Origin of the sequence: Ralstonia nicotianae, from assembly GCF_018243235.1 — a bacterium.
GTDB lineage: Bacteria > Pseudomonadota > Gammaproteobacteria > Burkholderiales > Burkholderiaceae > Ralstonia > Ralstonia nicotianae.
Genome location: NZ_CP046674.1, coordinates 1,873,712 through 1,931,382, shown reverse-complemented (window position 1 = coordinate 1,931,382; position 57,671 = coordinate 1,873,712). Strand labels below are relative to the sequence as shown.

26 protein-coding genes and 1 riboswitch (2 of these 27 running past the window's edge) are annotated in these 57,671 nt (G+C 70.6%); of the genes, 13 read left to right on the top strand and 13 right to left on the bottom strand.

The window, feature by feature from the left end:
• The 6 genes from GO999_RS08770 to GO999_RS08745 form a co-directional block, all read left to right on the top strand.
• Positions 1–656, top strand: the end of a protein-coding gene (locus tag GO999_RS08770; RefSeq protein ID WP_211906137.1) for a bifunctional salicylyl-CoA 5-hydroxylase/oxidoreductase. Its footprint begins 1,663 nt before the window's first position; only the last 656 of its 2,319 coding nucleotides appear in the window; its start codon lies off the left edge, out of view; it ends in the stop codon at positions 654–656.
• Positions 657–694: 38 nt separating this feature from the next.
• Positions 695–1,834 (top strand): cupin domain-containing protein, encoded by a 1,140-nt coding sequence (locus tag GO999_RS08765; protein WP_011001763.1) that lies wholly within the window; start codon positions 695–697, stop codon positions 1,832–1,834.
• A gap of 51 nt (positions 1,835–1,885) precedes the next feature.
• Complete coding sequence (locus GO999_RS08760) at positions 1,886–2,845, top strand: fumarylacetoacetate hydrolase family protein (protein WP_019718808.1); 960 nt, start codon at positions 1,886–1,888, stop codon at positions 2,843–2,845.
• A 144-nt stretch (positions 2,846–2,989) separates the two neighbouring features.
• Entirely contained in the window at positions 2,990–4,021 is a 1,032-nt protein-coding gene (locus GO999_RS08755; protein ID WP_011001761.1) for a carbon-nitrogen hydrolase family protein, read from the top strand.
• Between the two features lie 53 nt (positions 4,022–4,074).
• Positions 4,075–4,776, top strand: coding sequence for a maleate cis-trans isomerase family protein (locus tag GO999_RS08750; RefSeq protein WP_043876743.1), 702 nt, complete (start codon positions 4,075–4,077; stop codon positions 4,774–4,776).
• A 92-nt stretch (positions 4,777–4,868) separates the two neighbouring features.
• The gene (locus GO999_RS08745; RefSeq protein WP_011001759.1) at positions 4,869–5,312 is read left to right on the top strand and encodes a MarR family winged helix-turn-helix transcriptional regulator; all 444 of its coding nucleotides are present in this window, start codon (positions 4,869–4,871) and stop codon (positions 5,310–5,312) included.
• Positions 5,313–5,322: 10 nt separating this feature from the next.
• On the opposite strand, the gene GO999_RS08740 is transcribed toward GO999_RS08745, so the two are convergent.
• The 7 genes from GO999_RS08740 to GO999_RS08710 form a co-directional block, all read right to left on the bottom strand.
• A complete protein-coding gene (locus GO999_RS08740) occupies positions 5,323–5,946 on the bottom strand; it encodes a flavin reductase family protein (RefSeq protein ID WP_211906136.1) in 624 nt (207 codons plus the stop codon).
• A gap of 485 nt (positions 5,947–6,431) precedes the next feature.
• Complete coding sequence (locus GO999_RS08735; RefSeq protein ID WP_016723091.1) at positions 6,432–6,776, bottom strand: cupin domain-containing protein; 345 nt, start codon at positions 6,774–6,776, stop codon at positions 6,432–6,434.
• The gene (locus tag GO999_RS08730) at positions 6,773–8,263 is read right to left on the bottom strand and encodes a methionine--tRNA ligase (protein WP_211906135.1); all 1,491 of its coding nucleotides are present in this window, start codon (positions 8,261–8,263) and stop codon (positions 6,773–6,775) included. Before GO999_RS08730 ends, GO999_RS08735 begins: the two co-directional genes overlap by 4 nt.
• Entirely contained in the window at positions 8,263–9,651 is a 1,389-nt protein-coding gene (locus tag GO999_RS08725; RefSeq protein WP_019718805.1) for a lysine N(6)-hydroxylase/L-ornithine N(5)-oxygenase family protein, read from the bottom strand. Before GO999_RS08725 ends, GO999_RS08730 begins: the two co-directional genes overlap by 1 nt.
• Positions 9,652–9,745: 94 nt before the next feature.
• Positions 9,746–9,964: a hypothetical protein gene (locus GO999_RS08720; RefSeq protein ID WP_211906134.1), complete on the bottom strand. Its 219-nt coding sequence runs from the start codon at positions 9,962–9,964 to the stop codon at positions 9,746–9,748.
• A 22-nt stretch (positions 9,965–9,986) separates the two neighbouring features.
• Positions 9,987–10,433 carry a GNAT family N-acetyltransferase gene (locus tag GO999_RS08715; RefSeq protein ID WP_011001754.1) on the bottom strand — a complete coding sequence of 149 codons (447 nt, stop codon included), beginning with the start codon at positions 10,431–10,433 and terminating at the stop codon, positions 9,987–9,989.
• Between the two features lie 255 nt (positions 10,434–10,688).
• Entirely contained in the window at positions 10,689–14,159 is a 3,471-nt protein-coding gene (locus GO999_RS08710) for a TAL effector repeat-containing protein (RefSeq protein WP_249215011.1), read from the bottom strand.
• Between the two features lie 1,029 nt (positions 14,160–15,188).
• On the opposite strand from GO999_RS08710, the gene GO999_RS08705 reads away from it, so the two are divergent.
• Positions 15,189–16,382 carry a helix-turn-helix domain-containing protein gene (locus GO999_RS08705; RefSeq protein ID WP_223259811.1) on the top strand — a complete coding sequence of 398 codons (1,194 nt, stop codon included), beginning with the start codon at positions 15,189–15,191 and terminating at the stop codon, positions 16,380–16,382.
• Between the two features lie 74 nt (positions 16,383–16,456).
• Here the strand turns inward: GO999_RS08705 and GO999_RS08700 are convergent, their stop codons facing one another.
• Together GO999_RS08700 and GO999_RS08695 are read right to left on the bottom strand one after the other, a co-directional pair.
• Positions 16,457–16,873 (bottom strand): hypothetical protein, encoded by a 417-nt coding sequence (locus GO999_RS08700; RefSeq protein ID WP_016723094.1) that lies wholly within the window; start codon positions 16,871–16,873, stop codon positions 16,457–16,459.
• Positions 16,874–16,962: 89 nt separating this feature from the next.
• A complete protein-coding gene (locus GO999_RS08695) occupies positions 16,963–22,860 on the bottom strand; it encodes a non-ribosomal peptide synthetase (protein ID WP_249215010.1) in 5,898 nt (1,965 codons plus the stop codon).
• Positions 22,861–23,396: 536 nt separating this feature from the next.
• Between GO999_RS08695 and GO999_RS08690 the strand changes: the two genes are divergently transcribed.
• Positions 23,397–30,539, top strand: coding sequence for a beta-ketoacyl synthase N-terminal-like domain-containing protein (locus GO999_RS08690; protein WP_211906132.1), 7,143 nt, complete (start codon positions 23,397–23,399; stop codon positions 30,537–30,539).
• A 300-nt stretch (positions 30,540–30,839) separates the two neighbouring features.
• Here the strand turns inward: GO999_RS08690 and GO999_RS08685 are convergent, their stop codons facing one another.
• The 3 genes from GO999_RS08685 to GO999_RS08675 form a co-directional block, all read right to left on the bottom strand.
• Positions 30,840–32,585 carry an ABC transporter ATP-binding protein gene (locus tag GO999_RS08685; RefSeq protein WP_028860659.1) on the bottom strand — a complete coding sequence of 582 codons (1,746 nt, stop codon included), beginning with the start codon at positions 32,583–32,585 and terminating at the stop codon, positions 30,840–30,842.
• Positions 32,582–34,438, bottom strand: a complete 1,857-nt coding sequence (locus tag GO999_RS08680; protein WP_211906131.1) for an ABC transporter ATP-binding protein — start codon at positions 34,436–34,438, stop codon at positions 32,582–32,584. Before GO999_RS08680 ends, GO999_RS08685 begins: the two co-directional genes overlap by 4 nt.
• Before the next feature lie 107 nt (positions 34,439–34,545).
• Complete coding sequence (locus tag GO999_RS08675; protein ID WP_211906130.1) at positions 34,546–36,621, bottom strand: TonB-dependent receptor; 2,076 nt, start codon at positions 36,619–36,621, stop codon at positions 34,546–34,548.
• A 273-nt stretch (positions 36,622–36,894) separates the two neighbouring features.
• Between GO999_RS08675 and GO999_RS08670 the strand changes: the two genes are divergently transcribed.
• From GO999_RS08670 to GO999_RS08650, 5 genes are all read left to right on the top strand, one after another.
• Positions 36,895–49,701: a non-ribosomal peptide synthetase/type I polyketide synthase gene (locus GO999_RS08670; RefSeq protein ID WP_211906129.1), complete on the top strand. Its 12,807-nt coding sequence runs from the start codon at positions 36,895–36,897 to the stop codon at positions 49,699–49,701.
• Between the two features lie 216 nt (positions 49,702–49,917).
• Positions 49,918–51,081, top strand: coding sequence for a Gfo/Idh/MocA family oxidoreductase (locus tag GO999_RS08665; protein WP_211906128.1), 1,164 nt, complete (start codon positions 49,918–49,920; stop codon positions 51,079–51,081).
• Entirely contained in the window at positions 51,078–53,576 is a 2,499-nt protein-coding gene (locus tag GO999_RS08660; protein WP_211906127.1) for a thioesterase domain-containing protein, read from the top strand. Before GO999_RS08665 ends, GO999_RS08660 begins: the two co-directional genes overlap by 4 nt.
• 46 nt (positions 53,577–53,622) lie before the next feature.
• Positions 53,623–53,689: riboswitch (Fluoride riboswitch) on the top strand.
• Between the two features lie 76 nt (positions 53,690–53,765).
• Complete coding sequence (locus tag GO999_RS08655) at positions 53,766–55,088, top strand: chloride channel protein (RefSeq protein WP_211906126.1); 1,323 nt, start codon at positions 53,766–53,768, stop codon at positions 55,086–55,088.
• A gap of 343 nt (positions 55,089–55,431) precedes the next feature.
• On the top strand, positions 55,432–56,106 hold the full coding sequence (locus tag GO999_RS08650; RefSeq protein WP_211906125.1) for a DJ-1/PfpI family protein: 675 nt from the start codon (positions 55,432–55,434) through the stop codon (positions 56,104–56,106).
• Positions 56,107–56,169: 63 nt separating this feature from the next.
• Here the strand turns inward: GO999_RS08650 and GO999_RS08645 are convergent, their stop codons facing one another.
• Positions 56,170–57,671: the 3' portion of a leucine-rich repeat domain-containing protein gene (locus GO999_RS08645; protein ID WP_211906773.1), read on the bottom strand. Its footprint extends 67 nt past the window's final position; only the last 1,502 of its 1,569 coding nucleotides appear in the window; the start codon falls outside the window, past its right edge; the stop codon is at positions 56,170–56,172.

Here is a 57,671-nt window from a genome sequence, read left to right as displayed (position 1 = left end):
ACGATCTGGCGCGCATCCGCGAACAGTTTGTCGAGGCCACGCGCCGCGCCGCGGCCGCCGGCTTCGACTGGCTGGAGCTGCAGGCCGGCCACGGCTTCCTGCTGTCGAGCTTCATTTCGCCGCTGACCAACCGGCGCACCGACGCCTACGGCGGCGCGCTGGAGAACCGGCTGCGCTTCCCGCTGGAGGTGCTGGCCGCCGTGCGCGCGGCCTGGCCGGCGCACCTGCCGATCTCGGTGCGCATCTCGTGCACCGACTGGGCGCCGGGCGGCACCACGGTCGACGAGGCGGTCGAGATCGCCCGGCGCCTGCACCTGGGCGGCGCGGACCTGGTGGACGTCTCGTCCGGCGAGGTCACGCCCGACCAGAAGCCGGTCTACGGACGCCTGTACCAGACGCCGTTCGCCGACCGCATCCGCAACGAAGCCCGCGTGCCGACGATCGCGGTGGGCGCCATCAGCGACGCCGACCAGGTCAACGGCATCGTCGCCTCGGGCCGCGCCGACCTGTGCGCCCTCTCGCGAGCGCACCTGGCGGACGCGGCCTGGGTGCTGCGGGAAAGCGCCCGGCTGGGCTGGCACGACGTCGAATGGCCGCCCGCCTACCGGTTCGGCAAGGAACCGCTCGAACGCAGCTTTGCCCGCAGCCGCGCGTGATGCCGGCATTCGCTTGAACCAGACCAAGGAGATCCACGATGACAACAACCGCGTACGACGCCTATCGGGAAAGCATTGCCGGCCGTGCCGACGTGGCGGACACCCCGGAGCTGCTGGCCTACTACCAGCAGTTGGCGCGCCTGCAGGCCGGCGCACTGTGGACGGTGGCGAACAAGATCGAGCCCTGGCAGCCGAAGTCGGATTCCGTGCCGGTCCTGTGGCGCTACCGGGATCTGCGCGACCACGTGCTGCGCTCGGTGGCCCTCGTCTCGCCCGAAAAGGCGGGGCGTCGCGTCATCTACCTGAACAACCCCGGCCGGCAGGAGGTCAGCGCGGCGGTCGGCTGGCTGTACTCGGGGCTGCAGGTGATGCACCCCGGCGAAGTCGCCACGGCGCACGCGCATTCCTCGTCGGCGCTGCGCTTCATCATGGAAGGGCGCGGCGCGTACACCATCGTCGACGGCCACAAGATGACGCTCGACGCCAATGACTTCGTGCTCACGCCCAACGGTACGTGGCACGAGCACGGCGTCGAGGCGGACGGCCTGCCGTGCATCTGGCAGGACGGCCTGGACATTCCCCTGGTCAACGCGCTGGAGGCCGGCTTCTACGCCGTCCACCCCGATCTGCACCAGGCCGTCGGATACCCGGTCAACGACTCGACGGCGCTCTGGGGCGCGCCCGGCCTGCGCCCGCACGACGCGCGCTGGAGCAAGCCCTATTCGCCGCTGTTCAAGTATGCGTGGGGGCCGACGTACGAAGCGCTGCAGCGCTACGCGTACACCGTCGAGGGCAGCCCCTTCGACGGCGCCCTGATGCACTACGCCAACCCGGTGACCGGCGGCCACGTCATGTCGACCATCGGCGCCAGCATGCAGTTGCTGCGGCCGGGCTTCGTCGGCAAGGCGCACCGCCACACCGGCAGCTTCCTCTACCAGGTCGCCAAGGGCAGCGGCTATTCGATCATCAACGGCCAGCGCTTCGACTGGCGCGAACGCGACATCTTCTGCGTCCCGTCGTGGGCCTGGCACGAGCACGTCAACGGCAGCGCCAGCGAAGACGCCTGCCTGTTCTGCTTCAGCGACCTGCCGGTGATGGAAAAGCTCGGCCTCTACCGGGAGGAAGCCCTGGCCGACAACGATGGACACCAGCCGCTGCCTGGTCCCGCAGCGAAGTAAGCCGGCGGCGGCTGGCCCGCGCCACATTGAACATTCCTTGGAGAAGACACCATGCGACTCGTAACCTTCCGCGCCCACGTGAATGCGGCCGCCCGCCTCGGCGCCATCGTGGACAACCTCGTCGTCGACCTGGAGCGCTTCGGCGAGCATGTCGGCTGCGACCTGCCCGCCGACATGCTGGCGTTCATCGACCTTGGGCCCCACGCGGTCGCGGCAACCACCGCGCTGCTCGACGAATACCGCGGCAACTGGCCGCTGGGCACCGCCGTGCCGCTGGCCAACGTCAAGCTGCTCGCGCCGATTCCCCGGCCGCGCAAGAACATCTTCGGCATCGGCCTCAACTACGTCGAACACGTGGCCGAGTCGAGCCGCACGCTGGACACCGCGAAGGAACTGCCCAAGCAGCCCGTCATTTTCAGCAAGCCGCCGACCACGGTGATCGGCCCGGGCGATGCCATCGAGCACAACGCCGCCATCACCCGGCAACTGGACTGGGAAGTGGAGCTGGCCGTCATCATCGGCACGCGCGCCAAGCGGGTCGGCGAGGCCGACGCGCTCGCCCACGTGTTCGGCTACAGCCTGCTGATCGACATGAGCGCGCGCGACTGCCGGCGCGCCGGCCAGTGGATCTATTCCAAGGGGCAGGATACGTACGCCCCCTTCGGCCCCGTCATCGTCACGGCCGATGAGATTCCCGATCCGCACAACCTGGACCTGAGCCTGAAGGTGAACGGCGTGACCAAGCAGGATTCCAACACGCGCCACATGCTGTTCAAGGTGCCGGCGCTGATCGCCGACATCAGCGCCGGCATCACGCTGGAGCCGGGCGACATCATCGCGACCGGCACGCCGGAAGGCGTGGGCGCCGGCCGCGATCCGCAGGAATGGGTCTGGCCCGGCGACATCATCGAGGCGCAGCTGGAAAAGATCGGGGCGCTGCGCCACCCCGTGGTCGCGGTCGGCGACAGCGCGCAGGTCGAGGCCGGCCAGCCGGTGCGGCGCGTGGCCTGACCGAAACAGGGGCGGCAGGCGGATGTCGGCCTGCGCCCTGCCACCGCCCGGGCGCCCAAACCTGTGCCCGGGCTGTCGAACCCCCGCTCTGCCCGCCGCGAGGGCGCATCAGGCGCCTCCGCGCTTTTCATTCCGGACACCATCATGCTTGAACTCCCGCAATTCAAGGCGGCCGCCGTGCAGGCAGCGCCGGTCTTTCTCGACACCGATGCCACCGTCGACAAAGTGTGCAGGCTGATCCAGGAAGCCGCCGAGAACGGCGCGCGCCTGGTGGCCTTTCCCGAAGTGTTCGTGGCCGGCTACCCCTACTGGAGCTGGATCATGAATCCGGTCGAGGGCAGCCCGTGGTTCGAAAAGCTCGCGCGCTCGGCCATCGAGCTGCCCGGCCCGGAGATCGCCAAGATCGCCCAGGCCGCCGCGCGCCACCGGATCAACGTGGTGATCGGGGTCAACGAGCGCAGCCGCTACGGCATCGGCACGCTCTACAACACGATCGTCACCATCGCGGACGACGGCCGCATCCTCGGCCGCCACCGCAAGCTGGTGCCGACCTGGGCCGAAAAGCTGACCTGGGCCCCCGGCGACGCCTCCGCCTTGCGCGTGCACGACACCAGCATCGGCCCGCTGGGCGCGCTGGCCTGCGGCGAGAACACCAACACGCTGGCCCGCTTCGCGCTGCTCGCGCAGGGCGAGCTGGTGCACGTGGCCAGCTACATCTCGCTGCCGGTGGCGCCGCCCGACTACGACATGGCCGAAGCCATCAAGGTCCGTGCGGCGGCCCACTGCTTCGAGGGCAAGGTCTTCACCGTGGTGTCCTGCTCGACCGTCTCCGAGGAGATCATCGAGGCCATGGCCGCCACCCATCCGCAATCGCGCGCGCTCCTGGCGCGGCGCAACAGTGCCTTCTCGGGCATCCTCGGGCCGGACGGCCGCGTCATCGGCCAGCCGCTGATCGACCAGGAGGGCATCGTCTACGCCGACATCGACCTCTCGCGCTGCATCCAGCCGCGCCAGATGCACGACATCACCGGCCACTACAACCGTTTCGACATCTTCGACCTGCGCGTCAACCGCAAGCCGCTGCGGGCCGCGCAGTTCGACGACGCCATCGACCCGGACAGCGGCGCCATCGCCGCTGAATCCGCCCCCGACTCGAACCTGGAGAATCTCTCGTGAGTACCGCTCGCGCCTACCGCATCGGCCAGATCGTGCCGTCCTCGAACACCACCATGGAGACCGAAATTCCGGCCATCCTGCGTGCCCGCGAATTGACGCAGCCGGAGCGCTTCACGTTCCACTCCAGCCGCATGCGCATGAAGCACGTCACCAAGGAAGAGCTGGCGGCGATGGACGCCGACAGCGACCGCTGCGCGCTCGAGCTCTCCGACGCGCGCGTCGACGTGCTGGGCTACGCCTGCCTGGTGGCGATCATGAGCATGGGGCTCGGCTATCACCGCGTCTCGCAAGCGCGGCTGCACCAGCGCACGCAGGAGAACGGCGGCCCCGCCCCCGTGGTCACGAGCGCCGGCGCGCTGGTCGACGGCCTGAAGGCCATCGGCGCCCGCAAGGTGTCGCTGCTGGCGCCCTACATGAAGCCGCTGACGCAGCTGGTGATCGACTACATCGAGAACGAAGGCATCGAGGTCGTCGACAGCATCTCGCTGGAGATTCCCGACAACCTGGAGGTGGGCCGGCAAGACCCGCGCGCGCCCATCGAGATCACCAAGCGGCTCAAGACCACGGGCGTCGATGCCATCGTCGCCTCGGCGTGCGTGCAGATGCCATCGCTGCCGTCGGTGCAGGCCATCGAGGATCGCACCGGCCTGCCCGTGCTGTCTTCGTCCGTGGCCACCACCTACCTGATGCTCAAGCGGCTGGGCCTGGACACCAAGGTGCCCGGCTTCGGCTCGTTGCTGTCGGGAGCGTACTGACCATGGCGCGGGGGGCGGATCGGCCCGCCTCCACCGGGGAGGGGCAGGTAGAATCGCCGCTGTTTCCAGCGGATGACGAGGCAGCGAAGGGCATGACCCGAACCAAGGCATTTGTCGACGATTACCTGCCGGCCCTCCTCGGCCGGGCCTGGCACCTGGTTTCGACCCAGTTCCACGCGGTGGTGGAGCAGCACGGGCTGTCGGTGCTGGAGTGGCGCGTGCTGTCGACCCTGGCAAGCAACGGCCCCATGAGCATCTCGGTGCTGGCCGAAAAGGCCGTGAGCAAGCAGCCGACCGTCACGCGGCTGCTGCTGCGCCTGGAGGCGCAAGGCCATGTGGAGCGCTCCACCAGCCGCGACGACCGCCGCTACACCCTGGTCCGGGTCACGCGCAACGGCCGGCGCCTGGTCTCCGGCCTGATCGCGCTGGCCGAAGAGCATGAGCGCGCGATCCTGGAGCCCATGAGCCAGCAGAAAATCGATACGCTCAAGGACATCCTGCACGAGCTCATCAGCCGGCACGCCCCCCAGGACTGAGCCCGGCCGCCTATCTCGGCCGGTACATCCTGAAGCGTCCCTGCGGCAAGACCTCGAAGTAGTCGGCGGGCCCGCCGGCGCGCAGAATCGGCTGGGCCGCGGCGGTGTCGTAGATGCCGTCCCGCAGCAGCGCGCGGTCGATGTGCACCGCGACGACTTCGCCGAAGACCATCCACGTATTCAGCGCCACCCCGTCGATGCCGGCCAGCTGCTGCACCTGCGTCACCTTGCACTCGAGCGAGACCGGGCTCTGCGCCACGCGCGGCGCGGCCACCTCGATGCAGCGCGCGGGCGTCAGGCCGGCCAGCGCGAACTCGTCGACACCCGGCGGCGCGTCGATGCTGGTCTGGTTGACCTGCTCCGCCAGCGGGCGCGTCGCGAGGTTGTAGACGAACTCGCCGGTCGCTTCGGCATTGCGCATGCTGTCCTTCTTGCCGACGCTCGAGAACGCGACCAGCGGCGGCTTGTAGTTGAAGATATTGAAGAAGCTGTACGGCGCCAGATTGAGCCGGCCCTCGGCATCGCGCGTGGAAATCCAGCCGATCGGCCGCGGCCCGAGAATCGCGGGAATGGGGTCATGCGGCAGGCCGTGACCGGCCTGTATCGGGTAGCTGAAAACGTCGTCAGTGCACATGTGCCAGGGATGCTGCGGGCTTGCGGAATCGCGTTGCCGCCAACTTACCGCAACCGGCGCGCGGGCAGGCGCGGTACGGCCGACAATCGGCCAGAACCGGCTAGGCAGGACAGAGATCGGATAGCGGATCGGCCTTGCGTGAGGCGAGCGCACCGCTGCGTTGCGCGGGCGTACCGTTGCGCAAGCGCTGCCGTGTCGGGGAACCGGCTCCCCCGCTCACGCAATGCAAGCGCCATCGCCTGGGCCGCATGGTCCGGCTCGGCTTGTCCATCGGCGGGCGTGTATCGGCCTCCCGCCGTCCCGCCCGCCGCACGTTGCGAAATCGTGGCGCTCGCGGTGTGTTGTATGAGCCAAAGCTGCAGGATCACGAACCCGATGCCACACTGGCCGATCCGTGCCATCACGGGCGTCGTCACCAATGCGGTGAGCGGCCCCGGGCTCGGCCGATGCTCACCCCCGATGCGGCCGAGAATAGCCGCTTCGCGTCACGGTGCGCGCTCGGTCCACCAGACCGAGAAGATGCGCATGGGCTCGGTACCGGTGTTATGCACGCTGTGCTCGGTGTTCGGGTCGAATGTCAGACAATCGCCGCTTCGCACGTCCGTCACCTCGCCGCGATAATGAAGCCTGCCCGAGCCGGCCGCGATCATCCAGATCTCGCGCTCGGGATGTTTCTCCGGGGGCGAAAACCCGCCGACGGCGACTTCAAAGCGCGACGCTTCGAACGTCGCGCCCGCGCGAAAACAACCGAAATCGATTTCATCGACACTCAGCCCCGTCTCCGAGACCTGCGTTGCCCGGAAAGCCAGGCGGATGGGCGAACGTGTCATGCGGCTTCCTCCAGTTCGGTCGCGGCTAGATAGCGAGGCAGGCCTTCGTGGCCGAGTTGGCTCCACAGGGTCGAGGCCAGCTCGGGCATGACCGGATAGGCCAGCATGCAAAAGCCGCGCACATACGCGGCGGCATGCGCCGGCTGCCATGGGAGTGCGAGCCATTGATCAATGCAGCGTGTCGCGGCACGCAGGCTGAAATGATCGACGTCGAAAGCCGCGTCCATGTCCGCGACAAGTCGCGCCAATGTGTCCGCATAGGGAACGGCTGCATCGCCGCCAATGCCGGATTCAACCGCGGCTTTCATCTGCGCCAGGCGGGGTTCGATCGCGCGCCGGAACGCGTCGAAGCCGTCGCGCGAGAAATCGCTCGGTCCGCTTTCCGGGCTGGTCTTGGCCAGGAAATAGCGCAGCACGTCCGAGGCCACGCCCAGCTCCCGTACCGCCTGGTCGGCCCAGATGCAGTGCTGGCGGCTCGTCGAGAACTTCCGGCCGTCGAGCGTGTAGAAGAAGTTCGTCAAGCAGCGGTCGAAGCCGCGGTAGCGCCTGCTGTGTTGCGCGAGCGTCTCCACGCCCACGCAGAAAGGCACCGTATTGTCGAATCCGAAGCTGGTGACGATCAGCGCGTCGGAGCACCGATCAAACGGATTGTGGTCGAGCGCGAGGATTTCACGCGCCGCCTCGCCGCACAGTACCGACAGCATGAACAGCGCCGTGTAGGAGAACACCACCGATGGTGCGGTTGCCAGCGTATTGGGCCAGATCTCGCCCCATTCGCCCGGGTTCGAGAGCCGCACCGCGCTGCCCGTTGCATGCATGAACCGTTCGGCGATGCGGCGGAAGTCGGCCGGCACCCGCGCTTCGAGCATCCGCCGCTGGAGCGCGGGGAGATCGGCGTCGACGAAAACACTGGCCCGCGCTTCCACCTCAACCGTGTCGTCCGCCGGTTCGGCGCGCGGGGCGATCAGGTCGCGGGGCGAGACCTCCATTCCGCACCCTTCGCAATGGTAGCCGCCCATTTCGACGCCGCAACACGGACACGTGCCGACGATCCGGCTGCCGACGAGCATCCGCCCGGTTCGGCGGCTGATGTGGACCGGCTCGTTGCGCGCGTGCAGCCGTCCCTGCGCATGCAGGTCGTCGAGCACTTCGCGCGTAATGCCGTTCAGGCGTGCCCGGTACGGCGATGCGAGCGGATCGATAAAAGCATCGTAGCGAATGTCGAGTGCCTGCAGGCAACGGTGAATCGCCCGATGGTTTTCGGCGCAGATCTGCTCGACGGGCTTGTTCTGTTCGTCGGCGCGGGGCAGCACATGGGTCTCATAAGGATCCGTCGCGGAGACCAGCGCGACCGTGTTGCCGTTGCGCCGCAGATGCCGCGCGAGCATGTCCATCTTGAGGAACGGGCCCGCGATGTGGCCAAGATGCAGCGGGCCATTCGGTGTCGGCATCACCGGAATGAGCACGTACGTTTTGCGAGCTTTCATCAAATCGCCTCGATGGTCTGATGTGAGGGGCTGGGTGTCGTGCCGGCGGTCGATGGTGATGTTTCCGCGCCGGCCCCGAACGTCTGGAATGCCACCCGCGACGGCAGGCGATACAGCTCATGCCCGGCAATCCGGTTGGCAATGTGCGCCGCCCGCCAAGCACCGAGGCCCAAATCGGGCGCACCGATGCCGTGCGTGTGCAGTTCGCCGTTCTGCATGAAGATCTGCCCGGGACCACGATGCTCGACCCGATAACCGGCGTCGATCTTCAGCCGTTTCATGTCGTCGTAATGGACACGGTCGCCCAGGCCATCGAGAAACGACGGCAACGTATACCGGTAGCCCGAGCCCGATATGATCGCGTCGACCACAATGGAAAACGTGTGGCCTGTCTGCAGGTGAGTGAACCGCGCATCGAGCCGCCCATTCGCGGTCGGCTCCACGTGGCGCAGTTCGCTCAAGGCGCGCAGGTGAACCGGCAGCGGGGCGTCACCGACACTGCGGTGGTACAGGCAGTCGTAGATCGCCGAGATCGTTTTGGAACTGATGCCCTTGTAGAACAGGCCCTGCTTCGGCACTACCCGATCCTTGACGCTCTGCGCAAGCCCGTGGAAGTAAGCGGTGTAGTCCGGCGTGAAATGCTCAAGCCCCAGCTTCGAGTATTCCATCGCCAGGAAACCCGGGGCCCGGGTGACCCAGTCCAGCTCGCATTGCGGCGCCTCGTCGTCGCACTGTCGATTGAGCAGGGCCTGGATGACTTCCGCGGCAGACTGACCGGAGCCCAGCACCAGCACACGCTGTTTGCCTGCGATATCGAAGTGTCGCGCGTAGTCGGCGGTGTGCATCACCTTTTCCGGGAAGCGCTGTGCGAGCGTATGCAGGCACGCCGGTAACCACGGTTGCGTGCCGGTGCCGAGCACAAGGTTGTGCGCGTAGTGGATGCTTTCGCTGTTGCCTGCGCGCGCCGTCACGCGATAGCAACCGTCCACCACGTCGACACGCGTGACCTCGCTACCGAACCGCAGGCTGGGCAATTGACCGCTGACCCACTGGCAATAGTGGTCATACTCCCGCCGAGGGATATGAAAGTTCTCGAAGAAAAGGAACTTGTAAAGGCGGTCGTGGGCCTGCAGATAGTTCAGAAAGCTGAAGCGGCTCGTTGGCGCGACCAGGCTGACCAGATCGGCAAGAAACGGCACCTGCAGCGTTGTCCCCTCGAGCAGCATGCCGGGATGCCAGCTGAAATACGGCTTGCGTTCGAGAAATACGGTGCGGTCGTATCCGGCTTCGGCGAGCAACGCAGCCAGGCTCAGGTTGAACGGGCCAATCCCGATGCCGACCACATCGAGAATCTCGCCGGCTGGGGTTGTGCAAGCAGTCGGCTTCATCGCAGCGGCTCCAGGCTGGGTTCAGCGGCAAGGCGTGTTAGAGACAGCATGAGTACAGTGGTATGTGACATGTCGGTCGCCGGATTCAACAAGGTCATTTGAAGTGGGTGCCGCCGCCGCGACGCAAAACGGCGAGGTTGACGCGGCCCTGATTGAACAGGTGATATGCCGCCGACGGGTGAAGCGCGTGGCGGATGCCGGCGCCCGGGTGCGGTGCCCGGAGTCTGAAGCAGACGCCGGCGGGTACACGCCAGGGGCGCCGGGAATTCAGGTTGATATTGACGGGCCATTCCTGGAGCAGCCGGTATTCCACGCGGCGATGCCGCACCGGCCCACTACGCAATCGTGAGGTTGTAGGTGTAGAAGCGCTCGTCGCGCTTCCAGCCAAGCATTTCGTAAAGCGCCTGTGCGTTGACATTCTGTTTGCCCGTCGTCAGATCAATGCGGGCCTTGCCATCGACCTTCGCTTGGTACGCCGCAGCCTGCAATAACTGCTTCGCGATGCCTTGGCGCCGGACGGTGGGCGACACAAACAGGTCATATAAAACGTAGATCGGTGCAGCAGCCACCGAACAGAACGTCGGATACAACTGGCAAAAACCGACCAGCGCATTGTTGCCGGCGTCCGCCACGAATATCAGCGATTCATCGCCTTCTATTCTTTCGCGAATAAACCGCTCGGCAAGCTTGATGTCTGAGTCCTGCTCGTAGAACACCCGATAATCATTAAACAATCGAATGATTTCGCCAAGATCGCGCGGTTCGTAGTGTCTGATGGTCATGGGTTGTTATCCCGCCGGCAACCAACTGGTGCCCCACTCCAGGGCGACGAGTCATGCGGCAGGCGATCGCCTTCAGAAATTGATTTAAAAATGGTGTCGCCATCACATTGATGATGAATGTTGATGGTGCTTCATGATTTGATAAACGCATTGCTAAAGGCAGTTATGCTATCCGCCATGATGAAACATAACACCTGAAAATTTCTTGATTCTGACATTCGGAATAAAAAACTGGTGGCGCAACGTTGGCGACTGTCACGCTTCCAATATTTGCAGAAGCCAGTCGAGGTGGAAATCAAGCGGCCCGACGCCGAACGGCTCAGCCTCGAACGATGCAAGATCTGCTGGGGTGGGCGTACCGGGGTCCGGCAGACCAGGCTCGAAAGCAACGTGAGAACCGAAGCTGACCGATGCCGGCGATGTGTGAGCCTGCATGATGGGTCCCGGTTCGGCCCGAAGACGATCTGGCGTGAACTGGGCTCGCGTGCCCAAGTGGAGATTTGCCGGCACGCTTGCCGCCGAATCGGCCCGTATGTGCGAACGAGCGGTACGTTTCCTGCGTTGGAGCCATGCCAGTTGATCGGGCCATGGCTCGAAGGGTTGGCCCGCATTGTTGGGGCTGCGCCGTATCGACCGCGGTGCGATGGCCGTCTCGGCAGGCCGCTTGCGATGTGGTGAGCAAGCCGATTGCCCTGCCATACCGGGAGACCCGAGCGTGCGCTCAAGTGACTGGGCGAACCCTTGCAGGGAATCAGGCGAAGGCGCGGCAGCGCCGGTTGCCGGCCTGAAGCCCAGCCGGCCAAGCAGGCGCTGCCAGCGCTCGGTGGCGTCGGGGATCGTGCCGCCGAGCGCCTCGATTTCGGTGACCCCAACACTGCTGAGCAACCTCAACAGTGCCGGTCTGGTGGTCTGGAACGCTGCCAGTGCGTCGACAAAGGCCTGTCTGGGCTGCTGATGTGCACGGAAGAAATGCAGGACCGCCACGAGTTCCTGCGGGGTTGGGCCAAGAGAGGCTGGTGGCGGCCCGGCTACAGGGGCTTTCTCGCGCTGTATCCGCCGGATCGCCTTCACCGGCAACCCCTGCCTGACGGCCTCCACGGCTGATCGGCCGCCGATGCACGCGATCGCCGCCACCCGCTCGGGACTCAGGCTGTGGGGGGCTTGGCGCAATGTAGGCATGTGCGCCTCGATTGCCTCCAGCGCCTGCTGGCCACTGATGCAGGCAATGGCCACCACTTGCGCGGTGCTCAGCGCATAGGGCACCCCGCGCAATACCGGCAATTTCGCCCAGACCGCTTCCAGCGCCGGTTTACCGCCATCATGGCTGGCGATGGCCACCACCTGCGCGGTATTCAGATCGTAGGGTGTGGCGCGCAACACCGGTAGCAGCGCCCAGACCGCCTCCAGCGCCTGTTTGCCGCCATTACTGCTCGCGATGGCCACCACCTGCGCGGTACTGAGTCCGTAAGGCGCGGCTCGCAGACCCCGAAACAGTGCCCGGACGGCCTCCAGCGCCTGTTTGCCGCCATGGTTGCTGGCGATGGCTACCACTTGCTCGGTGCTCAACGCATAGGGCGCCGCCCGCAGCTCCCGAAACAGTGCCCGGACTGCCTCCAGCGCTTGTTTGCCGCCAGGGTTGCTGGCGATGGCCACCAGTTGCGCGGTACTCAGCGCATAAGGCGCCGCGCGCAGATCCGGAAACAGTGCCCGGACCGCCTCCAGCGCCTGTTTGCCGCCATGGCTGCTGGCGATGGCGACCACCTGCTCGGTGCTCAGCGCATAAGGCGCTGCGCGCAGCGCCACCAACTGCGCCCCGACCGCTTCCAACGCTTGTTTGCCGCCATCATGGCTGGCGATGGCCACCACCTGCTCGGTGCTCAGCGCATAAGGCGCCGCGCGCAGCGCCACCAACTGCGTACCGACCGCTTCCAGTGCTTGTTTGCCGCCATCATGGCTGGCGATGGCGACCACCTGGGCGGTACTCAACGCATAGGGTGCTCCGCGCAGTTCCAGCAGTTGCGCCTTGACCGCCTCCAGTGCCTGCTTGCCACCCTTGTTGCTGGCGATGGCCACCACCTGCTCGGTACTCAGCGCATAAGGCGCCGCGCGCAGCGCCACCAACTGCGCACCGACCGCTTCCAACGCTTGTTTGCCGCCATCATGGCTGGCGATGGCGACCACCTGCTCGGTACTCAGCCCATAGGGTGCAGTCCGCAGTTTCAGCAGCTGTTCGCCAATCCACTCCAGCGCCTGTTTGCCGCCACCGTTACTGGCGATGGCGACCACCTGGGCGGTACTCAACGCATAGGGTGCTCCGCGCAGTTCCAGCAGTTGTGTCTTGACCGCCTCCAGCGCCTGTTTGCCGCCATTGTGGCTGGCAATGGCCACGACTTGTTCGGTACTCAACGCATAGGGTGCTCCGCGCAGATCCAGCAGGTGCGCCTTGACCGCTTCCAGTGCCAGCTTGCCGCCATTGTGGCTGGCGATGGCCACGACCTGCTCGGTACTCAACGCATAGGGTGCTCCGCGCAGATCCAGCAGGTCCGCCTTGACCGCCTCCAGTGCCTGTTTGCCGCCATTGTGGCTGGCAATGGCCACGACTTGCTCGGTACTCAACGCATAGGGTGCTCCGCGCAAATCCAGCAGGTCCGCCTTGACCGCCTCCAGTGCCTGCTTGCCGCCATTGTGGCTGGCAATGGCCACGACTTGCTCGGTGTCGAGCACATAGGGTGCTCCGAGCAGATCCAGCAGGTGCGCCTTGACTGCCTCCAGCGCCTGTTTGCCGCCTTTGTTGCTGGCGATCGCCACCACCTGCTCGGTGCTCAGTCTATAGGGGGCCGCGCGCAGCACGGGCAATTGCACACAAACCGCCTCCAACGCCCGCTTGCCGCCAGTGTTGCTGGCAATGGCCACCACCTGCTGCGGTGTGAGATGCAGCGGTGCTCGCGTGAGCTTCCGGCGCAGCCGATAAAGGGCCTGGATGGCCGGCCGCTCGCCGTACTGCGCAACGGTCGCGATTTGCGAGGCGCTCAATCTCAGGGGGGCCGCTGTCAGTGCGGTCGCCACGGGTAGCAGCGCTTGCAGCGCCAAGTCGCCCGATCGCTGCCGAGCGATGTCCACGATGTGGGCCCTGGTCAGCTCAGGGAGCGCCGCAGCCAACTCCGGGTAGTTCCTGGCGACCACCCGGAGCGACTGCCGTCTGCGGCTGATCCGGCAGATGTCGGCGTGCGCGAACCCTTGTCCTGTCAAGGTGGTGTGATACTTCGCAATTTCGCTCAGGCTCTCCTGCTTGAGCTTCCGGATCTGCTCACGGGAATAGCCGAGTGCGACCAGTTTCCCGAACACGTCACGGCCGATGCGGGATGACGAGGGGCGGCTAAGAAAAGTCGGGGCCGGCCAAGCATCACCGCCTGTCCGAGCCCTGCGGGCTCGCGCCGAGCGCGGTGCTCGCGGTGGGCTGGCAAACGCTTGAGGGCAGGCCGAGGCGATCACCGGCGATGATGCAGACGCTTCGTCAAATACCGTGTTGCCGCGCCGCGCATCAGTGGGCGGCTCGGAGGGCAACGGTACGGCTGGCTGCCAGGTAGCGTCGGACAGCGCCTCCAGTTCGCGAGTCATCGCATCCAGCACGGGCGTGGGCGGAAGGCTCGGAAAAGGATCGGTGATGGCTGCCGAGCTGCCGGCAGAGAAGCGCGGGCTCGATACGACAGGAAGGCTGACCGGCATAGGGGGTTCCGGAACGAGGGACGGTGCAGGCGGTGCGGATGCAGGTGCCACAGGGAGCGAGCGGCGCGGCGCCGGAGACCGAGCCCCGGTTCTCGGCGTGTCCTCCGCGTAGCCGACCGCGAGCCGGCGAGGCAGATGCGCGAGCCCGCCGCCGCCGGCGGCGCGAGGCCGGCGACGGGTATCTCGAGGCCGTGTCGGTGGAGACACGTGTTCATATTCAAGAGACACGGACTCGTTCAACCAACCGCTTGATTTGCCTATTCTCATTGCATCCTGATTCCTAAGGATGGTGCTCAGAACGCGTTCCGTCGCACCGAGCCATCGGCGCAAAGCCGATCAGGCGCAAACGATGCGAAGTCTGGAGCGAATGCAGCGCCGTGTGCAGCATGAAAGAGCCGATTGCCCCGTCTGCTCGGGCGGTTTTGCACCTCATACGCTCGTCCAGAAATATCGGCTTGCGTGTGCGCCGGATGCTCCGGTTCTGGCCAAGGCCGCTTTGGTGCAGAGACTCATCCTGGTGCGCAAACCTTTCCCCAACTGCCCGCGCTTACGGTTCAACCTGCGTGACAGGTTCTGAGCCCGAGCTGTTCCCTGAGCGACTGTTGGAAACACGAAGCCCATTGCCAATGCCATCCCTGTGATGGACCGCGTGCCTTTTATAGGAATCTGGCCGTACAAAGGTTTCCTGCCAAGCGAAAAAAGGCTGCCAAATACGTATCGCCCTGATCGATTTGAGCGGCGCGCGCGTTGCGTCTGGCGGGCCGCCATCAATATCGACGTGACCTTAACCTGTTGTCTCTTCGTGCGCGCATCGGCACCTGCCCGAAATCGCAAGCCGGTATCCTGCGCCCAGCCTTGGCCGAGCAGCGGAAACAATGATCGGAATCGCTCGAAAATCCTTGTGGGGAAAGGCTTTGCGGGGAAAGCGCAGGATTTTGCACGGAGTACGTTTACCCCTTGCGCGCAGTCCAGGTCCATCGCAGCCTGGCATTGCCCCGGTTCCTGCGTGGCAGTTCGCGACATCCCGAGATGAACCTTGAAGCGAAGGTGGACGTCTTTATTGATAATGATTATCATTATCAAATCAATCAAGCATCGGTCCGGCGCCGGAAAACCGCTCCAGGCCGAATGCCCGCCCGAAACCGGCGCGCACGGCAAAACACCCGCCGTCTGCCGGGGCGGTCGAAACCGATTCGCTTCAATACGTCGCGGTGGGCCGCCACTGACCGACCGTTTTACCCCCGTTGGAATGTCGTGATCCGGACGCACGCAGGCTGGGCGTCCGTGCCATTTCGCCAAGCGAGTTTCGTGATGAATTGCCCGCGATCCCATTTCCGCCTGTTTCACCAGACGCTGCGGCAGACCAGCACCGGTGCCGGCGTCAAGCTCAACGACATCGATTGCACGCCGCAGGAAAATCAGCTGGTCGTGGCGGAATCGCTGCCCGGCCTCACGCTGTGCGTGCTGCTGGAGGCCAGCGGCCATTCGATCCTGGCCGACCGCACCTGCATCCCGTTCACCTCGGACCAGGTGTTGCTGTCGTTTTCACCGACCGCCAGCGTGTCGGAAAATTATCTGCCCAGCCAGCAGAAACTGCGCGCGATCGACGCCCATTTCACAGCGGAGGCGCTGGGCAAATTCGAGATGGCGGAGATCCGCCAGGTTTTCACCCGGATTGCCGCCGCGGCCAGCATCCGGCCGGCGGGACCGGACAGCTACCTCTATCAGCTTTGCGCGTCGCCGGCGATCCGCGCGATTGCCGAACAGATTTTCCGGTGCCGCGCGCTCGCGGGTGTCCAGCAACTGTTTATGCACAGCAAGGCATTCGAATTGCTGTCATTGACGGTGGAAACATTGCTGACCTCGCTCGAAGGCGGCAAACCGCAGACCATGCAGCGGCGCGATTACCGCAAGCTCGACCGCGCGCGCGAGCTGATGCTGGCCCGGCTCCACCACAACTGGTCGCTGGCCGAGCTGGCGCAGGCGGTCAACCTGAACGAGCGCAAGCTCAAGGAAGGCTTCAGGATGCTGTACGGCAATTCGGTGCACGCTTATCTGCAGGAAAAGCGCATGCAGGCTGCCGCGCATCTGCTGGCGCAGACCGAATTGAGCATCACCGAGGTGGTGCTGCAGACGGGCTACGCCAATCCCAGCCATTTCTCCAAGTTGTTCCGGCGCTATTTCGGCATGTCGCCACGGGAATACGCCCGGCAGAACCTCTAGCCGCCGGCCGGGGCGGCACGAGGCTTCGGACCCGCTCGCCGGGGCCCGTGGCGCGCCGCCCGGGCCAAGGGTGTTCAATGGCCGGCCGGCTTGTCGCCATCGCCCGCCATCCAGGTGCGCGCCAGCGCGCTGGCCTCGGGCAGCGTCGCGACAATGCGGTAGGGATACGGTGCGCGGCTGGACATCAGATACAGCATCGCCTTGCGCCAGAACGACTCGCGTTTTCTCACGTCGGGCTCCACGCGGATCGCGCCACGGCACAGGCGCTTCTGCTCGGCAAAATGCTGCTTTCCCCATCGGGCATAGAGCGTCATGAAGTGCTTCGAGTCCTGCGGCAGTTCGGCGCCGGAAAAGATCAGCGCATAGGGCTCGCCGCGCGCGAGCAACGCATCGAACGCGGCGATGTGGCGGCCGGCCTCGGCGGCGGGCACATGGTTCGGCATGGTGTAGTGGACGATGGGCCAGGCGGCGGTGTCCAGGATATCGGGCATGATGGGTTCTCCTGTGTCAGGGTGGTTTGCAGTGCGGGCACGCACACGGCCGGGGCGATGTTTCGTTCGCGGCGGCGTGGCGTGCCGGTTCAAGGGGCGCTGTCCGGATGCCGTTGCCGCGCTTCGCGGGGCGGCGCGGCTGGTGCTGCCGCCCCGCCCTCCCGCAGGCGCTGTGCCAGAACCGGCCCCAGCACCTCTGCGCCGACGACGGACCAGTGGGTTCCCGCCAGGGTCTCGGCCTGGATGCCGCGCGGGAAGACGTCGCGCCATGGCGCGATGACGTCGCCCCAGCCGGCCGGATGCTCGCTGGCCTGGTAGAGCGCCACGGTCGGCAGGTCCAGGATCGGCAGGCGGTAATCCACCATCGCGGTCACGTTGGCCAGCAGCACCGCCACCATCCGCTCCAGCGCGGCGTCATCGTCAGCGGGCGACGGCGCTGCCAGGCGCAGGCCGGCGCGCCAGTGCGCGAGCCGCCGGGCCGGCGGCAGGGATGCGAAGGCATCGACGCTGCCGACCTGCTCCGCCAGCTCCCGCCGGACGGCCTCCGGCGCCAGCGACAGCAACAAGTCGTATTCGCTGCGCGCGGCCGCGCGCAGCGCCTCCTGCGGTGCCGGATCGACCAGCAGCAACTGCGCCACGCACTCGCCGGCTTGCGCCAGCTGGCGTGCCATCTCGACCGCCACGTAAGCGCCCATCGACCACCCGAGCACATGCCACGGCGCTTGCGCTCCGGCTTCGCGGCCCGCGCGCAGCGCCGCGAGGTAGCACGCGGCCTGGGCCTCCACGCTGCGCAGCGGGGCCTGGCCCGCTTCGAGCCCTGGCGATTGCAGGGCCACACACTGCACCGTGCCCGCGAGCACCGCCGCCAGCGGTCGGTACGCGGCGGCATGTCCGTCGCTGGCGTGCACGCAGACCAGCGTGCGCGCCGCGGGCGGACCGAGCGGGAAGACGGGTGACCCGGCACCGGCCTGCGCCGGCTGCCGGCGCAGGGTGTCCAGGGCCTCCGCCTGCGCTGCGAGACGGCTGTGCTGGAACAGCATCCGGATGGGGACCGCGCACGCCAGCGCATCGCCCAGGCGGGCAGCGAGCCGCGTCACGAGCAGGCTGTCGCCGCCGGCCAGGAAGAAATCGCTGTCGCGGCCGAGGGTGTCCAGGCTGAGGTGCAGCGTGTCGGCCCAGTGGCGCGCCAGCGTGCTTTCCATGCCGGGCGCCGGCGGCTCACCGGCCGCGCCCGGCTGGCCTGCCGGCGCGTCGTGCGGCATCGGGTGCGGCAAGCGCTTGCGATCGACCTTGCCGTTGGCGGACAGTGGCAACTGCGCGATGCAGGCCAGGTGGGCCGGGACCATATAACGCGGCAGCCGTTCGGCCAGGTGCCGGCGCACGTCCGCCAGATCGACCGCGCCGGACGGCGTGTGCGCCCAGGCGAGAAAGACCTGCTGGCCGACGAATGCCATCGGGCTGTCGGGCGCCGGAAACGCGCGGCTGCGATCGAACCCGCTTGCCTGCAGCGCCTGTTCCCATGCCTGCGCGGATAGCAGCGGCGAATCATCCGCCCGGCCCGCCTGGCCGGCGCCGGGCGCGCTGCGGCCGGCATGCGCGGCGGCTTCCAGCACGGCGGCGGCGGTCACCCATTGCAAGCGCTTGTCCTGCGTGGCTTCGTGGAGGATCAGCACGCCGCCCGGACGCAGCAGGCCGCGCAGCTCGCGCAGGGTCCAGGTCACGTCGCGCGCGTTGTGCAGCACGTTGGCCGCCAGCACCGCGTCGAAGCTGGCGGGGGCGTGGCCTTGTTCGGCTGCGCCCCGGTTGATGTCGTAGCGGCCCAGCCGCAGGCTGCCGTAGTGCCCGAATTTGGCGGTGGCGATGTCGTCGAAAAACCGGCTGACGTCGGTGTAGTGATATTCGGCGTCGGGGTCGGCGGCGTGCAGGGCCGGCAAGGTATGCGCCGTCAGCCCCCCGACGCCGGCGCCGACCTCCAGCACCCGCAGCGCAGCCTTGCGTTCGCGCGCCAGCGGCGCGAGGGCCGCGCCCGCCACCGCGCCAAGATAGTCCGCGACGATATTGCGCTGGTAGAGACTCTCCGCCGCGCGCCGATCGCCTTCGGGGAACACCAGCCCGGCGGCATGGGCCGCTTCGCGCAGCACCGACGGCACGCGCGCGGCGCTGTCGAAGATCCAGTCGGTCAGGCCTTGCGAGTCGTGCACCCAGTCCATCTGCGCGGTGACAATGGCCCGGCTTTCCGCGATCAGGCGTTCGCACCGCGCCAGCGCCGGGAACGCGCGCAGCACGCGCCAGCGCCCCTCGCCTTCGGCCGCCAGCCACCCCTGTTCGGCAAGCATGCGCAGCCAGGCATCGAACAGGCGCCGGTAGTGCGCGGCGATGTGCAGACGTGCCATCTCGGCATCGCGCTCGAGCACGGTGCCTTGCGGCACGTCCACGCCCAGTTGCCGCAGATTGCGCAGCACCAGGATCGGCGCGAGCCGTTCCGTCTCCTGCTGGAAGCCTTGCAGCGAGGCCACCTTGGCGGGCGCGGGCAGCGCCGCCGCCGCGGACGCGCAGGCCGCCGCCAGGGCCTGCCAGGCGGCATCGCGCGCGGCACCGTCGGCAGAAGCCGGGGCGCGTCGCGGCACGACGAAGGCGGCCAGCTGCTGTCCCCCGCCCGCTGTGGCGCAGACCGTGGCGGCCGCGGCCTGGATGCCGTCGTGCTGCGTCAGCGCGGCTTCGATCTCGCCCAGCTCGATGCGGTGGCCGCCGAGCTTGACCTGGCTGTCGACGCGCCCGAGAAATTCGATGCAGCCGTCCGGCCAGTAGCGCGCGCGGTCGCCGGTGCGGTACAGGCGCTCTGCGCTGGCGGGGTGGGTGATGAAGGCCTCGGCGGTGCGCTGCGGATCGCGCCAGTAGCACGAAGCCAGGCCGGCGCCGCCGATATGCAGATCGCCATCGACCCAGTCCGGGCAATCGCGCAGGTGGGCATCGAGCACCCGGTAGGACTGGTTGGCCAGCGGAAACCCGTACGGTATGGAGCGCCAGGCGGGATCGACCTGCCCGACCTCGAACCAGTTCGACCAGATCGCGGCCTCGGTGGCGCCACCGAGGGCGGCCAGGCGCGTGTGCGGCGCCAGTGCGCGCAGGCGTGCCGGCAGGTCCAGCGCAATCCAGTCGCCGCTGAGCATGACCCAGCGCAACGATGCCGGCAGGCCCCGACCGCTGGATGCCGCGCGCTCGACCAGCATCGCCAGCAGGGCCGGCACCGAGTTCCAGACCGTGACGCCGTACCGGTGCGCCAGGTCCAGCCAGTGCGCGGCATCGCGCATGCCCGCCTCGTCCGGGAGGATCACGGCGCCGCCGCGCGACAGCATGCCGAAGACATCGTAGATGGCCAGGTCGAAGCCCAGCGCCGAGATGCCGAACACGCGGTCGTCCGGCGTCAGGCCGAGCCGCGCGTGGACGGCTTCCAGCGTGTTGCCGGCCGCGCCGTGCGTGATCGCCACGCCCTTGGGCGTGCCGGTCGAGCCCGAGGTGTAGATGATGTAGGCCAGCGCATCGAGGGCGGGCGATGCGACGTGCGCGTCGATCTCCCGCTGCAGCGCGGCGCTTGCGTGCACGGCCGGCTCGGACTCCGGCGACACCAGCCACGCGACGGGGCTGGCGCATGCCGGCCGCGTGAAGTCCGCCTGCGCGATAAAGGCGGCTTTGACACCTGCGCCATCGAGAATGGCTTGCATGCGCGCCGGGGGCATGTCGCTGGCCAACGGCACCAGCACCGCGCCCGCCGCGACGATGCCGATGGCGGCGGCGAGCGCGGGAATGCCCTTGGGCATGGCGCAGGCAACGAGATCGCCGGGCATGACGCCCGCCTCGCGCAACGTGCGCACGTGCGCCAGCGCGCGGGCGGCCAGTCCGGCATAGGTCTCGCTGGCATGCGCGGTGGCGCAGGCCAGCGCGTGCGGCTGCGCCACCGCCTGCCGGAAGAAGCCCGCGTGCAGCGGCGACTGCGGCAGCGGCAGCGCGGTCCGGTTGACGGCCTCGCGCACCGCGCGCTGCGCTGCGGGCAGTTCAGCAGGCATCGGTTGCTGCCAATGCGCGGCATCCTGGGCCAGATGGTCGAGCCGCCGGCAATAGGCCTCGAACATCGCATCGACCATGCCCTCCGGGAACAGGTCGTCGATCACGATCCAGTTGAATTCCAGCGTGCCCTTGCGGACCATCACCTGGTGGTCGAGCCAGACCTGGGGCGTGCAGGTGTAGAGGAATTCCGGCTCGCCGAGCAGGTCGGCGCCACGGACCAGCAGGTCGAGATCCATGCCCAGGAGGCTGGTGAACACGACCGGCATCAGGCTGCCGGCGTCCATGCCGCCGCCGTCCTGCGCACGGTGGCGGGCCAGTTCGCGCAGGACTTCCACGCCGCCGAAGCGCGTGTGCGACAGGCTGGCCCAGAGCTGGGCCTGGGTGGCGGCGGCACGCTGGGCGAAGGCCAGCGGCGCGTTGCAGTCGACCGTGAGCAGCAGCACCGAGGTGAAATCGCCGACCAGCCGCTCGACATCCGGATGCACGCGGCGGCGGTTGAAGTGCGTGAGGTTGAGCGTGAAGCGGCCGTCGCCGGCCCAGCGCGCGAGCACTTCCGAGAACGCGGTGAGCAGCACGGACGAGCCGGTCAGCCCGGCCTCGGCGGCAAAGGCCGACAGCCGCTGCCACGCCTGTGGGTCGAAGCGATGCTGCAGGCGCCGGAATGTCGGCCGCGCCACGTCGGACGCCACGCGCGCGAGCGGCAGCCGCGGGGGCGGCGCGATCTCGGACAGGCGGGCCTGCCACCAGGCCTTGTCGGCCAGATAGGCTGCTTCGCCCGCGGCGTCCCGGCCGGCCAGCAGGTAGTCCCGGAAACTGAGGCCGATGGCGGGCAGCTGCGCGGCCGGGTCGCGGTAGCTGCGCTCGAGCTCGGCCAGCAGGATGTGGAAGCTCTGCACGTCGAACATCAGCAGGTCGAGATCGAGGTGCAGGCGGGTCACGCCGGCCGGCTCGCGCGTGGCGCGCAGGTCGAACAGCGGCCAGCGCTCGGCGTCGAGCACCTGCCCGCACATGCCGGCGCGTTTCTGCGCGAGCCTGGCCGCCACGCGATCGGGCGGCTGCGCGCGCAGGTCTTCGGTCTCGATGGCGTAGTGCGGCACGGTGCCGAGGATGCGCTGCCGCCCATCCGGCGTCAGCACGGCGCGCATCATGCCGTGCCGCGCCACGATCCGGTTCCAGGCCTGCTCGAAGCGTTGCAGGTCCAGGTCTGGCGAGACCCACTCGAAGTAGACGTGGCATGACACGCCGCCGAGCGCCAGGGCCTGGCCGCGGCCGATCCAGTAAGCGTGCTGGATGTCGGTCAGGGCGAAGGTGTCGTCGCCGGGGCCGGCCTGGGCGGACGGTGCGCCGGGAGTGGCATCCGCGTCGGATCGGTCCAGCACGACCCAGTGCGCGGCGTCCGCGCGCGGGTCACCGCGCGCGACGATCGCATCTTCCGGGCGGGCCCCTGGTGTGGTCTGCGGCTGGGCCTGCGCCTGGCAGACCACCAGCTTGCCGTGGTCATGCAGCAGCGACGACAGGCGCCGCAGCATCGGCCCGCGCGCGGGTGCGGCCAGTTCGCGCAGGTCGGCCAGCACGATGTCGTAGCGCTCGCGCGGCATCCCCATCCCGCCGGGCTCCGCGAGGTGGCCGTCGGGCCGTGGCCGCACGGCAGGCACCCGCCACTCGACGCTGGGATGCTCGCGCCGCAGGCGGCTCGCCTGGAGGCTGGAATCCACCTCGATGCAGTAGCGGCCGTGCGCGCCGTAGCGCCGCGCCAGCACGGGCAGCATCGCCGTATCGTGCCAGCCGACCTGCAGCCAGGCGGTCTCCGCCGGTGGCGCCGCCAGTTGAATCTGCCGCAGCGCGCGCTCAAAGCCGGCCGCGCGCTCCACCGCCCTGCGGTGCTGGTGATCGCCTTCCATCGACGCCATCGCTTCCCTCATGTTCCCGTCCCGGTCCGGCCGCATACCGATCCCCTTGCCGGCGCCGCGGTCATGCAACCACGCTGCGCTGACCTGCTTGGCCGGCAGGATGGAATCGCTATGCAAACTGCGCATAGATGAACATTGCAGATGAAAATGATTCTCATTTATATTAGCATCCACAATCGGAAGCCGCGCGAAAACCCTGCGATGACTGCGGCGCCTCAGGGCGGCGGCACCCTGCGCCGCCCGGCTCGCGTGACGACGCGCCTGCCTTGCCGATCGACGTGATGCGCCGCGCATGACCGGCATCACGCCGGCAAGGCGACCGCCAGCGCCTGCCCGACGCGCAATCGGTATGGCGGCTTCCAAGGATGGAAGGCCCGGCGGGCCGCCCTCCACCCCGTCAGGGCCCCGCCGAGGCTGACCCGGCGGCGCCTCGCGAAGGCACCGCCGGCCCGCGCCGGCCGGCGGCGCATGCCTGCGATCGCATGGCGGAAAGGGGCGCGCGCACGTCCGGCGACAGGACCGTATCACCGCACTCACGGATGACGACCATGACTTCTCTCTCTCCCGAAGCGTTCCAGCAACGCTATGGCGACACCCTGCCCATCGCCGTGATCGGCGCGGGCTGCCGGATGCCGCGCGCCGATGACATCTTCGCGTTCTGGCACCGCCTGGCCGACGGCGAGGACCTGATCGCGCGCTTCGATGCGCGGCAACTGGCTGATGCCGGCATCGACCCCGCGCTGCTGTCGCGGCCCGGCTATGTGCCCGCCGCCGCCGTGATCGAGCAGGCCGACCGCTTCGAGTGGTCGTTCTTCGGCTACTCGCGACAGGAGGCCGAGACGATCGATCCGCAGCAGCGCATCTTCCTCATGTGCGCCTGGGAGGCGCTGGAGATGGCCGGCTACCCGAGCGCCACCCTGGAGGCCGCATGCCCGGGCGCGCGCATCGGCGTGCTGGGCGCGTGCAAGATGAGCAGCTATCCGGCGGCCCGGATCGAGAACACGCAGGAGATCGCGTCGCCCCGCACCTTCGGCCGCCTGCTCGGCAACGACAAGGACTACCTCGCCACCCGGGTGTCCTACAAGCTCGGACTGACCGGCCCCAGCATGACGGTGCAGACCGCCTGCTCGAGCTCGCTGGTGGCGATCCACCTCGCCTGCGAGCAACTGGCCAGCGGCGAATGCGACATGGTGCTGGCCGGCGGGGCGGGCATCGGCTTTCCGCAGGAGAGCGGCTACTTCCATCGCGAAGGCATGATCTTCTCGCCGGACGGCCTGTGCCGGCCGTTCGATGCCCACGCCGACGGCACCGCGATCGGCAACGGCGCCGCCGTGGTCCTGCTCAAGCCGCTGGACCGCGCGCTCGCGGACGGCGACCCGATCCTCGCCGTCATCCGGGGCAGCTCGGTCAACAACGACGGCCGCGCCAAGGCCGGCTACACCGCGCCCTCGCCCGAGGGGCAGGCCCGCGTCATCGCCGATGCGCTGGCGCTGGCGGAAGTCGATCCGGCCTCGATCCAGCTGATGGAAGCGCACGGCACCGCCACGCCGCTGGGCGACCCGATCGAGGTCGAAGCGCTGCGCCGGGCGTGGGGAGGCCCTACGGCGCAGACGCAATACTGCGCGCTGGGCTCGGTGAAATCGAATCTCGGCCACCTCGACACGGCGGCCGGCGTGGCAAGCTTCCTGAAGGCGGCGCTGGCCCTGCACCATGGGCAGATTCCGCCGAGCCTGCATTTCGAGACGCCGAATCCCGCGCTCGATCTTGCCTCCAGCCCCTTCTTCGTCCCGCAGACGCTGCTGCCCTGGCCCGACACGCCGACACCGCGCCGCGCCGCCGTGAGTGCGTTCGCCATCGGCGGCACCAACTGCCACGCCATCCTCGAACAGGCGCCGCACGTCGCCCATGACGGCGCGGCCGAGACCGGCCTGCCGCGGCTGCTCGTGCTGAGCGCGCGCAGCGAAACCGCCCTGCGCGAACTCGCCCGCCGCCACGCGTGGCGCCTCGACGACCTGGGCAGCCAGGTCGCCCTGTCGGACTACTGCGCCACCGCCGTGCACCATCGCAGCGTGTTCGACTGGCGCCTGGTGCTGGTCGCCACCGATGCCGCGTCGTTCATCGCGCAGTTGCATGCCTTTGCCGAACAGGCCGATGGCCAGGCGCAGGCCGTTCAGGCGCCGGCGGGCTGCGCCGTCCGCGCCTGGATGGCCGGTGCCTACGATGATGCGCTGCTGGCGTTCGCGCGCGCGCAGGCCGTGCAGCCATGCCCGGACTGGAGCCGGCATTGCCCGCCGCCGGCCACCCGCGTGCTGCTGCCGACCTGCCCGTTCGAGGGCGAGCGCTGCTGGTTCGAGGGGCACGGAGCGCAGCAGCCCCCGGCCTCGCCCGCATCTGAGGACGCTCCCGCGCACTGGCAGGCCGCCGTGCAGGCGGGGCGGCATGCGGCCGCGACGCTCGGCGGGCAGCTCGATCTGTCCGGCCTGCCGCGCGAGGCGCAAGGCGTGGATGCCCTGCACGCCACCTACGTCGGTCAGGCGTTTGCCCAACTGGGCGTGTTCGCCGACACCGACGCCTGGCTCGACGTGGAGGCCTGCCTGGCGCGCGGCGGCGTGCCCGCGCGCCATCGCGATCTGCTCGGCCGGTTGCTGCGCGATCTGGCATCGGCCGGCGCGCTGGACGCGCGGCGCATCGACGGCCGCCCGCACTACCGCAACCTGCGCCCGCGGCCGATGCAGGACGCGCAGCCGTGGCTCGAGGCCATGCGCGCCCTCGGCTACGGGCAGCTTGCCCCGCTGGTGGAGCGCACCGGCCCCCGCCTCGCCGACATGCTGACGGGCAAGCTCGATCCCGTCGGCGTGGTGTTCCCCGGGGCCGCCACCGACGACGTCGAGCACATGTACCAGGAGCAGCCGAATTCGGTCTACCTGAACCGCATCGCCGCCGCGACGGCCGCGGCCCTGGCCGAGCGCCGCGCGCTGCGCATCCTCGAGGTGGGCGGCGGCACGGGAGGCACCACGCGCGACGTGCTCGCGCACTTGCCGCCGGGCGCCTGCGAGCGCTACACATTCACCGATGTCGGGCCGCTCTTTCTGCAGCGCGCGCGCATCAAGTTCGCGGACGCGCCGTTCATGCAATTCCAGATCTTCGACATGAACGCGCCGGCCGTCGCCCAGGGGCTCGATCCGGCCGGCTATGACCTGATCGTCGCGGCCAATGTGCTGCACAACGCGGCCGACCTGCGTCGCATGCTCGCCAATCTGGGGACGGTGCTGGCCCCGGGCGGGGCCCTGCTGATGCGCGAGATCACCGCGCCGAAGAAGCTCTTCGACTTCGTGTTCGGCCCGCTGGTGCCGCCGATCGACGACACCGCCGCGCGCGATGGCGAACTGTTCGCCAGCGAAGCCGTCTGGCGGGCCGCGCTGGCCGATGCGGGGTTCACGCGCGCCGAGGCGTTTCCGGACCGCGCCAGCCCGGCCGGCGCGCTGGGCGAGCAGATCCTGATCGCGCACGGGCCCGTGGCACGTCACGATGTCTCGACGGCGCCGGCGCCGGTACCGCAGACGGCGGCACTATCCGGCGGGGTGCGGCAGATCGATCTCACCGTGGAGGATCCGGCCCCCGGGCAGCTGATCGCGCGCATCCTCGCGGCGCTGCCCGAGCCCGGCCGGCTGCGCCTGGACGACCTCCAATGGCGCCTCGACCCCGCGGGTGCGCCGCTGCCGCTGCGCCTGAGCCTGCTGGTCGCGGACGACGTGCTGCATGTCGGCATCCACGGCACGCCCCACGGCATGCAGCCCTTGCTGCGCGCATCGCTGGCACGGCCGCGCGCGTTGCCGGCCCGGCTGCACGCGATGGCGGGCACGACGCTCGGCCTTGGCGACGATGCACGGGGCCCCGCCCTGCTCGACGCGGCGCTGTCCGCCGTGCAGGCGCCGGACGGCCGCCCGCACACCCTGCGCAACCTGAAGTCGCTCTACTGGCCGGCCCCGACCGGACCGGCGCGCGACGCGCGGCTGCTCCGGCAAGGCGAGCGCGCGACCGTCTGCGACGCCGGCGGCACCGTCCTGCTGGCCATCGAGGGCTGGCAGGATGCACCGCCGCTTTCCGCCCCCTGGCGCGGCGGCGAGGCGGCCGGCATGCTGTACCGGTGGCGCTGGACGCCGGTTTCCGCGCCGGCCTGCGCCACCGCGATCCGGCGTGTCATGTGGCTCGGGCAGAACAGCATCGCGGAGCGCCAGCAGCTGACCGAGGCCTTCGGCTGCCTCGGCATCGCCTGCACGTTCGGGAACCCCGCCGACCTGCTGCGGGACGAGACCCGCCTGCCGGACTGGCTGGCCGGCGCGGACCGGGCCGACGCGATCTGCTACGCCCCGCTCTACCATGCGCAAGCACACGCGGAGGCCATCCTCGACGAGCAGGTCGAGGCGCTGCGCCCGCTGGCCATGCTGGTTGCCGCGCTCGGCGCCCGCTCCGATCCGCCCAGGCTGGCGGTGCTGGCGCCGCACGCCTTCGCGGTCGAAGACAGCGACACCGCTGCCGGCTGGCAGGCGGCGGGCATGTCGGGGCTGCTCGCGATGGCACAGCAGGAATATCCCGCGCTCCAGACGCTGCTGCTCGACAGCGGCGCGTCGGCGCCGATGGCCTTCGTGCCGGCGCTCGCGGCCTGGCTGGCCTGCGGCGCGGTTCCGGTTGGTGCGCTGCGCGGCACGCGGCACTACGTGCAGCAGCTCATCCCCGCCGCCCCCGCGCCGTGCCTCGCGGCATTGCCGCCCGGGCGCCACGTGCTGATCGGCGGGCTTTGCGAACTCGGCTTGGCGCTGGCGGACTGGCTGGCCGCGCGGGGCGCGCGCGAACTGGCGATCCTCTCGCGCAAGCCGCCGACGGCGGCACAGGCAGCGCGGCTGGCCGCGCTGCAGGCACAGGGCGTCGACGTGCGCCTGGACAGCCGCGCCGACGCCACCGAGCCGCCGGCCATCGATGCCGCGCTGATGCGCCTGGGCGGTAGTGCGCCGGTCGGCTGTGTGTTTCATCTGGCCGGCATCGTGCGCGACGCGCCGCTCGCGGCCGCCGACTGGCGGGACTGGCAGGCCACGCTGGCGACCAAGCTGGTGCCCGCGCTGGCGCTGCATGCCCGGGAGGCCCACCTGCGGCCCGCGATGACGGTGTATTTCTCCTCGGCGGCCAGTGCCTGCGGACCAGCAGGGCAAGGCGCGCACGCTTCGGCCAACGCCGCGCTCGAAGGGCTGGCGCACTACCGCAGCCGCCTGGGGCTGGACACCGTCGCGCTGGCCTGGGGCTTCTGGGGCGACATCGATGCCGAGCGGCGCCGCGAACTGGCCGGCCGCCTGGCCGCGCGGGGCATGGCGGGCCTCGGCACGGCGCACGGCATGACGCTGATGGCGCAGGCGATGGCCGGGCCCGAGCCGTTCTACCTGCCCGCTCGCATCGACTGGCCGCGCTTTTCCACGATGGCCACGCGGGCACAGGCGGAACGCTTCGGCCCCTGCTGGCAGGCTGCCGCCCGGACGGACGCCGCCGCCACCGAATCGCCCGCCCGGGCCACGGCCCAGCCCGTCGACTCGTTGTTCGACACGGTCCGGGCCCGTGTCGCCGAAGTCCTGGGCCGCGATGCGCAGGCCATTCCGGCCGAGGCGAACCTCATCCAGCTGGGACTCGATTCGCTGCTCTTCCTCGACTTGAGCGAGCGGCTCGGCAAGCAGTTCGGCGTGTCGATCTCGGCGGAGACCGCGTTCAAGGCCAACACGCTGAACGCTTTCGTGCAGGCCCTCGCCGCGCAGCTCGGCCTGGACGATGCGGGCACCGACGTCCGCCGGCAAGACACGCTGCCTGCGGAGGCTCCGCCCGCCGCACCCGCTGCGCTCGCCGCCGGGCTACGGCAGGGCAGCGGCGCCGTGGACATCGCCGCGGTCCGGCAGTACCTGCGCGCAGGCATTGCCACGCTGCTGCACTGCGCACCGGACACCGTCACGGACCAGGCCAACCTGATCCAGCTCGGCCTCGATTCCCTGCTGTTTCTCGAACTGAGCGAGACCATCGCGCGCGAGCTCGATGTGCGGATCTCGGCCGACACCGCCTTCCAGGCCGGCACCTTCGGGGCGCTGGCCGATGGCCTCGCGCAGGCCCTGGGCGTGCGGCGCGGCGGCACCGGCACGCAGGCCCCGGCAGCCGGCGCCTGCGGCCTGCGCATGGCGCTCACTGAACTGGAACAGTCGCAGGGCGGCTGGCTGGCCGCCAACGGCGACATGCTGCCGCGCCCCGACGCCCCGGGCACACCCCTGCCCCTGCCGGGCCTGCGGGGCCTGCGCCGCCAGCTGCGCGAATCCGACGTCCCGCAGCAGCTGTACGTGGAATACGACATGCCGGCGGACTTCCCGCTCGCGCGCTTCGAGCAGGCGTGGAACCGCGTGGTCGAACGCCATCCGATGCTGCGTGCGACGGTCAGTGCGGACGGGTTGCTGCGCATCCTGCCCGAGGCCCCGCGCACCGTCATCGCGTACACCGATTGGCGCGGCCAGCCCGCAGCCGAACGCGACGCGGCACTGGCCGCGCTGCGCGAGACGCTGTCGCGGCAGCCCCTCGACCTGGCGCAGTGGCCGCATGCCGAATGGCGCGCGAGCCGGCTCGACGAGGCCACGCTGCGGCTGCACCTGCGCTTGGATACCACGCTGGTCGACATCGAAAGCCTGCGCATCCTGCTGCGCGAGCTGTTCCTGTGGGTGCAGGACCCGGCGCGCGCGCTTGCGGCGCCGCGGTTTTCCGCGCGCGACTACTACGCCGGCGAAGCGGCGCTGCGCTCGACCGACGCGCATGCGCGGCAGTGGCAGGCCTACGCCCCGCGCGTCGGGCAACTGCCCCCGCCGCCCAACCTGCCGCTCAGGCAAGAGGCCGGCACCGGCGCGCGGCGGTTCGTCATCTGGCGCGATGCACTGCCGCGCGATGCCTGGCTGGCGCTGCGCGCCTACGCCGAGCAGGCCGGGCTGAGCGGCACGGCCGTGCTGCTGGCGGCCTATGCGCTGGCGCTGGCCCCCTGGAGCGATCGCCGCGCCTTCACGTTGCGGCTCGACTATCCGGACCGCCGGCCGGTGCACGCCCAGGCCATGAACGTGATGCTCGACGCCTCGGCCTCGGCGCTGGTGCCGTGCGCGCTCGACGCCGGCAGCTTCATCGCACTGGCGCGTGCCTGCGCCGAGGCGATCGCCGGCCGGCTCGCGGCGGACCTGGTCGGGACGGAAACGCTGTTGTCCGCCCATTGCGCGCAGCACCTGGGCGCGGGGCATCCGGCGCGGCTGCCGCCGGTGGCCATGACCAGCCTGCTCGGCGTGCGCTCGGCCTATTCGATTCCGGAGACGTCCGACCCGCTGCTCGGCATGCCGACCCACGAATACGCCAGCCAGCCCGATACCTGGCTGCACTTCCAGGCGCTGGAAGAGGCCAGCGCGCTGCTCTACAACATCGACCAGCGCGCCGACTGGCTGCCCGACGAACTGGGGGAAACGGTGATGCTGCGCCTGCGGCTCGTGCTCGATGCGCTGGCGGAATCCCCCGCCGCCTGGCATGCGGCGCCGCTGGAGCTGGTGCCCGCCGATGCCGATATCGCCGGGTTCGCCGCGGCCATGACGCGCCTGCTCGATGCGGGGGGCATGGCCGTGGAGGCGGTGGCCCGGGATTGAGGACAGCGGGCGCGGCGGCGCTGGACGGCGTCGCCGCGCCCGCGGCAGCACGGCTGCCAGGCCATCGTGCCGGACTTCAGCGTGACGGCGTCATGATGGGCACTACGCGATCGGATGTACGCGCGCGACAGAACGCCAAGCGCCCATGCGAAATCGCCGAGCCGAATGGGGCGCCGCCGGGCGGGCAGGCCATGCGGCCTGCGGCATGCAGCACGAGGCGGCTCCGTTCCCGGCCGGCCGCCTCGCGCCACAGACCACCCTACGCCACCCGCCGCATCCTCCGGGGCGGCGTTCGATCCCTCAGGCCGCCGCGCGGAACCGCCAGTTTCGCGTGCGCGCCTGCTGCGCCCAGAGCCGGGCGTAGAGCCCGCCGCCTGCCAGCAGGTCGGGATGCCGGCCGCGCTCCACCACGCGCCCCCGCTCCAGCACCAGGATCTGGTCTGCGTCCGCCACCGTGTGCAGGCGGTGCGCGATCACCAGCACCGTCTTGCCCCGCACCAGCGCCGCCAGCGCCTGCCGGATCGCCAGCTCGTTGCCGGAGTCGATCGAGGCGGTGGCCTCGTCCAGCAGCACGATCGGCGCATCCTTGAGCAGGGCCCGCGCAATGGAGAGGCGCTGCCGTTCGCCGCCGGACAGGCGGCCGCCGCCTTCCCCGATCACGGTCCGGTAGCCGTCCGGCAGCGCCATGATGAAGTCGTGGCAGCACGCCGCCCGCGCGGCGGCGACCAGATCCGCATCGCTGGCCTCCGGCCGGGCCAGGCGCAGGTTGTTCTCGATGCTGTCGTTCAGCAGGTAGGTGTCCTGGAACACGATGGCGATCCGGTCGAGCAGGTCGTCCTGCCGCATCGCGCGCACGTCGACCCCGCCGATCAGCACCTGGCCCGCCTCGACATCATGGAAGCGCGCGACCAGGTGGGCCAGCGTCGACTTGCCCGCCCCGCTCGGCCCCACCAGCGCGGTGACCGTGTCCGGCCGGGCGACGAAGGAGACGCCCCGGAGCGTCGGCTCCCCCGGCGCGTGCGAGAACGATACGTCGCGGAACTCGACCGCGCAGCCGCGCGCGGCGGTGCTGGCGTCGGGCTCCGGCAGCAGCGGCTCGCCCATCAGCGCGGCGATCCGGTCGAAGCTCCTGCTGTAGAACGCCAGCTGCGCCATCAGCATGGCCGACTCGCTCATCATGCTGAAGAAGCGGTGGCTCATGATCAGGAACATCACCAGCATCGCGTGCGTCAGATGCCCGGCGAGGCTGAAGCGGAAGGCCTGCGCCAGCACCAGCAGGAAGCCGATTTCGAGCAGCACCGAGAACCCGATGGCCGCCGCGCCGGCCACCACTTCGATGCGGACCGACAGTGCGCGCAGGCGCGTCAGCGCATTGAACACCTTGTCGAAGCGCTCCGCCGACAGACCGAAGGCGCGGATCACCTTGATGCCCTGCACGAACTCCAGCAGGCGGCTGTTGGTCTCGGCCTTCTGGTCGAGCTTGGCCCGCCCGAGGCGGCCGGCCGCGCGCTTGAACAGCCGGAACAGCAGCAGCCCCGCCGCCACGCTCGCGAACGCCAGCAGGCCGAGGCGCCAGTCGATAGAGAGCAGCAGCGCGCCGGTCAGGCCGGCGATCGCCAGCCGCCCGCACAGCTCGCCAGTGAGGTGGGTGAAGGCGTCTTCGACCTGCACCACGTTCTCGGCCATCACCGCGCTGAGGTCTCCGGTCTGGCGCCGCGCGTAGAAGCCCAGCGGCAGGCGGCGCAGTTGCTCCGCGATCTGCAGGCGCAGGTCGCACATCATGCCGGTCCCGCCGATGAAGCCGTCGAGGTTGGCGGCGACGGCGCACGCGAGCTGCGCCAGCACGCAGCCCAGCAGGGCCAGCGTCAGCGTGGTCAGCAGCGCGGCGTCGAAGCGGCCCGCGAACATCGCGTTGAACGCCAGGAACAGCACCGCGTAAGGCGCGGTCGCGAACAGCGCTTCCGCCATCCGCCATGCAATGCCGCGCCGGACCCGGCCGCGGTCGGCACTGCGCGTGAGTTCGAACACCGCACGCAGCATGTTCATTGGGACACTCCTTCAAGCGGTTGGTCTGCGCTCGCCGTGGCGTGCGCCGATGGGAGGCGCCAGTCGGCGCTGTCGCGGTGCATCCGCCATAGCCGGCGGTACAGGTCGCTGCCGGCCAGCAGTTGCGCATGCGTGCCGGCGGCCGCCACGCGACCGTGGTCCAGCAGCACGATCTGGTCCGCGTCGGCAATGGTCGACAGGCGGTGGGCGATCACGATGACCGTCTTGGACTGCGTCAGCACGCCCAGCGCGTCGAGGATCTGCGCCTCGCTCATCGGGTCGGTGAAGGCCGTGGCCTCGTCCAGCACGATGATCGGCGCGTCCTTGACCAAGGCGCGGGCGATCGACAGCCGCTGCTTCTCGCCGCCCGACAGCCGCGCGCCGCGTTCGCCCAGGACGGTGTGATAGCCCTGCGGCAAGCGGCTGATGAAGTCGTGCGCCTGGGCCGCCTTGGCGGCGGCGATCACCTGCGCTTCGTCGAGCTCGCGCTGGCCGAGGCGGATGTTTTCGAGGACGGTGTCGTTGAACAGGAAGACGTCCTGCATCACGTAGGCCACCTGGCGATGCATGTCGCCCAGCGGCAAGGCGCGCACATCGACGCCGCCGATGCGGATGGCGCCCCGCCCCACGTCCCAGAACCGTGCCAGCAACTGGGCAAGGGTGGATTTTCCGGCCCCGCTCGGGCCGACGATGGCGGTGAAGCTGCCGGCCGGCACGGTGAAGCTGACTTCGTGCAGCACATCCTTGTCGCCGTAGGCGAACCCGACGCCCTCGAAGGCCACGGTGCTGTCGGCCGGCTTGCCCGCCGCGGGCGCGTCCGTGAGCTCGGGCGCCTGCATCAGGTTCTGCACGCGGCCATGGCTGTCCTGGATCAGGCGCAGCAGGCTGCCGAAGAAGGCCAGCGCAAACAGCGGCCGCGTGATGCCCAGGCCGAGCAGCAGGCACAGGACGAACAGTTCGAGGCTCAGCGAGCCCCGCAGATACCAGTAGCCGCCGAACGGCAGGATCGACAGCATGTTGGCGCCGATCACCACGGTAAAGGCCGACCACCCCGGCACCGTCATCCTCACCATGCGCGCGATGACGGCGCGGTAGGCGTCGATGACGCGCGTCAGCCGCTTCGAGGCCAGCGCGCCGCGGTGATAGGTCTTGAGCACGGCGATGCCCTGCACATACTCGACCACGCTGGCCGACAGGCTGGCGTTGACCTCGTTGTACTGCGCCATGACCTCGGGAATCTTCTTCCAGAGCAGGATCTGCACGAGCACCGCCACCGGCACCGTGGCCAGGGTCACCAGCGCCATGCGCCAGTCGAACCAGAACAGGGCGACGGCGCTGGCCAGCGGCAGGGCCACGGCCGCCGCGCTGTCGTTCAGGTGGTGCGCGATGAACAGCTCGAGGCGGTCGACATCTTCGCGCAGCACCTTGTTGGTCGCCTCCGCGCTCTGCTTCGTGATCCAGCCCAGCGGCAGCCGCGTCAGCTTGGCGGCCACCTTCAGCCGCAGGTCGAGCAGGATGTCGAAGGCCGCCAGGTGCGCCACCACGCCGCTGGCCACCAACAGCAGCCAGCGCAGCCCGATCGCCAGCGCGCCCCAGCCGAGAATCGGCCAGAGCGCCGAGGCCGCCACCCGGTCCTGCCCGATCAACATCAGGACGGCATAGATCACCAGCAGCGGCGCGAGCGACAGCACGCTGCTGAGCGCCGACAGCGCCGCGGCCAGCACCAGGCTGCCCTTGCGCTCGCCGGCCAGCGCCAGCAGCGCCGCCAGGCCGGTCTTGCGCGGCGCGGCGGCAGCGTCCTGCGCCGCCTCGCCCGCGGCGGCCTGCAATTCAGCGATTTCAACTGAGCTCATACGGAATCCTCCTGCAATGCAATGCCCAGCGACACCCGTGTCCGGCGTGGCTGGAGTCGATCCGGTTTTCGCGCGGCGCGCGCGGTGCTCCGCCCGCGCCGGCACCATCACAGCCTGGCCTGAAGGCGCAGCCCGATCGTGCGGCCCTGCCCGTATTGGGCAAAGGTGCCGAACGTGCCGAGCGCAAACGCATAGGTGCGCACGGCGCGGTCGGTCAGGTTGTCGACATAGCCGACCACCGTCAGATGCTTGTTGATGTCCCAGCTCAGCGAGGTGTCGAGCAGGGCATAGGCCGGCTGGCGCAGGGTGTTGGCCGCGTCGAACCACATGTCGCCCGAGTAGGTCATGCCGACATTCCATCGCAGCCGACCCTGCATCCCTTGCGGACGGAAGCGGTATTCGCCCGAGGCGCGCAGGCTCAGCGGCACCACGTAGGGCACGCGCTTGCCGGTCAGGTCGAGGTTGCCCTGCGGCGCGCTGTAGCGGTAGATCTTGCTGGTGGTCCAGGCGCCGCCGGCGCGCAGCGTGAGGTCCGGCGTGGCCAGCCAGGTGCCGTTCAGCTCCACGCCGGTGGCGCGGGCATCGCCCACGTTGCTCAGCATCTGGAACAGGCCCGAGACGACCTGCGCCTGCAGATTGCTGGTGCGGCTGTGGAACAGCGCACCGTCCAGCCGCAGCCGCTTGCCGAGCAGATCGGCCTGGAAGCCGACCTCGACGTTGCGCAGCCGCTCGGCGCTGTACGGAATGCTGCCGGCGCTGTTGTCGGCGATGCGGTTGAAGCCCCCGGCCTTGTAGCCTTCGCTGTACAGGCCGTACACGCGCCACCCGGGCGCGGCCTGGTAGCCCACCGACACTTTCGGGGTCAGGCTGCGGAACGTCTTGTCGCCGGCGAAGGACAGCGCGGCCGCGCCGGTGCGGTTGTAGTGGATGTCGGCGCTGTCGATGCCGTAGCGCAGCCCGGCCGTCAGGTCGAGGCGCTCGGTGGCGTGCCATACGCCCTCGCCGAAGGCGGCCATCGAGCGCAGGTTCGACTCGCTGCGGCTCGGGCCGGGGAACAGGAACGCCGACACGCCAGGCACCGCGATGCCCCGATCGCGCTCGAATGCCTGCTTCTCGTAATAGAGGCCGAACACGCCATCCACCGGGCGCTTGACGTCGCCGGAGGTGGCGACGCGCAGTTCCTGCGAGAAGGTCTTCTGGTTTTCCGGATCGGCGTTGCCGGTGGTCAGCACGCGCTCGAGCCGGCGGTCCTGGTAGGCGCTGACCGACGACAGCTTCCAACCCCGCAGGTAGTAGTCGACGCTGAGCGCCGCCTGCGTGACAGTGCGCGTGAGCGACGGTTCGGTCAGGTCGAACGGCGATGACGCGATGGCGTGCCGGTCTTTCAGGTCATAGGCCTGGAAGTATTCTTCGTGCGAGCGGTAGCGGTCGTGGCTCACCGACAGCGTGGCGTCGAGGTCGGTGTCCCGCGGTGTCCAGCGCAACCGTGCGCGGCCCAGGGCCTCGCGGCCGGAATCGAGCTGGTCGGCACCGGTGGCCGGGTTCTTCAGCGTGCCCGGGCGGTCGTCGAAATAGGCGGACACGTCGCCATACAGGAGGTCCTTGACCAGCGGCCCGCGCACCGACAGATCGGTGCGCCGCGTCAGGTTGTTGACGTCGACGCTCGCCTGGGCGCCGAAGCGGTTGTTCGGCTTCTTCGTCACGATGTTGATCACGCCGCCCTGCGCGGCGCGGCCATACAGCGTGCCCTGCGGCCCCCGCAGGACCTCGACCTGCTCGACGTCCGGCAGCGGCTGCGTGAAGTAGGCCATGTCCTGCGGCACGCCGTCGACGTAGACCGTCACCGCCGGGCTGTAGAAGTCGGACGACGGCGTCCCGCGCATGCCGAACAGCGTGTACGCGCGCGAACTGCGGGGCGTGACCGTCAGCTCGGGAAACAGCTTGCCCAGTTCGTCGGTGCGCGCCACCCCGGCCGCCTGCAGGCGCGCACCGCTGGCCACCGACGTGGCGCTGTCGGCGGTCTGCCCGCTGGCATCGAGCTTGGTGCCCGTCACCACCACCGGCGCCAGTTGCGCCACGTCCGCCGGTTCGGCCGCCGTGGCGCTGTCCTGCGCGCCGGCCGCCCCCACCGCGCCCAGCGTGCTGCCCGCCAGCAGCAGGCCCCTCAACGTACTCACCCCCATACCCACATCCCCTTCTTTGGTCTGTTTTGACCCTGCGCATTATTGGTTGGGGGGGACCGAGGCCACTACCGCGATCGATGCCGGAACTGTCGCGCCCCGCACTTTTTATTGATAATAATTCTCATTTACAAGATAGTCATCGGCTCATTCGGAGCGCGCGCAATGGTGCGTCCCGCCCGCCCCCGCGCATCGCGGGCCGGGCGGTCAGGCCCGCTGTGGCGGCCCGTCCAGCGCGGCTTCCGACCTATTGCCATGGAATCGCTGGGGGGATCGATGACGACGCATGCACTGACCGAACGCGCCACGCTGGTCGACTGGATCGAGCATCACGCGCGGGCGCGGCCGCTGGCCGAAGCGCTCTTCTTCTGCGGCCACGGCGCGGACGACCTGCGGCTCGGCTACGGCGCGCTGTCCGAGCGCGTGCGCCGCTGCGCCGCGGCCCTGCAGCAGCGCGGGGCGGCGGGCTCCACCGCGCTGATCCTGTTCCCTTCGGGCATCGACTACGTGGTGGCGCTGCTGGCCTGCTTCTACGCGGGCGTGACCGGCGTGCCGGTCAACCTGCCGGGCGTGTCGCGGGTACGGCGCGTGCTGCCCAAGCTCGGGGACATCACGCGCGACTGCCGGCCCTCGGTGGTCCTGACCCACACCGCCATCGAACACGCCTCCGGCAACGACCTGCGCGATTTCGCGGCCGGACATGGCCTCGATATCCTGCACCTCGACACGCTGGGCGGCGAGGCGGCGGCCTGGGTCCGGCCGGCGCTCACGCCGGAGTCGATCGCCTTCCTGCAATACACCTCCGGCTCCACCGGCAGCCCGAAGGGCGTGGTGAACCGGCATGGCGCGCTGCTGCGCAACCTGCAGTTCCTCGGTCGCCTGACCCGGCCGCAAGACCGCGCCCCCGAAGACACCGCCGTCGCCAGCTGGCTGCCGCTGTTCCACGATCTCGGGCTGATCATGGGGATCCTGCTGCCGCTGGCCTATGGCAACCGCGCGGTCTACATGGCGCCGATGGCCTTCGTCGCCGACCCGCTGCGCTGGCTCGAGATCGCCACCGCCGAGCGTGCCACCGCGCTGCCCTGCCCCAGCTTCGCGCTGCGCCTGTGCGCCGACGAAGCGCGGAGCGCCGCGCCGGCGCGCCTTGCCGGCATCGACCTGTCGTCGGTGCAATGCCTGATGCCCGCGGCGGAGCCGGTGCTGCCCAGCCAGATCGAAGCGTTCCAGGCCGCCTTCGCCGCTCACGGCATGCGGCGCGAGGCGATCCGGCCGGCCTATGGGCTGGCCGAGGCGACGCTGCTGGTGTCGGCCAACGTCGACGATGCGCCGCCGCACCGCATCGACGTCGAAACGGCCCCGCTCGAACAGGGGCGCGCCGTGGTGCACCCGGCTGCCGCGCCCATGCCCGCCGCCGGCAGGCGCCGCTACGTCAGCAACGGCCGCGAGTTCGACGACCAGGATGTCCGCATCGTCGATCCGCGCACGTGCGCCACGCTGCCCGAGGGCGCGGTCGGCGAGATCTGGATCAGCGGCCCCTGCATCGCCGGCGGCTACTGGAACAAGGCCGAACTGAACCGCGAAATCTTCATGGCCGAGACCCCCGGGGCCGAAGACCGACGCTACCTGCGCACCGGCGACATGGGCTTTCTCCACGGCGGCCACCTGTTCGTGACCGGCCGCCTCAAGGACATGATGCTGTTCCGCGGCCAGTGCCATTATCCGAACGACATCGAAGCCACCAGTGGCCGTGCGCACGCGGCCGCCATTCCCGAGAGCGGCGCGGCCTTCTCGATCCAGGCGGAGGACGAGGCCGGCGAACGGCTGGTCATCGTGCAGGAAGTGCGCAAGCAGGCGGGCATCGACCCTCGCGACATCGCCACCGCCGTGCGGGCGGCCGTGGCCGAGGGGCACGCGCTCGGCGTCCACGCCGTCGTGCTGATCCGCAAGGGCACGCTGCCGCGCACCACCAGCGGCAAGGTCCGGCGCGCGGCCGTGCGCGAGGCCTGGCTGGCCGGCACCCTGCAGACGCTGTGGCAGGACGATATCGACAACCTCGCCGTGCCGCCGACACCGGCGCAGGAGACCGCGGCCGCGCCGGCCGACGCGGCGCTGCTTGCCGCGCTGGCGCCGCTCGATGCCGCCCGGCGCCAGCAGCACCTGGTGCAATGGCTCGCCGCCCGGGCCGCGGCCGCGCTCGGTACCGTGGCCGCGCGTGCCATCCGGCCCGAGGCCAGCCTGTTCGGCTACGGTCTCGACTCGATGTCGGCCACGCGGCTAGCCGCCGTTGCCGCGGCGGCCTGCGGCCTGGCGCTGCCCGACAGCCTGCTGTTCGACCATCCGAGCCTCGCCGGCCTCGCCGGCTGGCTGCTGCAAGCCATGGAGCAGGCGCGGCACCTGCCGCCCGCGCCCGGCGGCCGCGACAGGGCCATGCCCGCGCCGCGCCCGGCCGCGCATCGGCACGGCGACGGCCAGGACCCCATCGCGATCATCGGCATGGCCTTCCGCCTGCCCGGCGAAAGCGGGCGCGATGCCGACACCGACGCCGCCTTCTGGCGCCTGCTCGACGGCGCCGGCTGCGCCATCCGGCCGATGCCCGCCGAGCGCTTCCGCGCGCCGGCCGGCATACCGGGGTTCGGCGCCTACCTCAACCAGGTGGACCGCTTCGACGCCGCCTTCTTCGGGATGTCGCCGCGCGAAGCGATGAACACCGATCCGCAGCAGCGCCTGCTGCTCGAGGTGGCATGGCACGCGCTCGAAGACGCCGGACTACCGCCCGGCGACCTGCGCGGCAGCGACTCGGGCGTGTTCGTCGGCATCGGCACCGCGGACTACGGACACCTCCCCTTCATCAGCGGAGACGACGCGCATTTCGACGCCTACTGGGGCACCGGCACCTCGTTCGCCGCGGCCTGCGGGCGCCTGTCGTTCACGTTCGGCTGGGAGGGCCCGTCGATGGCCGTCGACACCGCCTGCTCGGCCTCGCACAGTGCCCTGCACCTCGCCGTGCAGGCCCTGCGCGCGCGCGAATGCGGCATGGCGCTGAGCGCCGGCGTCAAGCTGCAGCTGCTGCCCGAGATCGATCGGGTGCTGCACAAGGCCGGCATGCTCGCCGCCGACGGCCGCTGCAAGACGCTCGACGCGAGCGCCGACGGCTACGTGCGCGGCGAGGGGTGCGTGGTACTGGTGCTCAAGCGGCTGTCCGATGCGCTGGCCGACGGCGACGCCATCCGCGCGGTCATCCGCGACACGCTCGTGCGGCAGGACGGCGCCGGCAGCAGCCTGTCCGCGCCGAACGGCGAGGCGCAGCAGCGCTTGCTGTCGCTCGCGCTGGCGCGCGCGGGGCTCGCGCCGTCCGAGATCGATTACATCGAGCTGCACGGCACCGGCACGCGCCTGGGCGACCCGATCGAATACCAGTCCGTCGCCGACGTGTTCGGCGGCCGCGCCCCGGACGACCCGCTGTGGATCGGCTCGGTCAAGACCAATATCGGCCACCTCGAATCCGCCGCCGGCGCGGCCGGACTGGTCAAGACCGTGCTGGCGCTGGAGCAGGCGCGCATCCCGCCGCTGGTGGGGCTGAAGGGGATCAACCCGCTGATCGATCTCGATGCGATTCCGGCCCGCGCGCCGGCGCACACGGTCGACTGGCCGGCGCGCCAGGCCGTGCGCCGCGCCGGCGTGACGTCGTACGGCTTCGCCGGCACCATCGCGCATGTGATCCTGGAGCAGGCACCGCAGGCCCCGGTGGCGCAGGTAGCCGGCACGGAACCGACGCGCGGGCCGCACCTGTTCCTGCTGTCCGCCCGCTCCCCCGATGCGCTGCGCCGGCTGGCTGCCGCCTATCGCGACACCCTCGCCGGCACGGCCGACCTGGCCGTGCTCGCCAACGGCATGGCGCGCCAGCGCGAGCATCACGCCTTGCGCGCCGCCGTCGTGGCATCGGACCACGACGAATGCGCACGCGCGCTGGACCGCCTGGCCGCGCCGGACGCCGCCGCGCCCGAGGCCGTCACGCGCGCGCCGCGCGTCGGCTTCCTGTTCACCGGCCAGGGTTCCCAGTACGCCGGCATGACGCGCGCGCTGTACGCCGCGCAGCCGGACTTCCGCGCCGCGCTCGATGCCGCCGACGCCGCGCTCGCGCCGCACCTGGGGCGCTCCATCCTTGCGCTGATGCACGACGACGCGCAGCGCGATGCCCTGCAGCAGACCGCCCATGCGCAGCCGGCGCTGTTCGCCTGCGGCTACGCGCTGGCCGCCATGTGGCAGGCCTGGGGCGTCGTGCCCGCGGTCCTGGTCGGCCACTCCATCGGCGAGTTCGCGGCGATGGTCGTTGCCGGAGCGATGACGCTGGAGGATGCCGCACGCCTGATCGTGCGCCGCGGCGCACTCATGCAGGCGCTGCCCGCCGGCGGCGCCATGCTGGCCGCGCGCGCCACGCCGCGGCACGCCCACGACCTGCTGGCAGCGCTCGCGCCGGCCGTCGCGGCCGAGGTGTCGCTCGCCGCCATCAATGGCCCGCAGGACGTGGTGTTCTCCGGCAGCGCCGCCGGCATCGACGCCGTCCGTGCCCGGCTCGACGCGCAGCAACTGGATGCCCGCCCGCTGGCGGTTTCGCACGCCTTCCATTCACCGCTTCTGGAACCGATGCTGGAGGACTGGGCCGAGGCCTGCGCCGATGCGCGGTCGGTGCCGCCCCGCATCCCGGTCATCTCCACCCTCACCGGCGCGCCGATGGCCACGGCGCCCGATGCCGCCTACTGGAGCGCCCACGCCCGCCAGCCCGTGCGCTTTGCCGAAGCACTGGCACGCGCCGGCGCGGACTGCGATGTCCTGCTCGAGATCGGCGCGCACGCCGTGCTCAGCGCGCTGGCCCAGCGCAACCAGCTGGCGCAGCCGTGGCCGCACCCGGTCGCCTGCGTGGCCAGCCTGCGGCGCGGCACCGACGACAGCCGCGCGGTTGCGCAAGCCTGCGCCGAGCTCTACCTGCGCGGGCAACCCTTCGACTGGGACCGCCTGTTCGCCGGCCCGCTGCCCTCACCGCGCGCGCTGCCGCGCTATCCGTTCGACCGCCAGAGCCATTGGCTCGAATACGACGAAGACGCGCCGCGCACGCCGCTGCCGATGCAGCCCCAGCCCGAGCGCGCGGCGCCGCGCCCGGTCGAGCGCTATGCGGTGCAATGGGAGCCCTTCGCGCCGTCGGCCGGTGACGGGCACGCATCCACCTACTGGATCGTTGCCGCCGCTGCCGCCGATGCCGGGCCCGCCGACGCCGGGCGCCTGGCCGCGCGGCTGTCCGGGCCCGCGCGCGATGTGCACGTGCTGTCTCCCGCGCAGTGGGCCGATGCCGCCGACCGCATCGCCGATGACGACGTCGTGATCTCCCTCGCGGGCTGGCCGGCGCGCGCCAGCGATGCGGCAGCGGTGGCCGGATCGCGGCACGTCTGGCAACTGACGGAATGCGTGCGGACGCTGCAGCGCTTGCGCAAGACGCCGCGCATCCTGCTGCCGACCCTGCACGGGCAGAGCCCGGACGGCGCGCCATGCGACCCGCTGCAGGCCGCCCTGTGGGGCGCCGCGCGCCCGCTGTCGCTGGAATACCCGGGCCCTGCGTGGCTGCTGGCCGATTGCGCCGGCGAGTCGCCGCTGGAGACCCTTGCCGATGCGCTGCCCGCGCTGCTGCCGCTGTTCGGCAAGGAGGAGGCCGTGGCACTGCGGGCCGGCGGCTGGCTGCGCCCGCGCCTCACGCCGCAAGCCGCGCCCGAGCGCGCCCCGTGCGTCACGCTGCGGGCGGACGGCCTTTACCTCGTCGCCGGCGCTTACGGCGCGCTCGGCCGCCACACCACCGACTGGCTGGCCGCGCACGGCGCCACGCACCTCGTACTGGCCGGCCGCCGCGCCCCGCCGGCCGGCTGGCAAGCGCGCCTCGCGCTGCTGCGCGCGCAGGGCGTGCGCATCGACCCTGTCGACGCCGACCTGGCCGAGGCCGCCGATGTCGAGCGCCTGTTCGACGCCGTGGCCGCGCTGGAGGCCACCACCGGCCGCACGCTGGCGGGCGTTTTCCACTGCGCGGGCACCAGCCGCTTCAACGATCTCGCCGGCCTCACGCCGGACGACTGCGCGGCGGTCACCGGCGCCAAGATGACCGGCGCCTGGCTGCTGCACGAACAGACCCGCGCGCGCCGCCTCGACTGGTTCGTCTGCTTTACGTCGATCTCGGGCGTCTGGGGCTCGCGCCTGCAGATCCCGTACGGTGCGGCCAATGCCTTCCAGGACGCCCTGGTGCGCCTGCGCCGCGCGCAGGGGCTGCCCGCGCTGGCTGTCGCCTGGGGGCCGTGGGGCGGCGGCGCCGGCATGTCCGAAGTGGACGACGCGCTCCTGCAGCTGCTGCGCGCCGCCGGCATCCGCCGCCTGGCGCCGAGCCGCTACCTGGCCACGCTCGACCACCTGCTGGGCCACGCCGAGCACGCGGATGGCCTGCCCGCCGACGGCACCTGCGTGGTCGCCGAGGTCGACTGGCAGCAGTTCATTCCCCTGTTCGCGCTCTACAACCCGATCGGCACCTTCGAGCGCTGCCGGACGGACACCGCCACGCACGCCGCCGCCGCCCCCAGCGCGCTCATCGCGCTGGACAGCGGCGCCCGGGCCGACGCCGTGCGCGCATTCGTCATCGCCGAGCTGGCGCGCACGCTGCGCGTCGCGCCGTCGCAGCTCACGCCGGACATCGAGCTGCTCAAGCTCGGCATGGACTCCATCCTCGTGATGGACTTCTCGCGCCGCTGCGAATCGGGCCTCGGCGTCAAATGCGAGCTGAAGGCGATCTTCGAGCGCAACACGCCGGGCGGGCTGGCGAGCTACCTGCTGGAACGGCTGGAGCACGCCCCCCAGGGCGCCGTGCCCGCACCGGCGGCAGCCGAGCCCATCGTGCATGCGCCGGACCACGCGCATCTGCCCTTCCCGCTGACCGAGCTGCAGCACGCCTACTGGATCGGACGCCAGGGCCACTACGCGCTGGGCGGCGTGGCCTGCCACGCCTACCTCGAGGCGGATGCCGCCGACGGCCTCGACCTCGGCCTGCTCGAACGCTGCTGGAATGCGCTGGTCGCGCGCCACGGCGCGCTGCGCCTGGTGATCGACGAGAGCGGGCAGCAGCGCATCCTGCCGCGGGTGCCGGCCTACCGCATCCGCGTGGCAAACCTGGGCGCGGCCACGCCGCAGGCCCTGGCCGCGCACTGCGACGACTGGCGCCAGGCCATGTCGCACCAGGTGCTCGATGCCGCGCAATGGCCGATGTTCGACGTGCGCGCCACGCACCTGCCGGGCGGGGCCACGCGCCTGCACATCGGCATCGACATGCTGATCAACGACGCCACCAGCGGCCAGATCATCTGGGACGAGCTCGCCGCGCTGTACCGCGCCGGCGGCGACCTCGAACGGGCCGGCCTGGCGCCGTTCGAGATCAGCTTTCGCGACTACGTGCTGGCGAAGTACGTGCACAGCGAAGCGCGCCGCGCCGCGCGCGAATCGGCAAAGGCCTACTGGCTCGGCCAGCTCGAGACCCTGCCCCCCGCGCCGCAACTGCCCCTGCGTGCCGAGGCGCTGCACCGCGCCGCCCTGCGATTCTCGCGGCGCCAGCATCGCCTGAGCGCGCCGCAGTGGCAAAGCCTGCGCGACCGGGCCGCGGCATCGGGCTGCACGCCGGCTTCGCTGCTGATCGCGGTGTTTGCCGAAGTCCTGTCGGCCTGGAGCACCGAGCCGCGGTTCACGCTCAACCTCACCACCTTCGACCGCTTGCCGTGGCACGCCGACGTGCCGCGCCTGCTCGGCGATTTCACCGCGGTCACGCTGCTGCCGCTGGACTGCGCCGCGCCCCTGCCCTTCGGCCAGCGCGCCGCCGCCGTCAACGGGGCCGTGCTCGAGCACCTGCAGCACCGCGCCTTCAGCGCCGTGGACGTGCTGCGCGAATGGAACCGCGGCCGCGAACGGCAGGATGCGGTGTCCATGCCGGTGGTGTTCACCAGCCAGCTCGGCATGAGCGACCCCACCAAGGGCGCCGCGCGCGCAAGCGTGCTGGGCACCGTCGGCTACGGCATCAGCCAGACCCCGCAGGTGTGGCTGGACCACCAGGCCTGCGAGCTCGACGGCGCGCTGATCTACAACTGGGATGCGGTCGACGCGCTGTTCCAGCCCGGCGTGCTCGACGCCATGTTCGACGCCTACAACCGGATGCTCGAACGCCTCGCCGCCGACGCCGATGCCTGGCTCGAGCCGCTGCCCGCCCTGCTGCCGCAAGCCCAGCGCGAGGTGCGCGCGCGCGTCAATGCCAGCACGGCGCCGCTGCCCGAGCGCTGCCTCGACCAGCTGTTCTTCGATCAGGCAGCGCGCCAGCCGCAGGCGCCGGCCCTGATCGCCAACGACCTCACCTGGACCTACGCACAACTGGCCGGCTGGTCCCGCCGCCTCGCCAACGGCCTCGCGCAGGCCGGCGTGCAGCGCGGTGACCGCGTGGCGGTGGTGATGCGCAAGGGCGCGGAGCAGGTCGCCGCCTGCCTGGGCATCCAGGCCGCGGGCGGCGCCTATGTGCCGGTCGATGCGCAGACCCCGGCCGCGCGCCTGCACGCCATCCTGCAAGGCAGCCGCATCCGCGTCGCGCTGACGCAGGCCGACTGCCTGCCGATCGTGCGCGAGCTGACGCAGGCGCTCGACGTGCGCGTCATCGATGCCTCGCACGACGCGGTCGCCGGCTGGCCGGACGCCCCGCCCACCGTCGCGCACGATCCGCTCGACCCCGCCTACGTGATCTACACCTCCGGCTCGACCGGCACGCCCAAAGGCGTGCTGATCGACCACCGCGGCGCGGTCAACACGGTGCTCGACATCAACCGCCGCTTCGGCATCACCGCGGGCGATCGTGTGCTGGGCCTGTCGGCGCTGTACTTCGACCTGTCGGTCTACGATCTCTTCGGCAGCTTCGCGGCGGGCGGCACGCTGGTGCTGCCGCAGCCCGGCGGCGTGCGCGATCCGGCGCACTGGCTGGCCTTGGCCACGCGCCATGGCGTGACCGTGTGGAACTCGGTGCCGGCGCTGCTCGAACTGCTGCTCGACGAGGCCGAAGCCGCCGGCCAGACGCTGCCCGGCATCGGCCACGTCTTCCTGAGCGGCGACTGGATCCCCCTGCACCTGCCGGCCCGCCTGCGCGCCCTCGCGCCGGCCGCGCGCCTGATCGCCATGGGCGGCGCCACCGAAGCGTCGATCTGGTCGAACTGGTTCCGGGTCGATGAGGTGCCGGCCCACTGGCACTCCATCCCCTACGGCTACCCGCTCGGCAACCAGCGCTACCGCGTGCTCGACACGCACCTGCGCGACTGCCCCGACCACGTCACCGGCGATCTCTGCATCGGCGGCATCGGCCTGGCGCTCGGCTACGAGAACGATCCCGAGCGCACGGCCGCGAGCTTCTTCCACCATCCGCTCGACGGCGAGCGCCTGTACCGCACCGGCGACCTGGCGCGCTACTGGCCCGACGGCACGCTCGAGTTCCTCGGGCGGCGCGACTTCCAGGTCAAGATCGCCGGCAACCGGATCGAGCTGGGCGAAATCGAAAGCGCCCTGCTGCGCCACGCAGGCCTGCGCGATGCCGTGGTCGACGCCATCGGCCCGGCGCGCGGCAACAAGCGCCTGGCCGCATGGGTGGTGCCGAAGCCGGGCGACGCGAGCCTGTTCGAGACACTGGAGGGCGATGCCGGCGAGCACCGTGCCCACTGGTCCGCCATCACCACGGCGGCACAGGCCGTGTTCGACCGCGCGCGCTCGGGCGCCCTGCCCGGCGCGCCGTGCGACGCCGCATCGCTGGCGCGGTTCTGGTCGCTGATGGACCGCGCCGGCCGGCGCATGATGCTCGACACCCTGCACGCCGCCGGCCTCGATGCGGCACAGGCGCTGCCCGATGCCGAGGCCGTGCTGCAGGCCGTGCGCCCCGCACCGGCATTCGCCCCGCTTGTCCGGCGCTGGCTCGATACGCTCGATGCCGCCGGTGCCGACGACGCACCGGAGAGCGCCGCCGACTGGCCCCAGTTGCTGCCCGCCGCCGAACGCTTCGGCCTGCCGCGCGGCGCCCTGCTGCGCTTGCGCGCCGGCGCCGCACAGCGCCTGGCCGTGCTGCGCGGCGAGGCTAGCGCGCTGGAACTGTTCTACGGCGCCGACAGCACGCTGGCGCCGGAACACATGACGCGCATGAACCCGCTGTCCGGCGTCGCGCTGGGCGCGCTGGCCGAAGCCATCCGCTGTGCCGCGCAACGGCTCGGCCGGCCGCCCCGCATCCTGGAGATCGGCGCGCGCAGCGGCGCGGCGGCGCGCGAGCTGCTCGCGCTGCTGGATGACTGCGCACTGGACTACACGCTGTCCGACCCGGCCCGCGCGCTGATCGAACAGGCCGAACGCGAGCACGCGGCGCCGGACCCCGAGCCGCCGCACACCGTCGCCTTCCGCGTCTTCGACCCCGAACAGCCCGCCACCGCGCAAGGCCTGCCGGAATACGCATTCGACGTGGTGGTGGCCTTCAACGCGCTGCACCGCAGCCGGAACATCCCCGCGCTGCTCGATCGCGTGCGCGCGCTGCTGGGCCCGGGCGGCATGCTGCTGGCACCGGAAATCACCCGCAACAGCACGTTCCAGCTGGCCACCGTGGCACTGCTGGAAAGCGGCTACACGCAGTTCAACGACAGCCGGCACGCCAGCGGCGACGCGCTGCTGGGCGCGCCGGCATGGTGCGAGGCCTTCAGCGCGGCACGCTTTGCCGCCGCCGCGGCGCTGGGCATCGACCCGGCGGAGGCCGCGCACACTTCGGGCATGCACCTCCTGGCCGCGCGCCAGGCCGATCGCGTGGCGCGCTTCTCGCCGCGCCGGCTGATCGAGCACCTGGCCTCGCTGCTGCCCGCCTACATGGTGCCGCAGACCATCCTGCGGCTCGACGCCCTGCCCCTGTCCGTCACCGGCAAGGTCGTGCGCGCGCAGCTGCCGCGCCCCGAGGCCGGCGCCGCTCCACGCCGTGGGCGCCCACGCGGGGCCGGCGCGCCGCCGGTCTCGGACGACCTGGCCGGCATCTGGCGGGAGCTGCTGGGCGTCACCGACCTCGTCGCCGACGACGACTTCTTCGATCTCGGCGGCGACAGCCTGATCGCCGTGCGGCTGATCGAGCGCGTGCGCCATGGCCTGCATGCCCATGTCGCATTGCCCGACCTGTTCGAGGCGCCCACCCTCGGCGCCTTCGCCGGCCGGGTCGCGCAAGCCGCGCCGTACGACGACCCGCTGCCGGCGCTGGAGGCCGACCCCGCCAACCGCCACGCGCCGTTCCCGCTGACGGACGTGCAGCAGGCCTACTGGATCGGCCGCGACGCAAGCTTCGAGCTGGGCGGCGTTTCGACCCACCTGTATGCCGAAATCGAAGTCGACGATGTGCCGATGGCACGGCTCGAACGCGCCTGGCAGCAGGTGATCGACCGGCACGACATGCTGCGCGCCGTGATCGATCCGAACGGCATGCAGCGCGTGCTGCCCGAGGTGCCCGACTACCGCATCGCCTGCCAGGATCTGCGCGGCTGCGGCGCGGCCGAGGTCTCCGAGTGGCTCGAAATCGTGCGACTGGAGCTCTCGCACGAAGCCCCCGACACCACGGGCTGGCCGCTGTTCACCGTCCGCGCCGCGCGGATGAGCGACACGCGCATCCGGCTCTTCATCAGCCTGGACAACCTGGTCTGCGACGGGCGCTCCATGCGCACGCTGCTGGCCGAGTGGTCGCGGCTCGCGCGGGAGCCCGGCACCGTGCTGCCGCCGCTGTCCGCCACGTTCCGCGACTACGTGCTGCTGACCGAGCAGCTCGCGCTGCGGCCGTCGTACCAGCGCTCGCTGCGCTACTGGCATGACAAGCTCGGCACGCTGCCGCCCGCGCCCGCGCTGCCCCGGGACCGGCATGCGGCGGATGCGGTGTCGCCGCCGCACTTCGCCCGGCGCGAGGCCAGCCTGCCCCCGGCGCAATGGCAGGCGCTCCAGCGCCATGCCGCGCAGGCGGGCGTCACCGTCAACGCGCTGCTGCTCGCGGCCTATGGCGAGGTGCTGGCCAACTGGTGCGCGACACCGCGCTTCACGCTGAACCTGACCCTGTTCAACCGGCCCGCGGTCCACCCGCAGATCGACGCGCTGGTCGGCGATTTCACCTCCCTGGTGCTGCTCGCCTTCGACGGCACCGCCGCGCTCGGCTTCGCGCAGCGGGCGCTGGCCATGCAGCGGCAGATCTGGGCCGACCTCGAACACATGCAGGTGTCGGCCGTGCGCGTGCTGCGGGAGGCCGCGCGCCGCAACCGCCGCCTCGATCCGGTGGCGATGCCGGTGGTGTTCACCAGCGGGCTGGGCGTGGCGGGCGACGGCGACTCGGAGATGGACTGGCTCGGCCACTTCGTCTACGGCGTCAGCCAGACGCCGCAAGTGTGGATCGACCAGCAAGTGGTCGAGCGCAACGGTGCGCTGGTCTACAACTGGGACGCGGTCGACGCGCTCTTCCCCGATGGCCTGCTCGACGACATGTTCCGTGCCTACCGCGACCTGCTGCTGCGCCTGGCGGAGCAACCCGAGGCATGGCAACGGCCGGTCCGTGGCGACCTGCCCGCCAGCCGCTGGCCGGTGGCCGCTCCGGCGGCGTCCGCCGCGCAGGCCGCCCCCCAGGCGGATGCCGGGCCCGCGCTTGCCGTCGACGATGCGATCCTGGCGACGGTGCGCGGCATGCTGGGCGCGCTGACCGGCCGCGGCGAGCTGCCGGTGCAGGTCAACTTCTTCGAGCTGGGCGCCACCTCGCTCGATCTGATCCGGCTGCGGCAGCAGCTGATGGCGGCGCTGAAGCTGCCGATCCCGGTCACCGACGTGTTCACGCACACCAGCATCGCCGCGCTGGCGGCGCACCTGCGTGGCCTCGGCGCGGTCGCGGCACACGCGCAGGATGGCGCGCGCGGTATGGAGACCGGGCGCGCGCCGCACCGCCGCCACCGGCTCGGCAATGACCGCCGCCGCAAGCGCAGCCAGCAATCCCAGGTGTAGAGACCCCGGCCCGCGTGCCGGCGCGGCGGGGCCCCGGTGCTCCGCCGCGCAGCCGTGCCGCGGGCGTTCCGACCCGCACGCAACCCTGACCGACCGTCATGACCCACCGCACGCTCGCCGATCTGCCGCCGCACCGCAGCGGCTGCATCGCCATGGCCACGAAGCCACGGCCCGCCCCCCGCAACAGGATGCCCCCGGACCCCGCCGGAGGCCGCCATGCATGACCTGTCCACCGCCCCCAAGACCTACAGCGTCCTGGTGTGCGGCACGCGCTTCGGCGAGCACTACCTCGCCGCGCTGACCTGCGCCGAACGCCTGTGGGCGGCCAGGCCGGCCCATCTGCCGCGCTACCGGCTGGCCGGCCTGCTCGCGCGCGGCAGCGAGCGCTCGCGGGCGCTGGCGCGGCGGCTCGGGGTCCCGCTGTTCAGTGCGCCGGACGAAGTGCCGGCCGGCATCGACATCGCCTGCGTGGTGGTCCGCAGCGCGATCGTCGGCGGCGACGGCTCGTCGCTGGCGCGCGCGCTGCTCGCGCGCGGCATGCACGTGCTGCAGGAGCACCCGGTGCACCCGACCGACATCGTGCGCCTGCGCGAACTGGCCGCGCGGCACGGCCGGCGCTACCACGTCAACACGTTCTATCCGCACCTGCCCGCCGGGCAACGCTTCATCGACTACGCGCGGCAAAGCGCGGCCCGCAACCGGCCCGCCTTCGTCGAGATCACCACCAGCCTGCAGCTGCTGTACTCCAGCCTCGACATGGTGTGCCGTGCGCTGGGCGGCGAAGGCACGTTCGCCTGCGCCGGGCCGCTGCCGCTGGACGCCCTGCCCGGCCGGCCCGATGCACCGTGGCCGTTCCGGGCCATCCAGGGCGTGATCTGCGGCGTGCCGTTCTCGCTCAACCTGCAGACCTATCTCGATCCCGCCGATCCGGACCACCACAGCCTGGTCATGCACCGCATCGCCATCGGCGGACCGGAAGGCCATGTGCTCCTGGTCGGCAGCTACGGGCCCGTGATCTGGAGCCACCCGATCTACGCCCCCGACTACGCCCGCAGCGATGCGCAGGCCTCGTACCTGCTGTCGCCCCAGGCACACGGGGCCAGCCGCTTCAACCGCCAGCCCACCGCGCTGACCTTCGGGCCGGCGCGCGGGCCGAGCCTGTGCGAGGCGGTGGCGAGCGATTTCCCCGTGGCGATCCATGCCGCGCTGGACGAACTGGTCGCGGCCGGAGCGCCGGTCCACACGTCGCCCTGGTGGCACGCGCACGGCCAGGCCTGGCTGGGCATCATGCGCGCCGCCGGCCAGCCGGTGATGGTGAAGCAGCCCGCGCCGCCACCGCCCCACCCCGACCCCGAAACCTACCTGCGGGAGCACGCATGATGACCATCACGACGGATCGGACACCCCCGGCGGCCGGCGCCGCCCTAGACCGCAACCGCAGCGCCTATGCCGGCCTGGCCGACGTGCTGGAGCGCGCCGGCCTGGCCGAGCATGCGCTGTACCTGAACTGGGGCTACCGGCCGGTTGACGGCCAGCCGGACTGGGCCGCCCGCGAACTGCCGCCGGGCGAACTCGGCCGGATGCAGGCGCGCCTGGTCCTCGAGGTGCTGGGCGACACGCCGCTGGACGGCCGGCGCGTGCTCGACGTCGGCTGCGGGCGCGGCGGCGCGCTCGCGCTGATGGGCCGCCTGCATGCGCCCGCCGCCCTCGCCGGCGCCGACATCAGCGCCGCGAACATCGCCTACTGCCGCAAGCGCCACACGCATCCGCGCCTGCGCTTCCAGATCGCGGACGCGTGCCGGCTGCCCTATCCCGACGGCAGCATGGACGTGGTCTTCAACCTGGAATCGTCCGGCGCCTATCCCGACATCGGGGCATTCTTCCATCACGTGCACCGCATCCTCAGGGTGGGCGGGCGCTTCTGCCTTGCCGACGTGTTCGATGCCGACAGCGTGGCGTGGGTCCGCGCCGCGCTGGAGCAGGCCGGATTCACGCTCGAGCGGGAGCGCTCGATCCCTGCGCAGGTGCGCGCGGCGCGCGAGCGCGCTTCGCCCGGCATCTGGCGCCGGCTGGACACCGCGCTGACCGCGCTCGACGCGCCCGGCCTGCGGCGGGAGCTGGAGCGCTACCTGGCCGCGCCATCGTCCGGGCTGTTCCAGGCACTGGAAGACGGCCGCGTCGACTATCGGCTCTTTCACTGGCGCAAAACGCGCCCCGCAGCCGGCCGGATCGATGCCGACGTGATCGCCCGGCTGGCCACGCGCTCCGCCCGACTCGATGCCGCGCTGCAGGATCGCGCTCCATCGGCCGCCGCACCGCAGTCCCCCGCACCGGGGCCGGCCAATGCCTCGGCGTCGGCCTGGTTCCCGTTCACTGCGCCCGACGCGCAGGCGGGCTTCAACGTCTTCGCGCTGCCCTATGCCGGCGGCGGGGCCTCGGTCTACCGGGCGTGGACCCTGCCGCGGCGCCCCGGCGCCGCCCCGTGGCAGCTCTGCCCGGTGCAGTTGCCGGGCCGCGAGAGCCGCTTCGGCGAGCCGATGATCGATGACATGGCCACGCTGGCCGATCGCCTTGCCGATGCCATCGGCCCCTATGCGCACCGGCCGTGGGCGCTGCTGGGCTGCAGCCTCGGCTGCAAGATCGCCTTTGAAGTGGCGCGCCGCTTCGCGCGGCAGGGCCGCCCGCCCGCGCTGCTGTTCCTGATGGCCTGCCCCGCGCCCGGCCTGCCGCTGGGCCGACGGATCTCGACCCGCGCCGAAGCCGATTTCGCACGCGAGGTATGCCATCTCGGCGGCACGCCCCCGGAAGTGCTGGCCGACGCCGAGATGATGCGCACCCTCATGCCGATCCTGCGCAACGACAGCGCGCTGGCCGAGCACTACGTCGCTGCCGAGGACGCCACCGTCAACGTGCCGATCGTCATGGTGGCCGCCGGCGACGACCACCTCGTCACGGTGGAGGAAGCGCGGCGCTGGCAGCGCCATGCCGGCGCCGGCTTCGACTGGCGCCTGGTGGACGGCGGCCACTTTTTCCTGCGGCAGCGGCGCCGGGAACTGACGGACTGGCTGCTGGACGCCCTGCGCCGCGGCGAGCGGACCCTACCAGTGCAGACCACCACCGCCGACGTGCCCGATGTTCCATGCAGCACCCCCGAGCAGCCGCGCGACCCGAGCCGGATGCCCGCCCCCGGCGCGAGCGCCAACCTCGTGCTGGCACCGGGCGAGATCCTGGTGGTCACGGCGCCCCGCAGCCTCGCGGCCCGCCTCACCCCGGCGGCGCTGAGCGACGACGAGCAGCGGCAACTGGCGCGCTTCGCGTTCGACGCCGACCGGGAGCGCTACCTGGCCGCGCACTGGGCCAAGCGCCGCGTGCTGGGCGCGCTGCTGGCGGCCGCACCGCGATCGCTGCGCTTCGGGGCACAGGCGGGCGGCAAGCCCTACCTGATTGGCGAGGCGCTGCATTTCAGCCTGTCGCACAGTGGCGACCGGGTTGCCGTGGCGGTCTGCCGGCACGCGCCCGTGGGCGTCGACATCGAGCAGGCGCGCGGCATCGCATGCCATGCGTCGGCCGCGCGGATCATGCACCCGCTCGACCGGATCGCCCCGCAGTGCGAGACCCCCGAAGACCGCTTCCTCGCGGCCTGGAGCCTGAAGGAAGCCGTCGCGAAATGCACGGGCGCGGGCCTGGCCCTGCCCTTCGACTCGCTGCGCCTCGCGTTCGCCGGCAACGGGCGGTACGGCTGCCACCTGGGCACGCAAGCGGCCTGGGAGGCACATCACCAGCATGAGGACGGCGTGCATCTCGCGGTCGCGAGCGCGACGCCGTGGGCGGCCCTGCGCATCCTCCCGCTGGACGCAGCGCTCGCCGGGGGTTGAACGCGCGCACGGGTGTTGCGGCACCGCGGGCGTTCGGGCACAATCGCCGGCCTGCGGAGATGGCATGCCTCCCTTAACCGCCGATCCCATCGGCTGATGATGCCTACAGGTTCCTGGACAGGGAAGTTGTAGGCACGCGCCCATACGGCGTTCCGCCGTCCAGGTTTGAGTGCTTCGAATCTGGTTCTCATGAAAAAAACATTCGCTCTTCCGGAGCAGGTGGCCATGCTGCCGTATCTGCTGCGCTGGCTGTTCCTGGCCTCGCTGACCGGCGTGCTGGCCGGCCTCGGCTCGGCGGCGCTGCTGCTCGCGCTGGACTGGGCCACGCTCACGCGCACGGCCCACCCGTGGCTGCTCTGGCTCCTGCCGCTGGCCGGGCTGGCCGTTGGCCTGCTCTATCACTACACGGGCCGCGCGGTCGAAGGTGGCAACAATCTGCTGATCGACGAAATCCACGACCCGAAGCGCGTCGTGCCGAAACGCATGGCGCCGCTGATCCTGATCGGCACGGTCGTGACGCATCTGTTCGGCGGCTCGGCCGGGCGCGAGGGGACCGCCGTGCAGATGGGCGGCAGCTTCGCGGATGGCCTCACCCGCCTGTTCCGGCTCGACAACGAGGCGCGGCGCATCCTGCTGATGTCCGGCATCAGCGCGGGCTTTGCCTCGGTGTTCGGCACCCCGCTGGCGGGCGCCGTGTTCGGCCTGGAAGTGCTGGCCATCGGCCGCCTGCGCTACGACGCGATCCTGCCCTGCTTCGTGGCGGCCATCGTCGGCGACCTCGTGCCGCCGCTGCTCGGCGTCCATCACACGCCGTATGCGATTCCGTTCGTTCCGCATCTCACGCCGCTGGCGATCGGCGCGGTGGTGGTTGCCGGCATCGTCTTCGGCCTCGCGGGCATGACCTTTGCCGAGCTGACCCATCGGCTCGGGCGCTGGCTGAAAAAGCGCATTCCGTTCGGCCCGCTGCGCCCGGTGCTGGGCGGCTGCGTGGTCGCGGCGGCGGCGACGGCGCTCGGCACCGACAAGTACCTGGGGCTGGGCATCCCGGTCATCGTGGACGCGTTCCACCAGCCGCTGCCGGCGTACGACTTCGCGGGCAAGGCCGCGTTTACCATCGTGACGCTGGCCTCCGGCTTCAAGGGGGGCGAGGTGACGCCGCTCTTCTACATTGGGGCCACCCTCGGCAATGCGCTCGGCTACGTGCTGCCGCTGCCGTTTGCGCTGCTGGCCGGCCTGGGCTTCGTCGCCGTCTTTGCGGGCGCGGCGAATACGCCCATCGCATCGACCATCATGGCCATCGAGCTGTTCGGGCCCGAAGTCGGCACCTTTGCCGGCATCGCATGCGTGGTCAGCTACCTCTTCTCGGGGCACACCGGCATCTATCCCGCGCAGCGCATCGGCCATGCCAAGCGCGCGTCGGTTCCGGAGGGGCTGCGCTTGTCCGAGGTGCCGGCATTCCGGCCAGCTTCCACCGCAGCCAAGCCAGACGAGCCGCCCTCGCGCCAACCATGAGCAGGACGGCGCCCCGCCGCGCGGGCCGCTGGGTTGCGCGGCCGGCAGGTCGGTCGCCGTCATTCCGCAGTGACGGCATCCGGATGGCCGGGCATTGCACCGGCCCCGGGGAACGCCGCGCCCGCCCGGCCGACATGCCGCCTGGACCCTCACCCGCGCCGGGAGCGTGCGGCCGGAAAACCGCCTATCGTGGTTCAGCGACGCCCCCAATGCGGCGCTAGGCCCCTGAAAAGCGGCCCGAGCCCGCCGCTCCGGTCAACGGCCGATTGCGCGCGTCGCGACGATGGGCCCGGTGCTGCTTCACACGGGCCCCTTCCTTCCCTGACCCGCCCGGAGGTATGCCATGGCGCAACCGCGTCCGCCGTTCCACATCACGATCCCGATCTATCCCGGCGTCGACCTGCTGGATGTGGCGGCGCCGATCGAGCTGTTCAGCTGGATGGCCGATGCCTGGAAAGCGCGGGCGACGACGATCACCCTGGCCGCGGAGCACCTGACGCCGCTCAAGACCCGCGACGGCCTGACCCTCACGCCGCAGCGCCAGTTCGCCGACTATGCCGACGCCGCCGCGCCGCAGCCGCAGACCCACCTGCTGTGGGTGCCGGGCGGCGCCCCCGACGTGCTGCGAAAATTGATGCGAGGCGGCCCGTACCTGGATTTCCTGAAGGCGCAGAGCGCCGGCGCGGACCATGTCTCGTCCGTCTGCGAGGGCGCCCTGCTGCTGGCCGCCGCGGGCCTGCTCGACGGCTATCGGGCGACCACGCACTGGGCGTTCATCCCCTGCCTCCAGCAGTTCCCCGCGATCAAGGTGGCCGACGGCTTCCCGCGCTACGTCATCGACGGCAACCGCATCACCGGCGGCGGCATTTCGTCGGGGCTGGACGAGGCGCTGGCGATCGTGGCGCACGTGGCGGGACAGGACATCGCCAAGCACGTCCAGATGATCACGCAGTATTTCCCGGACCCGCCCTTCGAGCAGACCATCGTCCCGGCCACGCACTGCCCGCTGCAGGCGTGATGCCGGCGACGCAGCGCCCCTGAACCCGAGCGAAGCAAGGCGCCGGCAAACTCACCGGCATGTTCAGTGCCGCATCGTCACGCCATTGCGGTTCGCCCACGCCATCAGCTCGGCGATGAGGCGCTGGCCGCAACAGTTGAGGCTCACGCCGAGCAACGACAGCGTGCGGTTGGCCAGCAGCGCTCGCGTACCAGATTCTTCCATCCTGTTGTTGCGCAGGTCGAGCGACACCAGCCGGGCATTGGCGGCCAGTGCCCGCGCGCCCGCGTTCTTGATGTCGTTGCTGCTGACGTCGAGCGTGGTCAGCGTCGGGTTGGCGGCCAAGGCCTTGGCCCCCTGATCCTGGATGCCGTTGCCGCTGATGTCGAGCGTGGTCAGTGTCTTGCCGGCCGCCAGGCTGACCGCACTCGCATCCTCGAGGTTATTGCGGCGCACACTGAGCCAGACCAGCGTGGCATTGGCGCTCAACGCCCGCACGCCGGCATCGCCGATGTCGTTGTAGCCGAGATCGAGCGTGGTCAGCTTCGTGTTGGCGGCCAGGGCTTGCGCGCCCTCCGCGCCGATCCGGTTGTGCTCGAGATGGAGCGTGGTCAGGCTGGTGCTGGCGGCCAGGGCTGTGGCACCCGCATTGCCGATGTCGTTGCCGTCAAGGCGCAGCCAGGTCAGCGTCTTGCTGGCCGCCAGTGCCTTGACCCCATCGGCGCCGACCCCGGTGCTCTCGACGTTGAGCGTGGTCAGCCGCGCGTTGGCGGCGAGCGCCAGCACCCCCGCGTCGCCAATCTCATTGCCGCCGATGGCGAGCGAGGTGAGCGTCCGGCTGGCCGCCAGCGCCGTCGCCCCATCGATGCCGATCCCGTTGCGGTTGGCATCGAGCGTGGTCAGCTGCGTGCAGGCGGCCAGCTCGCGTGCGCCCTCGTCGCCAATGCGGTTGTCGCTGACGTCGAGCGAACGCAGCGTCTGGTTGGCAGCCAGCGCCTTCGCGCCGGCCACGCCGATCCGGTTGCCGCTGACATTGAGCGTGGTCAGCCGCGTGTTGGCGGCCAGCGCTTGCGCGCCTTCCGGGCCGATCCGGCCGTTGCTGACGTTGAGCGAGGTCAGCGTCGGGTGATTCGCCAGCAGCCGCGCACCCTCGGCGCCGATGCGCTTGTTGCGGACATTCAGCCGGACCAGCGGCAGACGGCTCAGGTGCGCGATGCCGGCGGCCGTGATCGGGCCCCGGCACCGGCTCAGGTCCAGTGCCTTCAGCGATGCGGGCAGCCCCCGCAGATCGTCGTCCGTGAACGTGCCGGCAAGCGTCAGCTTCTCCAGGGCCGGATAGTTGCCCGCGCGCAAAACGCCCGCGAGGCCGGCCCGGTCCTTGATGACCAGCTCCCGCATATCGGCCTCGATCGCGGCTTTCACCGGCTTGCTGGCGACCCGCAGCCGCTGGACGGTCAAGGGATCGGAGCGGCGGGCGATTTCCCGAAAGATGTCCGGCGGCAGCTGGGGCAGCGGCCTCGCCGGCCTGGGCTGGCACAGCGACAGCAGTTGCGCCAGCCCTTGCAGGAGCGATGAGCCGGCCGCGC

Excerpts from the sequence above, each read along its gene's own strand:
- GO999_RS08715 (WP_011001754.1), bottom strand. The coding sequence starts at position 10,433 with ATGACCATCAGACACTACGAACCGCGCGATCTTGGCGAAATCATTCGA.
- GO999_RS08725 (WP_019718805.1), bottom strand. The coding sequence starts at position 9,651 with ATGAAGCCGACTGCTTGCACAACCCCAGCCGGCGAGATTCTCGATGTG.
- GO999_RS08735 (WP_016723091.1), bottom strand. The coding sequence starts at position 6,776 with ATGACACGTTCGCCCATCCGCCTGGCTTTCCGGGCAACGCAGGTCTCG.
- GO999_RS08670 (WP_211906129.1), top strand. The coding sequence starts at position 36,895 with ATGACGACGCATGCACTGACCGAACGCGCCACGCTGGTCGACTGGATC.
- GO999_RS08650 (WP_211906125.1), top strand. The coding sequence starts at position 55,432 with ATGGCGCAACCGCGTCCGCCGTTCCACATCACGATCCCGATCTATCCC.
- GO999_RS08675 (WP_211906130.1), bottom strand. The coding sequence starts at position 36,621 with ATGGGGGTGAGTACGTTGAGGGGCCTGCTGCTGGCGGGCAGCACGCTG.
- GO999_RS08660 (WP_211906127.1), top strand. The coding sequence starts at position 51,078 with ATGATGACCATCACGACGGATCGGACACCCCCGGCGGCCGGCGCCGCC.
- GO999_RS08710 (WP_249215011.1), bottom strand. The coding sequence starts at position 14,159 with ATGCCGGTCAGCCTTCCTGTCGTATCGAGCCCGCGCTTCTCTGCCGGC.
- GO999_RS08750 (WP_043876743.1), top strand. The coding sequence starts at position 4,075 with ATGGAGACCGAAATTCCGGCCATCCTGCGTGCCCGCGAATTGACGCAG.
- GO999_RS08745 (WP_011001759.1), top strand. The coding sequence starts at position 4,869 with ATGACCCGAACCAAGGCATTTGTCGACGATTACCTGCCGGCCCTCCTC.
- GO999_RS08655 (WP_211906126.1), top strand. The coding sequence starts at position 53,766 with ATGAAAAAAACATTCGCTCTTCCGGAGCAGGTGGCCATGCTGCCGTAT.
- GO999_RS08740 (WP_211906136.1), bottom strand. The coding sequence starts at position 5,946 with ATGTGCACTGACGACGTTTTCAGCTACCCGATACAGGCCGGTCACGGC.
- GO999_RS08685 (WP_028860659.1), bottom strand. The coding sequence starts at position 32,585 with ATGAACATGCTGCGTGCGGTGTTCGAACTCACGCGCAGTGCCGACCGC.
- GO999_RS08765 (WP_011001763.1), top strand. The coding sequence starts at position 695 with ATGACAACAACCGCGTACGACGCCTATCGGGAAAGCATTGCCGGCCGT.
- GO999_RS08760 (WP_019718808.1), top strand. The coding sequence starts at position 1,886 with ATGCGACTCGTAACCTTCCGCGCCCACGTGAATGCGGCCGCCCGCCTC.
- GO999_RS08680 (WP_211906131.1), bottom strand. The coding sequence starts at position 34,438 with ATGAGCTCAGTTGAAATCGCTGAATTGCAGGCCGCCGCGGGCGAGGCG.
- GO999_RS08755 (WP_011001761.1), top strand. The coding sequence starts at position 2,990 with ATGCTTGAACTCCCGCAATTCAAGGCGGCCGCCGTGCAGGCAGCGCCG.
- GO999_RS08700 (WP_016723094.1), bottom strand. The coding sequence starts at position 16,873 with ATGCCCGATATCCTGGACACCGCCGCCTGGCCCATCGTCCACTACACC.
- GO999_RS08730 (WP_211906135.1), bottom strand. The coding sequence starts at position 8,263 with ATGAAAGCTCGCAAAACGTACGTGCTCATTCCGGTGATGCCGACACCG.
- GO999_RS08690 (WP_211906132.1), top strand. The coding sequence starts at position 23,397 with ATGACTTCTCTCTCTCCCGAAGCGTTCCAGCAACGCTATGGCGACACC.
- GO999_RS08705 (WP_223259811.1), top strand. The coding sequence starts at position 15,189 with ATGAACCTTGAAGCGAAGGTGGACGTCTTTATTGATAATGATTATCAT.
- GO999_RS08695 (WP_249215010.1), bottom strand. The coding sequence starts at position 22,860 with ATGAGGGAAGCGATGGCGTCGATGGAAGGCGATCACCAGCACCGCAGG.
- GO999_RS08665 (WP_211906128.1), top strand. The coding sequence starts at position 49,918 with ATGCATGACCTGTCCACCGCCCCCAAGACCTACAGCGTCCTGGTGTGC.